The sequence below is a fragment of the Methylobacterium sp. 22177 genome (genome assembly GCF_052045615.1).
Classification (GTDB): Bacteria; Pseudomonadota; Alphaproteobacteria; order Rhizobiales; family Beijerinckiaceae; genus Methylobacterium; species Methylobacterium radiotolerans.
Genome location: NZ_JBQEPK010000018.1, coordinates 56761 through 111962 on the forward strand (window position 1 = coordinate 56761; position 55202 = coordinate 111962).

Below are 55202 nucleotides of genomic sequence, written 5' to 3' on the forward strand. Positions count from 1 at the left end.
AGGTCTTCTGCAACCTCGTCGCCAAACCCAGCCAGCGGACCGGCACGCCCTATCCGGTGATCTGCCGCGCCTCCTTCGGCGTGAAGGGCGCCAACATCCCGGCGATCATCCGCGGGCTGATCGCGGTGGCGTGGTACGGCATTCAGACCTACCTCGCCTCGGCGGCGCTGACCGTGGTGGCGCTGCGCTTCTTCCCCGAACTCGCCGTCTACGCCGACCTCAAGCAGCACGGCTTCGCCGGCCTGTCGAGCCTGGGCTGGGCCGCCTTCATGACCCTCTGGGTCCTGCAGGCTCTGGTCTTCTGGCGCGGCATGGAGGCGATCCGCGTGTTCATCGACTGGGCGGGACCGGCGGTCTACGTGGTGATGATCGCGCTCGCCGCGTACCTCGTCGCCAAGGCCGGGCTCGGCGAGATCGGGCTGACCCTGGGCACCGTGAAGTACACCGGCTGGGACGCCCTGCCGGTGATGATCAACGCCGTCGCCCTCGTGGTCTCCTACTTCTCCGGGCCGATGCTGAACTTCGGCGACTTCTCGCGCTACGGCGAGAGCTTCGACGCGGTGAAGAGGGGCAACTTCTGGGGCCTCCCGGTGAACTTCCTCGGATTCTCGCTCCTGACGGTCGTCACCGCCTCGGCGACGGTGCCGGTCTTCGGTCACCTGATCACCGACCCGGTGGAGACGGTGAGCCGCATCGACAGCACCTTCGCGGTCGTGCTCGGCGCCTTCACCTTCATGACGGCGACCATCGGGATCAACATCGTCGCGAACTTCGTCTCGCCCGCGTTCGACTTCTCGAACGTGTCGCCGCGGCGGATCTCGTGGCGGATGGGCGGGATGATCGCGGCCGTCGGCTCGATCTTCATCACGCCCTGGAACCTCTACAACAATCCCGCCGTGATCCACTACACGCTCGACGTCCTCGGCGCTTTCATCGGCCCGCTGTTCGGGATCCTGATCGCCGATTTCTACGTCGTGAAGAAGGAGAAGGTCGTCCTCGACGACCTCTACACGATGAGCCCCGCCGGGACGTACTGGTACACGGACGGGTACAACCGCGCCGCCGTGGCCGCCCTGATCCCCTCGGCCCTGATCCCCGCGCTCTGCGTGATCCTGCCGGGCCTGGAGAGCGTGGCGAACTTCACGTGGTTCATCGGCTGCGCTCTGGGCTTCGCGATCTACACGGCCCTCATGCGCCGCCGCCCCGCCGGCGCGGTCCGTCCGGCCTGAACCGGACCGATCGGGCCCGGCCCCGGTCCGTATCGGAGACACGAACCCGCCCGGCGGCGCGGACCGACCCGCGCCGCCGGGCCCTGCCCGATCTCACCACCTCAGGCCGGCTTCGTGCCGGCCGTCGCCCGGCCGTCCGGCCGGCTCCCGCCACGCGAGGGCGCCATGCGGATCCTTCTGCTCAATCCGAACACCAGCACCTCTGTGACCGAGCTCCTGGCCGCGCAGGTCGGGACGATGTCGGGTGCGGCGGCGACCTTCATCCCGGCCACGGCGCGTTTCGGCGCCGCCTACATCGCCAGCCGGGCGGCCCTGGCCATCGCCGGCCACGCGGCCCTCGACGCCTTCGCGGAGCACGGCCAAGGCTGCGACGCGGTCTTCCTCGCCTGCTTCGGCGATCCCGGCCTGCTCGCCCTGCGCGAGGTCTCGCCGGTCCCGGTGGTGGGGATGCTCGAAGCGTCGTGTCGCGAGGCCCAGCGGACCGCCGCGCGCTACGCCATCGTGACCGGCGGGGCCCTGTGGAAGCCGATGCTCCACGAGATCGTCGCCGGCCTCGGCGTCGGTGACGGCCTCGTGGGCATCCGGACGATCGCGCGCACCGGCGGCAAGATCGCGAAGGACCCGGAAGCCGCGCTGTCCGATCTCGCGGCCGCCTGCCAAGCCTGCGCCGCCGAGGATCGCGCCGAGGCGGTGATCCTCGGCGGCGCCGCCCTGGTCGGCCTCGCCGCCCGCGTGCAGCCGCACGTGCCGGTCCCGGTCCTCTGCTCGGTCGCGTCGGGGGTGACGGCGGTCCTGGCCGCCGCGGCCGCGCCCTACCGGCGACCGCCCGTCATCGCCACCGACACCGTCGGTCTCGGCACCGCCCTCGGGACGCTGCTCGCGCCGCGCCAAGCCGTCGGCCAAGCCGTCGGTTGAGGCGGGACGGAGGCCGCCGGCGCGAGACTGGCAGCCGTCCTGCATCGCTCGGGATCCTTCGCCGTTCCAGACGGAACAAGCCACGTGGGGACAGCCATGACGATCCAGGCGCAACCCGCGACCGACGGGCCGGTCATCGCCGCGACCGCGCGTCTGGACGACACCTACCGGCGGATCACGTGGCGGCTGCTGCCGTTCCTGATGGTCCTCTGGATCCTGTCCTGGATCGACCGGGTGAATATCGGCTTCGCCAAGCTGCAGATGCTGGCCGAGCTCCGGTTCAGCGAGACCGTCTACGGCATCGGCGCCGGGATCTTCTTCATCGGCTACTTCCTCTGCGAGGTGCCGAGCAACCTGCTGCTGGAGCATATCGGCGCCCGCAAGACGATCGCGCGGATCACGCTGCTGTGGGGGATCTGCTGCGTGGCGATGATGTTCGTGACCACGCCGGCATTCTTCTACATCCTGCGCTTCCTGCTCGGGGTCTTCGAGGCCGGATTCTATCCCGGCGTCATCCTGTACCTAACCTACTGGTATCCCAGCGAGCGCCGGGCCAAGGTGTTCGGGCTGTTCATGTCGGCCTCCGCGCTGGCCGGCGTCATCGGGGGGCCGCTCGCGGGCGCGATCATGTCGGGGATGCACGGCGTCAACGGCTGGTCCGGCTGGCAGTGGGTGTTCCTGCTCGAGGGCATCCCCTCGATCCTGGCCGGCATCGTCACGCTGTTCTACCTGACCGACCGACCCGCCAAGGCCGGCTGGCTGACGCCGGAGCAGAAGGCGCTGGTCGAGGCCGACCTCGCGCGCGACGCCGTGGCCCTGGGCCACCGCGAGCACCGGATCCTCGCCTCGCTGAAGGACGCGCGCGTCTGGCAATGCATCGCGATCTTCTTCTGCATCGTCACGGCGAACTCGGCCCTGACCTTCTTCGGGCCGAGCGTGGTGCGCGATGCCGGCTTCACCGACCCGCTCGCGGTCGGCTGGATCATGTCGGCGGCCTATCTCTGCGGCGGCGCCGGGATGATCCTCAACGGCCGCCACTCGGATCGGACCGGCGAGGCGCGGCTGCATTGCGGGGTCCCGGCCCTCGTCGGGGCGCTGGCCATCGCGCTCACGGGGGTCTTCATCGCGAACGCCCCGATCCTCGCGCTGCTCATGCTCGGGGTGGCGATCGTCGGCACGATGAGCGCGATCCCGGTCTTCTGGCAGATCCCCGGCCGCTTCCTCGCGGGGTCGGCGGCGGCGGCCGGCATCGCGCTCATCAATTCGGTGGCCAACCTCGCGGGCTTCGGAGCGCCGGCGGTGATGGGTTACCTGCGCGAGCAGACCGGCTCGGTCGCGACCGGACTGTGGCTGGTCGCGGCCGTCGAGGCCGCGGCGCTCGTCCTGATCCTGGCCTTCGTCCCGCCGGCGACGCCGGAGATGGGGCGGCGCGCCCGGGCCCGCGCGGCGCACGAGCCGGCATGAACCGATGCAAGAGAGGGAGGCCGTCTTGAGACACGTACTTGACCGACAGGCTCTGACGCGGCGCGGCCTCGTGGCGACGGGGCTCGGCGCCGCGGCCGCGATCTCCGCGGGTCCGGCGCTGGCCCAGGGCACGCCCGCACCGGCGGCTCCGGCCAGCCCTCCGGCCAACTCTTCCGCCAAGCCCGGCACGCTGAGCGCCGCGCCCGTCTCGCAGGCCGGCCTCTCGCCGCGGCTGACCCTGCACGCCATCGACAATTTCCACGGCACGCCCGGTGCCGGCATGGTCTGCGACCTCGCGCTGCACGACGGCGACGGTTACCGGCTGATCAAGACGGTCACCACCGCGCCGAACGGTCGGACCGCCGAGCCGCTCCTGGTCGACGAGGCCTTCAAGCCGGGCCGCTACGAGCTGGTGATGCACGTCGAGGCGTATTTCGCGGGTCTCGGCGTGAAGCTCCCGACCCCGAACTTCCTCGGCCTCGTGCCGATCCGCTTCCGGATCCGCGACGCGAGCCAGCGCTACCACCTGCCGGTGCTGTTCACGCCCTGGGGCTACTCCTACTACCGCGGCAGCTGACCCGTCCGAACCCCGACGCGACAAGGAGACCCGGCATGGCGGGCATCACCACACACGTCCTCGACACCGATCGCGGCCGCCCCGTCGCGGGCGTCCGCATCGACTTCTCGGTCCTGGAGAACGGCCAGTGGCGCCTCGTGAAGAGCGTCGTCACCAACGCCGACGGCCGCACCGACGCGCCGATCCTCCCGGCCGACAAGGCCGAGACCGGCCAGTATCAGCTGGAATTCTTCGTCGACGCGTATTTCCAGACCCGCGCCGGCACGGCGGAGGCCGACATCTTCATCGACAACCCGGTCGTGCGGTTCGCCGTCTTCGACGCCAAGCAGCATTACCACGTGCCGATGCTGTGCGCCCCGTCGAGCTTCACCACCTACCGCGGAAGCTGAGCGGCATGATCGACCTCGACCGCCTCAACGCCCTCGATCGCGACGCCTTCGTCGAGCATCTCGGCGGCGTCTTCGAGCACGCGCCCTGGGTCGCTCGGGCCGCCCACGACGCGGCGCCCTTCGCCAGCCTCGCCGCACTCCACGGGGCGATGATGGCGGCCGTGCGCGCGGCGCCGCCGGAGGTGCGCCTGGCCTTCCTCAACGGCCATCCCGAACTCGCCGGCCCGGAGGCCCGGGCGCGGGCGATGACCGCCGAGTCCGCGCAGGAGCAGGGCAGCGCCGGCCTCGACCGGCTGACGGAGGCGGACGCGGCGGCCTTCGACCGGCTGAACGCCGCCTACCGGCACCGGTTCGGCTTCCCGTTCATCGTCGCCGTGCGCGGCCGCGACCTGCGCGAGATCCGCGTGCTGTTCGAGGAACGCCTCGCGCGCCCGGTCGCGGACGAGGAAGCGACGGCCCTGGAGGAGATCGGCGCGATCACCCGGATGCGGCTCGACCGGCTGGTGCGGCCGGGATAGGGCGACGCCCCGCGGCGATTTCGGTCTTGGCCGGCCGGTCGGCAGCGTCCATGCTGGGCGCGGTCTTGACCGCAATCCCGGTTCGGGGGCTGCATGAAGCGACTGGACGTGGCCGTCATCGGCGGTTCGATTGCCGGACTGACCGCGGCGTGCCTGCTCGCGCGGAGCGGTCACGCCGTCGCGGTGTTCGAGCGGTCGGCGGGCGCGCTCACGGGCCGCGGCGCGGGGATCGTCACGCATCCGGGCCTCCGGGCGGTGCTGGCGCGCTGCGGTGCGCCGGCCGGCGCGCGCGATCTCGGCGTCACGGTCGAGGGCCGCCGGGTCCTCGACCGCGGCGGGACCGTGATCGCCGAACAGAGCCTGCCGCAGGTGCTCGCGAGCTGGGGGCGGCTCTACGGCCTGCTCCTGGACGCCGTGCCCGCCGACGGCGTCCGCTTCGGCGCAGCGCTCGCCGCGGTCGAACACGACGGCGAGCGCGTCGTCGCGCTGTTCGAGGACGGCCGCCGCATCACGGCGGATCTCCTCGTCGGCGCCGACGGGCAGTTCTCCACCGTGCGGGCCCGGTACCTGAGCGCCGTCGCGCCGCGCTACGCGGGCTACGTGGCGTGGCGCGCGGTCGTCGACGCGGCGGCCCTCTCGCCGGCGACCCGCGAGGCGATCGCCGGCCATTTCGCGTTCTGCCTGCCGCCGGGCGAGCAGATCCTCGGCTATCCCGTCCCCGGGCGCGCGGACGGGACCGCGCGCTCCTTCAACGCGGTCTGGTACAGGCCGACCGAGGAGGCCGCGCTCGCCGCGCTGCTGACCGATGCCGGCGGCGTCCGCCACGCCCTCTCCATCCCGCCGGGTCGGATCAAGGCCGCGGTGCTGGCGGCGATGCGCGCCGACGCCGAGCGGATCCTCGCGCCGCCGTTCGCCGAGGTCATGCTGCGCGCCGATCAGCCGTTCCTGCAGGCGATCCTGGACATCGAGGTGCCGACCATGATCCCGGCGCGCGGTATCGCCCTGATCGGCGACGCCGCCTTCGTGGCCCGGCCCCATGTCGGGATGGGCGTGACCAAGGCCATGGAGGACGCCGGCGCCCTGGCGGAGGCGCTGGACGCGGCCGGCGGCGCCGTGGACGCCGCGCTGACGGCCTTCGACGCGCGCCGGCGGTCCTACGGCGCGGCGGTCGTGGCGCGGGGACGGGATCTCGGCGCGTACCTGCAGGCGCAGCAGCGCGGCGCGGCCGAGCGGGCGGCGGCGGAGCGGTTCCGCAGCCCCGAGGCGGTCATGGCCGGGACGGCGGTCCCGCCGGAGGTCCGCCTCCGTTAAGCCGCGCGGCAGGTCGCCTCGGCGCGCACGGCGGCCGGGAGGGCGAGGGGCGGATTCGCGCTGTCCAGAAACTCGACGGTGGTGAAGATCAGCTCCGTGTCGCCGATATTGGCGAGGTCGTGGGTCATCGACTCGCCCGGCCCGAACGACAGGTGCTGGATGTCGCCCGCGCGGTAATCGACCTCCGCGACCCGCCCGTCGCCGTAGTGCGAGCGGGCGCGCCCCGCCGTCACAGCGGTCCAGAAATAGTCGAGCACGTGCGTGTGGAAGCCGATCCGCGCGCCGGGCGCCAGGACGATGGTCCAGACCCGGCAGCGCGCGTCCTCCGAGAGCAGCCGGGTGCCGACGCAGCCGTTGTCCCGCGCCGCCGCGAAGTCCTGAGCCAAGTCGGGCGGCAGCGCCGCCGAGGCCGGTTCCGTTCCCTGGGTCATGGCGCTCCTCCGGCCCGTGAGGCTAACGCAGTTCCCGCGAAAGTCATCGCCGCGGCGGCACCTCTCGGTGACACGTCTCGGTGACACGTCCCGCGGTCTGGCCATCCCGGCACGGCCTCTAGATCGCGTCGGCCGGTCGCGCGGCCGTCACCACCCGGCGATGGGTGGCGAGAAGCCCCGGCAGGGCCGCGTCGAGCATCGCGGCCCGGACCGCGTCGCGGTCCGCCGTGCCGTCGATGCCGTAGACCCGCGAGCGCAGGCCGACATAGACCAGGGCGCCGTGGATGCCGAACAGGAGCTCGAACTCGTCGTCGGCGAGCGGCTGCGCCTGCGGGTCCGGCAGGTTCGATTCCGCGCGCATCCCGGCGAGCAGCGGCGCGAAGATGCGCGCGCGGACCATGCCGAGGTAGCGGCTCGGCAGATCGAACCCCTTGAGGCCCGCCGAGACGAAGATCCGCAGCCACGCGTAGTCGTCGATCCGGCGCTGGTAGTCGATCTCGAAGCGCCGGAAGCGCTCGAGGACGGGGAGCGCGGGGTCGCGCACCGTCGCCTCCCAGGCGGGATCCCAGCGCTTGAGGTAGACCTCCGCGTAGATGCGCTCGATCAGCGCGGCCTTGGTCGGGAAGTAGCGGAACAGCAGCGGCTGCGTGATGCCCAGCCGGCGCGCGAGCTCCCGGGTGTGCCCGTCGAGGCCGACCTCGGCGAAGTAGGCGACCGCCCCCTCGACGATCTGGCGCTCGCGGGCCTCGGGCGCCAGCCGTCGGCCGGTCGGCACGCGACCGTCACTGCCCGCCGGCCTGCTTGACGCCATCTCGGTTTCGCCTTCTATTGAGCGAACGATAAATAGAGGCTTCCAGCCTGTCCCATCGGGGCGGTCATGGGCAAGCCCGTCGGGAGGAGACCAGGGCTTGAAGGCGCCCGACTTCGCCTACGCGCGTCCGGCCTCGCTCGAGGCGGCGCTCGCCCTGCTCGCCGAGCACGGGGACGATGCCGTTCCCCTCGCGGGCGGCCAGAGCCTCGTCACGGCCCTCAACATGCGCCTCTCGGCGCCCGGGCTGCTGGTCGACCTCAACGCGATCCCCGAACTCACCGGCGTCTCGGAGGCCGACGGCGTTGTGCGGATCGGTGCCATGACGCGCCACCGCGACGTCGGGACCGCGGCGATCGTGCGCGATCGCCTGCCGCTGCTCGCCGCCGCCCTGCCGCACATCGCCCATCCGGCGATCCGCAACCGCGGCACGATCGGCGGCTCAGTGGCGCTGGCCGACCCGGCCACCGAGTGGCCCGCCTGCTGCCTCGCCGCCGGCGCCACGATCGTGGTGCGCGGCCCCGCGGCCGAGCGGCGCGTCCCGGCCGACGCGTTCTTCCGCGGCCTCTACACGACGGCCCTGGAGCCCGGCGAGATCGTCACGGCGATCGAGTTTCCCGTGCCGGGAGCCGACGCGGTCTGGGGGTTCGAGGAATTGTCGCGCCGCCACGGCGACTACGCCCTCGTCGGCCTCGCGGCGACCGGGCGCCGGGCCGCGGGCGGCCTGTCGGACCTGCGCCTCGCCTTCTTCGGCGTGGCCGATCGGCCGGTCCTGGCGCGGACCGCCGCGGCGGCCCTGGAGGCCGGCGACCTCGCGGGTGCCCAGGCGGCGCTCGCCGGTGAGCTCGACCCGCCGGACGACCCGACGACCAAGGCCGCGACGCGGCTTCACCTCGCCCGCGTGATCCTCGGCCGCGTTGCGGCCGGGATGCGCGGCGGCGGAGCGCAGGAGGGAGACCCCGATGGCGTCTGAGAGCCCCGACCACGCGCACGCGGTCGCCTTCACGCTGAACGGCGAGGCCGTGCGGGCGCATGTCCCCGCCCGGATGCATCTCGGCGACCTGCTGCGCCAGTCCTTCGGCCTCACCGGCGTGCATCTCGGCTGCGAGCACGGCGTGTGCGGCGCCTGCACGATCCTGGTCGACGGCCGGGCGGTGCGGTCCTGCCTGATGCTCGGCGTCCAGGCCGACGGCGCCACCGTCGAGACCGTGGAGGGCCTGACCGAGAGCGGGCGCATCCGCGACCTGCAGGACGCCTTCCACGCCCGCAACGCCCTGCAATGCGGCTACTGTACCCCCGGCATGCTGGTGACGGCCGCCGAGCTCCTGGACGACGCGGACGCGGCGGCGTCGCGCGCGGCGATCCGCGCGGCGATCGCGGGCAATTACTGCCGCTGCACCGGCTACCACGCCATCGTCGACGCGATCGCGGCGACCGCCGAGGCGCGCCGGCAGGGTCGCCAGAATGCAGGCCGGGAGGCCGCCGAATGAGCGCGGATCCGGGCGGCCTCACCTTCCTCGACCGGCCGAACAGCTATATCGGCCGCTCGGTCCCGCGGCCGAACGCCCGGCGCCTCCTCGAGGGCCGAGGCGTCTACGTGGACGACGTGGCCGTCGCCCGCCTCGGCCACGTGGCCTTCCTGCGCAGCCCCCACGCCCACGCCCGCATCGTCGCGCTGGAGACCGCGGACGCCGCGGCGATGCCCGGCGTGATCGCGGTGGTGACCGGCGCCGAGCTGGCGGAGGTGTGCGCGCCCTGGGTCGGCGTGCTCGGCCACTTCAAGGGTCTGCGCTCGGCGCCCCAGCACGCGCTGGCGATCGACCGGGTGACCTGGGTCGGCGAGCCGTTCTGCGCCGTGGTCGCGCGCGGCCGGGCCGAGGCCGAGGACGCGCTGGCCGCCATCATGGTCGAGTTCGACCCGCTCCCCGCCGTCGTCGACATGGAGGCGGCGCTCGATCCCGCGACGCCGGCGATCCACGCCGAACTCGGCGACAACCTCGCCTTCGAGCGCGTCCTCGACGTCGGCGACGTCGACGCGGCCTTCCGCGACGCCGCCGTCGTGGTCGAGGAGACCTTCCAGTTCGGCCGGCACACGGGCGTATGCCTGGAGCCGCGGGCGATCCTCGCGGACTGGGCGGCGGCGGACGGGATGCTCACCGTCCACCATTCCTTCCAGGCGCCGCACATGATGCAGGACATCCTGTGCAAGCACCTCGCTCTGCCCGAAGGGGCGGTGCGGGTGATCTGCAAGGATGTCGGCGGCTCCTTCGGGATCAAGGTCCACATCTACCCCGACGAGATGGCGACCTGCGCGCTGGCGCTGATGCTGAAGCGCCCGGTCAAGTTCGTCGCCGACCGGCTGGAGAGTTTCCAGAGCGACATCCACGCCCGCGACCATCGGGTCACCGCCCGGATGGCCTTCTCGGCCGAGGGCGACATCCTCGCCCTCGACATGGACGACCTCACGGGCATCGGGCCCTACTCGGTCTACCCGCGCACCAGCGCGGTCGAGGCCAACCAGGTCGTCAACCTGACCGGCGGTCCCTACCGGCACCGGCATTACCGGGCTCGGGCCCGGGTCGTGCTGCAGAACAAGGCGCCGACCTGCCAGTACCGGGCGGTGGGCCACCCGATCGCCACGATGGTCGCCGAGGGGCTCGTCGACCTGGGCGCCGCCCGGCTCGGGCTCGATCCCCTGGCCGTGCGCGAGCGGAACGTCATCCCCGACGACGCCTATCCCTGCGCGGGCGTCTCGGGGATCAAGCTGGAGAAGCTGTCCCACCAGGCGGCGCTCGCCAAGCTCAAGGCGATGATGGACTACGATGCCCTGCGGGCCGAGCAGGCGGGCCTGCGCGCGCGGGGGATCCACCGGGGCATCGGGCTCGCGGCCTTCATCGAGATCACCAACCCGTCGGCGGCCTTCTACGGGGTCGGCGGCGCGCGCATCTCCTCCCAGGACGGCTGCACGATCCGGCTCGATCCCCAGGGCGGTGTCGTCGCGGCGGTCAGCGTCACCGAGCAGGGCCAGGGCACCGAGGGCATCATCGCGCAGATCGTGGCGACCGCCACCGGCGTGCCGATGGACAAGGTCCGGGTGATCTCGGGCGACACGCAGGCGACCCCCTACGGCGGCGGGACCTGGGCCTCGCGCGGGGCCGGCATCGGCGGCGAGGCGGCGTGGCAGGCCGGCAAGGCGCTGCGCGGCAACGTCCTGGCGGTGGCGGGCGCGATCCTGCAGGCCGATCCCGGGAGCCTCGACGTGCGCGACGGCGCCGTGGTGGACGCGGCCACCGGGACCGAGCGCATGCCGCTCGCGGAGCTCGGCCGCATCGTCTACTTCCGCCCCGACACGCTGCCGCCGGGCGTGCAGCCGGAGTTCGTGGCGACCCGCCACTACGTGCCGAAGGATTACCCCTTCGCCTTCACCAACGGCGTGCAGGCCTCCTACGTCGAGGTCGACACCGAGACGGGCTTCGTGCGGCTGCTGAAGCACTGGTGCGTCGAGGATTGCGGCACCGTGCTGAATCCGCTCCTCGTCGACGAGCAGATCCGCGGCGGCATCGTCCAGGGGATCGGCGGCGCCCTGTTCGAGCACTGCCTCTACGACAGCGAGGGCCAGCTCCTGAACGGGTCGATGGCCGACTACCTCGTGCCGATGGCCGGCGAGATGCCCGACATCGCGGTCGCTCACGTGGTCTCGGCCACCGCGTCGTCCGAGATCGGCGCCAAGGGCGCGGGCGAGGCCGGCACCGCCGGCGCGCCGGCCGCGGTCGTCAACGCCATCAACGACGCGCTCGCGCCGCTGAACGCCCGGGTCGCGCGCCAGCCGGTGACGCCCGAGGTCGTGCTGGAGGCGCTGGGACTGATCTGAACGGATATCGGGAACCGGTCCGCACGAACGAGACCGGTCCCGACGGGGAAACGCCGACGGAGGGACGAAGGGATGGGAACGGGCTTCGACAGGCGCCGGATGCTCCAGGGCGGCGCCGCCGCATCCGCGCTGGCGCTCGCCGCCCCGGCGCTCCTGCGCGCCGCGGCCGCGCAGGACGGTCCGATCCGCATCGGCTTCCCGGTACCGCTCACCGGCGCCTTCGGGGCCGAGGCGAACGATCAGGTCCGCGCCGCCCAGCTCGCCGTCAAGGAGTTCAACGAGTCCGGCGGCTTCCAGGGCCGCAACGCCGAGCTCCTGGTGCGCGACGACAAGCTCAATCCCGGGGAGGCCGCGACCCGGACCCTCGAGCTGATCGAGAAGGACAAGGTCAATGTCCTGGTCGGCGGCCTGTCGGCGGCGGTGACGCTCTCGATCAACAACGTCGCCCGCGAGCGGGGCGTGATCTACAACTCGATCAGCCAGTCCGACGCGATCAACGAGGCCAAGGATTTCGGCCGCACGACCTTCCACGAGGCCCTGAACCCGCACATGACCGCGGGTGCGGTCGGCCGCTACGTCTTCCCGAAATCGGGCAAGCGGGTCGCCTTCCTCAGCGCCGACTACGCCTACGGCCACGAGATGATGCGCGGGTTCAAGCGCGCCGGCGAGGCCTTCGGCATCGAGGTCGTCGCCGACATCCGCCACCCGATCGGCGCCTCCGACTACTCGGCCTTCCTGCCCCGCATCGCGGCGCTCAAGCCCGACGTGCTCTGCCTGTGCAATTTCGGCCGGGACCAGGTGGTCTCGATCCAGCAGGCCACCGAGTTCGGCCTGAAGCGCAGGACCAAGCTCGTCGCGCCGGTGCTCCTGTTCACCGCGCGCAAGGCCGGCGGCGACGCCTTCGACGGCGTGATCGGCGGCACCTCCTACTACTGGCGCCTGGAGGACAGCGTGCCCTCCGCCAAGGCGTTCAACGACCGGTTCCGGGCCGCCTACAACGGCGCCGTGCCCTCCGATTACGGGGCGCTGGGCTATGCCGGCGTCCGCTCGGTGCTGGAGGGGGTGAAGGCCGCCGGGTCGGTCGAGACCGACAAGGTCGTGGCCGCCATGGAGGCCCTGAAGGCCGATTTCTACAAGGGGCCCCAGAGCTTCCGGAAATGCGACCACCAGTCGGTGCAGTCGGTCCTGATCGTCGAGGCGAAGTCGAAGGACATGAAGACCCCGGACGACGTCTTCACGATCCTCGGCACGGAGGGGCCGGACGAGCGCTTCCTGCGCGGCTGCGACGAACTCGGCCACAAGGCGTGAGGCGCTCCGTGCGAACCCGCGGGAGGGCGCGGCCTTGAGCGACATCGCGATCGGCGGCTTCCCCCTCGATCTCCTCGCGCTCCAGCTCGTGACCGGCATCGCGCTCGGGGCGATCTACGTGCTCGTCGGCATCGGCCTGTCGCTGATCTTCGGGCTGATGAACGTGGTCAACTTCGCCCACGGCGCCTTCTTCATGGTCGGCGCCTATGTCGGGGTCTTCCTCTACGGCTACACCGGCAGCTTCTGGCTCAGCCTCGTCGCGGCGCCGCTGGCGATGGGGCTCCTCGGGCTCGCCGTGGAGCGCGTGCTCGTGCGCCCCCTCTACGGGCGCGGCATCGACGACCCGCTGCTCCTCACCTTCGGCCTGTCCTACGTCATGGTCGAGAGCGTGCGCATCGCCTTCGGGCTGACCGGGCTGCCCTTCGCGGCGCCGCCCGAGCTGCGCGGCGCCGTCGATCTCGGCATCGGCTACTTCCCGCTCTACCGCCTGTTCCTGATCGGCTTCGCGCTGGCCGTGGTGGGCGCCCTGTGGCTGTTCATCGAGCGCACGCCCTTCGGCCTCGTGATCCGCGCGGGCGCCCGCGACCCGCAGATCGTGCAGGTGCTCGGCATCGAGATCGCCAAGGTCTGGCTCGCGGTCTTCGCCCTGGGCTGCGCGCTTGCCGGGCTCGCCGGCATCCTCGCCGCGCCTCTCCAGGGCGTCACGCCCGAGATGGGGATCCCGGTTCTGGCCGAAGCCTTCGTGGTGACGGTGGTCGGCGGCATGGGCTCGCTGGCCGGCGCCGTGCTCGCCGGGCTGATCGTCGGCGTGGTGGTGGCGATGACGTCGCTCGTCGCCCCCGACATGACCAAGATGGCGATCTTCGCCCTCATGGCCCTGGTGCTGCTCGTGCGCCCCCGCGGCCTCCTCGGGCGGGCCGGAGCCCTCGGATGAGCGCCCGCGCCCCTGCCCCCGCCGTCACGAAGGCCGGAGCGCGGCCGACGGCCCGGCCGGGCTCCGGCCGGACCGGCCGACGGCTCGCGTGGTGCGGCCGGCACCGCGTCGCCCTGACGCTCGCCTTCCTCGTCGTGTTCCCCTGGATCGCGCCCTATCAGGCGCTCGCCGTGAACATCCTGGTGCTCGGCCTCTACGCCCTCGGGTTCAACCTGCTGTTCGGCTATACCGGGCTCCTGTCCTTCGGCCACGCCGCCTTCCTGGGCGGCGGCGCCTACGGCTGCGGCATCGCCATCGTCCGGTACGGGCTGCACCCGGTCCTGGGCCTCGCCGCCGGCACGCTGCTCGCCACCGGGATCGCCGCCGCCATGGGCGTGCTCGCGATCCGCACCCGCGGCATCTACTTCGCGATGACGACGCTGGCGCTGTCGATGTGCGTCTACTACGCCTTCTACCAGGCGGAAGCCTTCACCGGCGGCGAGAACGGCCTGCGCGGTATCAACGTGCCGGCGCTGGCCCTCCCGGGCTTCAGCCTCAATCTCCTCGACCCGGTGGTGAAGTACTACGCCGCGCTGGCGGTGGTCGGGGTCGCGGTCTGGCTGTTCTCGCGCCTCCTGTCCTCGCCGTTCGGGGCCGCCCTCGAGGCGATCCGCGAGAACGAGGGCCGGGCGCAGGCCTGCGGCTACGACGTGCGCCGCATGAAGCTCGTGGCCTTCGTGATCTCCGGGGCCCTGTGCGGTCTCGCGGGCGGTCTTCAGGCGATCCACCTCTCGATCGTACCGATCGAGACGATGCACTATTCGACCTCCGGGCAGGCGGTGATGATGGCGCTGCTCGGCGGCATGGGGACCTTCTTCGGTCCGTTCGTGGGGGCCGCGACCTACGCGCTCCTGCAGGACGGGCTCGCCACCGTCACGAGCCACTGGCAGCTCTTCGTCGGCGCCATCTTCATCGCCTTCGTGCTGTTCCTGCCGCTCGGTATCTGGGGCGAGGTGCTGGCGCGCCTGAGGAGGGCCGGATGGTGAGCGCCGCCCCGGCCGTCGCCGCGCCCGGTGCGGCGACGGGTGCGGCGCCCAGTGCGGCGCCGCCGATCCTCGCCGCGGAGAGGCTCGGCAAACGGTTCGGGCATTTCCGTGCCCTGTCCGACGTGACCGTCGCGTTCCCGGAGGGTGGCATCACGGCGATCATCGGGCCGAACGGTGCGGGCAAGTCGACCTTCTTCAACCTGATCTCCGGCGCCGTCCCGCCGAGCGAGGGCCGCGTGCTGTTCCGCGGGCGCGACATCACCGGCGCGGCCCCGCACGCCTTCGCCCGGATGGGCATCGCCAAGTCGTTCCAGATCACCAACGTCTTCCCGCACCTCACGGTGCGCGAGAACGTGCGGGTGGCCGCCCAGGCGCGGCGCGTCCGCTTCGCGTTCTTCCGCGACCGCGCGGCCTACCCCGAGCTGACGGAGCGGGCCGAGGCGCTGCTGGGCGAGGTCGGGCTCGGCGTCCGGATGGACCGCCTCGCCCGGGAACTCGCCCACGGCGAGCAGCGGGCCCTGGAGATCGCGGTGGCGCTCGCCGCCGAGCCGCGCCTCCTCCTGCTCGACGAGCCGACCGCCGGGATGAGCCCCGAGGAGACGCGGGAGATGATGGACCTCGTGCAGCGCCTCGCCGAGACCCGGACCCTGATCCTCGTCGAGCACAAGATGAAGCTCGTCATGGGCCTGTGCCGCCGCCTCGTCGTCCTGCACCAGGGCCAACTCCTGGCCGAGGGCAGCCCCGACGACATCCGCGCGCATCCCGAGGTGCGCCGCGTCTACCTGGGCAACACGGCGGGCAAGACCGCATGAGCGCCGCCCCGCAGCGCGACGCCGCCCAGCCGCTCCTGGCGGTCGAGAACCTGCGGGCGTGGTACGGCCATTCCCACATTCTCCAGGGCCTCTCGCTGGAGGTGCGTCCCGGCGAGATCGTCACGCTGGTCGGCCGCAACGGCGCCGGTAAGACCACCACGCTGAAGGCGATCATGGGTCTCGTGGCGAAGCGCGCGGGCCGCGTCACCTTCGCGGGGGCCGAGATCCTCGACCGGCCGCCCCACGAGCGCTTCCACCGGGGCCTCGCCTACGTGCCGGAGGAGCGGCGCATCGTGCCGGGGCTGACCGTGGAGGAGAACCTGCGCCTCGGCATCCTGGCCGCCAGAGGCGCGCGCGCGACGCGCCGCGACGAGGCGCGGCGGATCGAGGTCATCGCCGAGACCTTCCCGCGGCTCAAGCAGCGCCTGAAGCAGGAGGCGGTCACGATGTCGGGCGGCGAGCAGCAGATGCTCGCCATCGCCCGGGCGCTCATGGCCGAGCCCGTGATGGTGCTCCTCGACGAGCCCTCCGAGGGGATCATGCCGATCCTCGTCGAGGAGATGTTCGCGCAGTTCGTCGCGATGAAGCGGGCCGGCACCACGATCCTGCTCGTGGAGCAGAACGTCGAGCTCGCCCTCGACGTCTCCGACCGCGTCTACATCGTCGACGGCGGCGCCGTCGTCTACCACGCCCCCGCGGCCGCTCTGCGGGACGATCCCGAGATCCAGGCGCGCTACTGCGCGGTCTGAGCGCCCGCGCCGGCCGAGCGGGCACTGCATCAGGAGGAGACCAGGATGGACATCGCTGGCGCGTATCGGATCCCGGTCGCGCGGGAGGCCGTCTGGGCGGCGCTGAACGATCCGGACGTGCTCGCCCGCTGCATCCCGGGCTGCAAGGAGCTGGTGCAGGTCTCCCCGGAGGAGATGACCGCCAGGGTCGCCCTGAAGATCGGGCCGGTCTCGGCGACCTTCACGGGCACGGTCCGCCTGGAGGACTTGCGTCCCCCCGAGGGCTACAGCCTCGTCGGCCAGGGCAACGGCGGCATGGCGGGCTTCGCCAAGGGCCGCGCCGCGGTCAGCCTCGCGGCCGAGGGCGGCGAGACGCTCCTGAGCTACACCGCCAAGGCCGAGGTCGGCGGCAAGATCGCGACGCTGGGCGGCCGGCTCATGCAGGCGACCGCGCGCAAGCTCGCCGACGAGTTCTTCGGCAAGTTCGCCGCCGAACTCGGGGCGGCCGGCGACCCGGCCGCATCGAGGGCGGCCGAGGCCTAGGCCGGCCGCCGCGCCTCAACCGCGGCGGCTGGGGCGGTCGCGCGCGGGGCCGGCTCGCCGAAGTCCGGTCATCGCTGCGTTCCGATCTGCAGCACATTGAACCCGCGCTGCCTGTACGTCTCAATGAACGCTGCGAACGGGGGCTTCGCGCCCTGTGCCTGAGCGACGCGAAGGACGGCGGCACAGCCGCGCCGCGGGCTCTCGACCGTGCGGCCGTCGAGCGAGGCCGCGGGCGCCATGCCGGCTTGCCACCGCGCCTTCAGCGCCGTGACGGCCCTGCCGGCCGTCCGGCAATCGGGATAGGCAAGGGACACGAGGAGCGCCGGGCCCGCCTTGCCCTGGTAGTCGGCCACGAGACCGCCGGCATAGGCCGGGACGCCGTCCGGATCTTGTTCGCGCCGGTCGTCGACCGCCTTCGCCTTGGCGGCCATCTCGGTCGGGGCCGACAGGACGGCGGCAGGATCGCCGGGGGGCGTGCCCATCAGCGGCGTGACGACGGCCGCTTGGACGATCGCGCCCGGGTCGCGGTCATCCGCGGTGGCCATGCCCGCCAGCGCCGTGGCGACCGCCCCGTGATCCGCCGCGCTCCGTCCGACCCCGGTGAGGTTCTCCAGATCCGCGGCCGCGGACGCCTGGGCGACGACCCGATCGATCGCCAGCACCGCGCTGGTCTCGCCCATGGGTCCGGACCAGGGATTGGTCGGCTGCCGATTCCTCAGACTCACGGCGCGCGGCTCACCGTTGGCGAGAATGCGCGGTGCGGTCGTGACCGGTCGGAAGGTCCTGTCCTGTAGCTTGCCGATCAGGTTGTCTGCCGCCGCCTTCGTCGCCAGTCCCCAGTAGCTCACGCGCGCCGGAGGCTGGCCGAAGGCTGCGAAATAGGAAATGTCGTCGAACGGGATGCCGGCGGTCTCGGTCCATGTCCGCGCGCCGCCATAGCTGAGCACGTTCAGCGGGCGAATGCTCTCGTGGAAGGCCATGCGCCGCAGGGCGGCATCGCTCAACGCGCCGCCGGCCGCCTCGGACAGCGCTCGGACGTCCAGGAAGACGATCGGCATCGGATCGGACGTCGCGAGGGCGGAATCCGGTACCGTGCGGAGAGCCGCCTCCAGATTGCCGGCCGCCCGCGCCGCCGGCACGATCATCAGGGCCGAGACCGAGACGGCGACGAGGCGCGATGAAACTGTGTGCCGGAGCGTTCGGGTCAAGATGAATCCCATGCCTTCGGGTCCCTCGGATGCGCCGCGCGTTCATCGGCCAAGTCGACGATCGCGACGGGCAAGAAGAGGTGTCTGCCGTGTTCGCCTGATCGTCCCTGTACAGGGTCTCTGCCGTGTCGATCTCTCGAGTCTAGCAGGGCGGCTCTCGGCCTCCACTAGGGAGGGTGACCTATTGACCGTGCCGCCCGGATCGCGCCCATCGGATGCCCGGCTCCCTCGCGGCGAGCGACGATCGACGAAGGCGGTTCGGGGAGAGCCGTGACGGGCGTGCCCGCCGGATGGGCTCCGGGCACGCAGCCGCAACGTCGGGCTCGTCGACCGGGCGCGGCTGCACGAGGCCGGAGATCTGTCGGAGGACCGCGGTCGGATCGTCTCGGTCAGATGCGATCCGCCACCTCCGGGTGCCGGGGATCGACCGTCGTCGGGCGCGGGCGGACACGCACGACCGGACCGTGACGTGGGCCGCAGCGCCTCGTCCCGAGTCCGTGCCGGACATCATCTCACGCGAGCGATTCTCCGGTCCGATCGCGCATCGTCAGGATCGCGGCGAGCGAGATGGCCGACAGCACGGCCACGTAGAGACCCGGCCCCGTAGGCCATGCCAGGTGGTGGACGATCCAGGTCGCGGCCATCGGGGCGGTGCCCCCGACCAGCGCCATCGAGGCGTTGAAGCTGATCGCCAGCGCCGTGCAGCGCGAGCGGTGCTGGAACATCTCGACGAACGCGGTCGGCACCACGGCGGCGTTGCCGGCGATCAGGATCGCGAACGCGACCTGGCTCAGGACGATCAGGAGCGTGTCGCCGGTGGTTAGCAGCATGAACAGCGGCCACGACAGGATCGTCAGGCCCGCCCCGGTCAGGACCAGAACGCGCTTGCGTCCGAAGCGGTCGGACAGGGCTCCGGCGATCGGGATGCACGCGGCTTGAACCACCATGGCAAGGGTGTTGATGAGAAACGCCGTGTGTTGCGGGAGACCCGACACGGTATGCAGGAAGGTCACGAGGTAGACGAACACCACGTAGAAGCCGCAGGCCAGGCCGAGATTCATCGCGAAGGCGCGCAGCATGGCGGCGCCGTCGATCTCGACGGCCATGCGCAGCGGTGAGCGCCGGTCCGCCGGCGCCTGATCTTCGCGCAACACGGTCTCGGCGTGCGCGTCGTCGATGTGCCGGCGCAGGGCGAAGATGAAGACGCCGAGCACGATCCCGAACAGGAACGGCAGGCGCCAGCCCCACAGATGCACGTCCTCGGGGGTGAGCAGCCCGGTGACGAGCGTCCCGGAAATGGAGCCGAGCAGGATCCCGCCGGCGGCCCCGATGCAGGCGAGGCTGCCGGCCAGCCCGCGGCGCGCGGGGGCCGCGGTCTCGGACAGGAAGATGGCCGAGGAGGTGTACTCGCCGCCCACCGAGAGGCCCTGGCCGAGGCGCAGCAGCACGAGCAGGACCGGCGCGAGGAGCCCGGCGGACGCGTAGGTCGGCAGGCAGCCCATCAGGAAGGTCGAGACCGCCATGAGGCCCGCCGACAGCAGGAGTGCCCTCTTCCGCCCGTAGCGGTCGCCGATGTGACCGAACACGATGCCGCCGATCGGACGCATGAAGAAGGCCGCGGCGAAGACCGCGAAGGCCGAGAGCAGCGACGTCGTGGGACTAGCGGACGGGAAGAAGTTCCGGCCGATGACGGCGCTGAAGTACCCGTAGGTGGCGAAATCGTACCATTCGAGCGCGTTGCCGATGGCGCCGGCGACCACGGAGCGACGCCGCGCCGTGCTGGGGGTTTTCGGGCCGTCGCCGATCGCCCCGGAACTGATCGGCACAGGCGGCTCACCGTACGGAGGGGTGAAATGCATGATCCGCCCGCCCTTCCGCCGAAATCAGTCTTGAAGCTAGACTGAAACGCCGATCTTGGCGAGACAATAGATAAAGAGGGATAACGCCCCGCGGACCGACAGGGAAAATGCTGGCGGCGAACAGGCGATCGGCGCCCGCGCCGCGGAAGGCCCGTTCGCCGAACCGGGCTCTGATGCGCCTATCCCGGCCAGACCGCGATCGGGACAGCCTCGGCCGTCACGATGGCCCGGGGCCGGCGGGCAGGTCCGCAGCGTCGGCCGCCGCCGCGAACGCGCGACGGGACCGCTCGATCTCGGCGTGGTGCGTCTCGGCCCAGATCCACACGCCGCAGAACGCGGCTCCCAAGCTCCGGCCGAGCGGGGTCAGCGCGTAGTCCACGCGCGGCGGGATCACCGGGTGGACCGTCCGCCGGACGAGACCGTCCCGCTCCATCTGCCGGACGGTCTGCGTCAGCATCTTCTGGCTGATCCGACCGACGGCCTTGCCGAGCTGCGTGAACCGGAGGGTGCCGTGCTCCTCCAGGGCTTCGAGGATCAGCATGGTCCACTTGTCGGCCACCTGACCGATGATGTCGTTCACCAGGGCCTCGATCGCCGGATCGGCGTCCTGCGGGACCGGGCCGCGCCGCTTCGCCTCGATCGCGGGGTCAGGATTGGACCGGCGCATCCGACACTCTCCTTTCGGTAAGTACAAATCTTTTCGGTGCCTACTTCAGGCTGGAGAGTGTGGGCCATACCCTCTGCGGCGGCAACAACGAGGGTCGCCACCATGAAGACTTCAGGCAACACGGTTCTCATCACCGGCGGCGGATCCGGGATCGGAGCGGCGCTGGCGCAGCGCTTCCACGACCTGGGCAACACTGTCATCGTCGCCGGTCGTCGGGTCGAGGCCCTGGACCGGGTCACGGCCGGCCGGCCGGGCATGCACGCGATGCCGCTCGACATCGCGGAGGCCGGCGACATCGCGGCGTTCGCCGAGCGGATCATCGCCGAGCACCCGACCCTGAACGTGGTGATCAACAACGCCGGGATCATGCGCCTCGAGGCGCTGGATCGGGCCCGCGACCTCTCCGATGCGGAGGCGACGATCACCACCAACCTGCTCGGCCCGATCCGCCTGACGGACGCGCTCGTCGCGCATCTGGTCACGCGCCCGGACGCGGCGCTGATCAACGTGTCGTCCGGGCTGGCCTTCGTGCCCCTGACGACGACGCCGACCTACTCGGCGACGAAGGCGGCGATCCACAGCTACACGGTCTCGCTGCGCGAGGTTCTGAAGGGCAAGGTCGAGGTGATCGAGCTCGTGCCCCCGGCGGTGCAGACGGATCTGACGCCCGGCCAGGCCACGCGCGCGGGCTACCTGCCGCTGGCCGACTTCATCGACGAGGTCATGGTCCTGTTCCAGCAGCAGCCCACGCCGCGCGAGATCCTGGTGCAGCGCGTCGCCTTCCAGCGCAACGCCGAGGCCGAACACCGCTTCGACGCGGCCGTCGCGACCTTGAACGAGGCCGCCCGCGCGGCCCGCGCAGCGCAGCGGTGAGGCCCGCGCCGTCGCGCGGGCGCGGTCAGTGCTCTGTCGACCCAACCTGGAGAAGATCGATGCCGTTCGCCAATTTCAAGATCCCGCAGGGCATGATGACCGGTGCGCAGAAGGCGGATCTGGTTCACCGCGCGACGGATCTGCTGGTCTCCTACTTCGGAGAGGCCGCGCGACCGCACACCATGGTCCTGGTCGATGAGGTCGTCGACGGCGGCTACGGTCGCGGGGACGCGGTGTTCGACCTCGCGGCCCTGCGACGCCTGCAGGCGCAGCAGGAGCCGGGTTCACGCTGACGGATCCGAGCCTCGGCGCGAGTGAGATCTTCGCGCGTCAAGACGGCCCGGGTCCGGTCGGCGGCGCCCCGGGTCAGGCGGAGAGCGAGGCGTCTCCGGCAGCGTAGCGGCTCGGCGGCCGCGCGAGCCCGAGATGGTCGCGCAGGGTCGCGCCCGCGTAGTCGCGCCGGAACAGGCCGCGGCGCTGGAGGATCGGAACGACCGCGTCCACGAAGGTCTCCAGCCCGTCGGGCAGGACGTCCGGCATCAGGTTGAAGCCGTCGGCGGCGCCCGCCCGGAACCACGCCTCGATGTCGTCGGCGATCGCCTCCGGCGTCCCAGCGACGATGCGGTGGCCGACGCCGCCGCCCAGCGCCCGCAGCAGCTGGCGCACGGTCAGCCCGTCCCGCCGGGCGAGCGCCATGGTGCCCAAGAACATCGTGTGGTTGGCGTCGGGCGGGAGCGGCAGCGGGTCCGGCAGCGGCCGGTCGAGGTCGAGCCGCGCGGGATCGATCCGCAGCGTCCCGGCGAGCCGCGCGAGGCTGTACTCGACCGGCACGAGGTTCCAGAGCGCGTCCTGGCGTCGCCGCGCCTCGGCCTCCGTGGAGCCGATCACCGTGGCGAGGCCGGGCAGGATGACCAGCGCGTCCGGGGCGCGGCCGTAGCGCGCCGCGCGGGCGCGCAGGTCCCGCGCATAGGCCGCCCCGTCCGCGACGGTCTGGGCCAGGGAGAACACCGCGTCGGCGGTGGCGGCGGCGAGCTCGCGCCCGTCCTCCGAGCCGCCCGCCTGGAAGGTCACCGGGCGCCCCTGCGGGCTGCGCGGCACCGTGAGCGGTCCCTCGACCGCGTAGTGGGCGCCGCGGTGGCGGATTGCGTGGACCTTCCCGGTGTCGACGAACCGCCCGCCCGCCTTGTCGCCGACGAACGCGTCGTCCTCCCAGCTGTCCCACAGGGCGTGGACCAGCTCGGTGAACTCCCGCGCCCGGGCGTAGCGCGCCCCGTGCTCGGACGCGCCCGCGAAGCCGAAATTGCGGCCCGCGGCGGCATCGGCGGTGGTCACCACGTTCCAGCCGGCGCGGCCGCGGCTGACCATGTCCAGGCTCGCGAAGCGGCGGGCGAGATTGTACGGCTCGTTGTAGGTCGTCGAGGCGGTGGCGACGAGGCCGACATGGCTGGTCGCCGCCGCGACGCTCGCCAGCACCACGGTGGGTTCGAGGGCGTTGAACGGCCGGTAGTCTATCCGGTCGTTGATCGCCGGCGTGTCGGCCAGGAAGATCGCGTCGAGCTTGCCCCGCTCCGCGACGCGGGCGACGCGCACGAAGTGGTCGATGTCGACGAAGGCGTCCGGCCGGCTGTCCGGCAGCCGCCACGCGGACGGGTAGACGCCCGAGTGCAGTAGGTTGACGTTGAGATGCAGCGTGCGTCCGCTCATCGAACTCTCCGGATCAACGGACGCGCGGCAGAACCTGCTCGGCGAAGCGGCGCATCTCCGCCTCGAACGGCTGGAACTGCAGCATGAACAGGTCGATGCCGGCCGCGTGGAACGCCCGGATCCGCTCCGCCACGGTGGCGTAGCTGCCCACCAGCCCGGCGGCCGTGCCGCCGTTGGTGCCGACGTGGCGGGCGGCGGCCGCGTCGGTCTTGGCGAACATCACGCTGGCCGTGTCGGTCCGGGCGCGGGTGTCGGCGCGCAGGTCGGCGTCGCGCTGCGCCAGGGCGAGGAGCCGCGCGTGCTCGGCCTCCGCCGCCGCGTCGGTGTCCCGCGCGATCACGAAGGCCGAGAGGCCGTAGCGCAGCGGGCCGTTGGCGGCGGGCCGGCGGGCGACGTCGGCGATCAGGGCGGCGACGTCCTCCAGCGGCTGGCCGTTGATGAACCAGACATCCGCGTGGTCGGCCGCCAGCGCCCGGGCGGGCTCCGACTCGCCGCCGAGATAGATGGTCGGCCGCTTCCGGAACGTGCCGGCGGGGCGGAGCTGGTAATCCTCCACGCGGAAATGCGCCCCCGCGAACGTGACCCGCTCGCCGCGCATCAGCCGGTCCACGAGGCCGATCCACTCGCGGCCGTAGGCGTAGCGGTCGTCGTGCGCGGGGAACGGCAGGCCGGCCCGCTCGAACTCGGCCCGGTTCCAGGCATTCACGAGGTTCAGCGCGAAGCGGCCGCCGCTGATGTGCTCGATCTGGAGTGCCATCTTGGCGAGCACGACCGGGTGGTAGAGCCCGGGCTTGATCGCCGCGATGATCTCGATGCGCCGGGTGAGCGCCGCGAGGGCCGCCGCCCCCGTCCAGGCCTCGAGCTGGTCGCGGTCCCCGTCGTAGGGGTTCATCGTGTGCTGGGCGACCAGCACGGAATCGTAGCCCAGGGCCTCCGCCTCCAGGGCCAGGGCGCGGTTGCGCTCCCAGCTGGCGTCGTCCGGCTCGTCGGGGTCGTGGTGGGAGGCCCGGGAGCCGTGAACGGCCGCCCAGATGCCGAAGCGGGGTGCGTCGGTCGGTCCGGCCACGGCCTCAGCCCCGACCCACGGGCGCCTGCCAGATCGGCACGTCGGTGGCGTCGATCCGGCGCGGGATGAGCTTGGCCTCGTAGAACACGTCGGCGATGGCCTGCTGCTCGCCGAGCTGGGCGCGGTCCACCGGCTCGACCGCGTAGGTGCGGCGGCTGTTGGCGGCGGCCACCACCGCGGGCGGCAGGTCGCCCCAGATCGGCGCGAGGAGCGCCACCGCCTCCTGCGGGTTCGCCCGCATCCAGGCGCCGGCCTCGACCAGCGCCCGGTAAACCGTGGCGACGACCTCCGGCTGCGCGGCGACGAAGCTGTCGTTGACGAGGTAGTAGCGGTGATAGCTCGTCAGACCGGTGGCGTCGGCGACGACCCGCACCGGGCGCTTGGCCTGCGCGAAGGCGAGGAACGGGTCCCAGATCGACCACGCGTCGAGGCTGCCCTGCTCGAAGGCGGCCGCGCCCTCCGGTGCCTGGAGGTAGGCCGGCTTGATGTCGGAAAAACTCAGGCCGGCGCGCTTCAGGGCGGCGGCGAGCACGTAGTGGCTGCCCGAGCCCCGGGAGACGCCGACCGTGCGGCCCTTGAGATCCGCGACCGTGCGGATCGGCGAGCCCGCCGGGACGATGATCGCCTCGGCGGCCGGCGCGCCGCGCTCGCGGGCGTAGAAGGTCAGCGGCGCCCTGGCCGACTGCGTGAAGATCGGCACCGCGTCGGCGACGTCGGCGTGGATGTCCACGGCGCCGGCCGACATGGGCTCGATCACGCTGGTGAACAGGTGCCAGCTCGGGGTGAAGCCCAGCGGCGCGAGGCGCTCGGCGAGCGTCCCCTTCACCTTCAGCACGGTGAACAGCACCGAGGAGCGCTGCATGCTGATCTTCACCTCGCGGGGACCGGCCAGCACCGCGGGCGTGCCGAGCGCCAGGGTGGCGGCGGCGCCGAGGCCAGTGCGCAGTACCGATCGGCGGGACGGGGCGATCCGGCTCAACGTGTCGTCGGTCATCGAGATCTCGCGGATCGGACGGTGTGGTCGAAGGCAAGGCCGGATAGGCGCGGCGGTCCGGATAGTCCGCGACGGTCCGCGCCACATCTGGCTGCGTACTATTGAAGACCGGCGCCGATGACCGGATCAATGGAATAGGATTTCTATTTACTCGCGGAGTGGAAAAGCGCGTCCTCCCGATGGCGGTGCGCGCAGCAAGGCCGTCTTCCGAAGGCAGCGGAGGGCCCGTCTCATGTTGCGGGCGGCCTCGGCCGGCCCGATGGCTGGGCCGGATCCGGCGCCGCAGAGGATCTCCGTGACGCGCCCCCCGGGCGAAGAAAAGTATTTCCTCGGAGGATCGACTTGTAAATCAAACCTATTTCTGAAGAGGGTCTGCCGAGATGTTGGTTCCAAATGCCTGGTCGGCATCCGGATTCGGCTTGAGTGCGGAGATCATCTCACCGATTCCATGGCCGTGCGCCCGGGGGCGCGGGTCGGAATCGGGAACAGGAAGCCATGTCGCAGGCGGAAGCGGGGTGGGGTGCGGGTCCGAGCGCGCGCTACGAGGCGCTGGCGGATCGGTTTCGCCCGGTCTTCGCCGAGATCCGCGCCACCGCGGTCGAGCGGGACCGCACGCGTCGCCTGCCCCATGCCGAGATCGGCTGGCTGCGGGAGGCGAACTTCACCACCCTGCGTCTCGCCCTCGAGGAGGGCGGACACGGCGCCAGCCTTCCGGAGCTGTTCGCGCTGCTGATCGAGCTGTCCCAGGCGGATTCCAACGTCACCAACGCCCTGCGCGCCCATTTCGGCTTCACCGAGGACGCGCTGTGCTCCGCGTCGGCCGCGTGGCGCACCGCCTGGATCGCCCGGATCGGCGCCGGCGAGACGATCGGCAGCGGCGTTTCGGAGACGGGGCCCGCCAAGGTCGGCGCCTTCGACACGGTGGTCCGGCGCCGCGACGGGACCGCCGTCATCGACGGCCGGAAATTCTACACCACGGGCTCGCTGTTCGCGGATTACATCCACCTCTCGGCCGAGGACGAGGCGGGCGGCGCCGTGACCGCCGCGGTGCCGGTGCGCGCGCCGGGCGTGACCATCGTGGACGACTGGGACGGGTTCGGGCAGGCGCTCACCGCCAGCGGCACCGCGACCTTCGCGGACGTCGCGCTCGACCCGGCGCTGATCAAGCCGGATCCGGCGCGCTTCCCCTACGCCATGGCGTTCTTCCAGCTGGTGCATCTCGCCACGCTCGCCGGGATCGGCCGGGCCGCGGCCGAGGACGTGGCGCGGCTCGTGGCCGAGCGTTCCCGGGTCTACAGCCACGGCAATGCCGGGCGCGCGGCGGACGACCCGCAGATCCAGGCGGTGGTGGGGCGCGTCCGGGGGAACGCCTACGCGGCCGGCGCCGTGGTGCTGAAGGCCGCCGAATCCCTCCAGCGGGCCTACGACGCGCATCGGGCCGGCGACGGCGCGGCGGCGGACCGGGCGGCGACGCTCGCCGATGTCGAGGTCAACCAGGCGGTGAGCGTGGTGACCGATCTCGTGCTCCAGGCCACGACGAGTCTGTTCGACGCGCTGGGCGCCTCGGCGGTGAAGGCGGGCCTCGGACTCGACCGCTACTGGCGCAACGCCCGCACCATCGCGTCCCACAACCCGCGGATCTACCGGGACCGGATCGTCGGGGCCTTCGCGGTCACGGGCGCGCCGCCGCCGCGGCAGTACCGCGTCGGATCGGCGTGAGGCGACCGTGCCGCGCCGCCGCGACCGCCTGCGCCTGGGCGCCTGCCTGGACCCAGGCGGGCACCACGTCGCCGCGTGGCGGCACCCGTCCGCGCAGGCGGATGCCGGGAGCAACGCCGCCCATGACCGGCAGATCGCCCGGACCGCGGAGGCCGCGAAGTTCGACCCGGTTTTCCTCGCCGACGGGGTCAGCATCCGGGGCGACGACCTCGACGCCCTGAGCCGGACGGCGATCCGCTACGTCGGCCCGGTCGAGCCGCCGTCCCTGCCGGGGGACCGCGACGGTTTCGCCGCGCGCGTCGTCCCCGAACTGCAGCGCCGGAGCCTGTTCCGAGAGGACTATGAGGGACCGACGTTGCGTGAGAATCTCGGCCTGCCCCGGCCGGTGGGGCGAGGCAGCGTGCCAGACGATGAGCCGTGACGATGAGCCGTGACGATGAACCCCCGCCGGCGCGCCGGCGCTTCCTCGCTCAGGGCGCGGCGGCGGCCGCGGCCGCGCTCGCCGGCGGGCCGGCCCGGGCGGAGGAGGCGGCGCCCCCGGCCGTTCCCGAATGGATGAAGATCCCGGGCGCCGATGTCGGCAGCCAGACCTACGGCCGGCCCTCGCGCTTCGAGGACGGCGTCATCCGCAACGTCCCGCAGGGTCTGAAGCAGTATATCTCGGCGTCGAGCCGCACGCCGCTGCAGGATCTCGACGGCATCCTGACGCCCAACGGCCTGTTCTACGAGCGCCACCACGGCGGCATCCCGGACATCGATCCCGCCCGGCACCGGCTGATGATCCACGGGCTCGTCGAGACACCGCTGATCCTCACCATGGAGGACATCCGCCGCTTCCCGTCGGAATCGCACATCTACTTCCTCGAATGCTCGGGCAACCCGGGCTTCGAGGCCATCAAGGGGCGGACAGCGTCGGATCTCGTCGGTCTCGTCAGCTGCGCCGAATGGACGGGCGTGCGCCTCGCGACCGTGCTGGCGGAGGCCGGGCTCAAGCCGGACGCGCGGTGGATCGTGGCCGAGGGCGCGGACGCGGCCGCGCTGACCCGCAGCATCCCGATCGCCAAGTGCCTCGACGACGCCCTGCTGGTCTACAGCCAGAACGGGGAGCGGCTGCGCCCGCAGCAGGGCTACCCGCTCCGGGTGCTCCTGCCCGGCTACGAGGGCAACATGAGCGTGAAGTGGCTGCGCCGGCTCAACGTCACGGCGGAGCCGGCCTATTCGCGCGAGGAGACGTCGAAGTACACCGACCTGATGCCCGACGGCACGGCCCGGCAATTCACCTTCGTCATGGAGGCCAAGTCGATCATCACGCGGCCCTCGGGCACCCAGCGGATCGCCCCCGGCTTCCGCGAGATCACCGGCCTCGCCTGGAGCGGGCGCGGGCGGATCCGCGGCGTGCAGATCTCGACCGACGGGGGCGCGAGCTGGCGGGACGCGGTGCTGCAGGAGCCGGTGCTCAACCGGGCGCTGACGCGCTTCCGCCTGCCCTGGCACTGGGACGGCACGCCGACCACCATCGCGAGCCGGGCGATCGACGAGACCGGGTACGTCCAGCCGAGCTTCGACGCGCTGACGGCGGTGCGCGGCCTCAAATCCTTCTACCACAACAACGCGGTCGTGCCCTGGCGCATCGGGCCGGACGGCGAGGTGACCAATGGCTACGCGTGAAGCGAGCGCCGCCGTCGGCATGGCCCTGGTGCTCGCCTGCGCGGGGTCGGCGCCGGCGAGCGAGCGCCTCGGGATCGGGCGCCCGGCCTCGGAGGCGGAGATCGCCGCCTGGAACATCGACATCGACCGCGACGGGCGGAAGCTGCCGCCGGGACACGGCAGCGTCGCCCAGGGGCGCGCGGTCTTCGACGCGCAGTGCGCGTCCTGCCACGGCGGGCGGGGCGAGGGCGGGACCGGCGAGCGGCTCGTCGGCGGGCGGGGTACGCTCGCCTCGGCGAAGCCGCTCAAGACCGTCGGCAGCTTCTGGCCCTACGCGCCGACCCTGTTCGACTACATCCGGCGGGCGATGCCGATGAACGCACCGCAATCGCTCAGCGCCGACGAGGTCTACGCGGTCTCGGGCTACGTGCTGTACCTGAACGGGCTCGTCCCGGAGAGCGCCGTGCTCGACGCCGCCACCCTGGCCGCCGTCCGCATGCCGAACCGCGACGGGTTCGTTCCCGATCCCAGGCCCGACGTGAGACCCTGACGGGAGCGGCGTACCCGATGAGGCCGCCCCGGTCCCGCCCGCCGCCGTGCCGCCACGGCGCTGTGGCCGTTCGGCCACTGTCTTCGCAACATTATTACATTCGGTTGTCGGGGCGTTGACCCGGCCGGTCGCCGCGGCAAGTATCCTCCGGCCAAGGTTTTCCGGGCACGGCTCGGAGCCGGAACGGGACGCCGGCGCGCTCTTCGCGCCGCATCCGGATCTGCCCCGCACCTGTGGACGGGGCGTTCCCGCCCTGCGCGGCCGCCGGTGCCGCGCGCCGGGACGGTCCGGCGGCGGCGATGACCCGCGTCGCGGAAGGCGACCTTCGGCGCGATGACGTTCCTCGGGCGCGGTGCCCCAGCGGAGCGCGCGGTGCCGCCCCTCCGGGCGGGACGCCGCTCGCCGCCGCGTGGCCGCGCGCCGGCAGCAGCGAGTGTGTGGTGGCGAGTTCTGGACGACCGTCCTTCCGCGAAAGTCCCAGGCCGCGCCGGGGATACGCCGGCCCTGCACGGGCGCGACGCGGCAGCCCGCGTCTGGCACTCGCGGCCCTGCTGTCCGCCGGCGCGCCGGTCGGCGAGGTCCGCGCGCAGGAGAGCGTGACCCTGGAGGAGTTGTCGGTCGAGCATGTCGGCGAGGGTGCCGGTCGCACGACGGCGTCCGGGCGCGGGACCATCGGCCTGATCGGCCCGACACCGGGCTACGGCGCGGGCGCGGCCGTCAGCGCGACGCGCACGGCGACGCCGCAGATCGACGTGCCCGTGGCCGTGTCGGTGGCGCCGCGCGAGGCGATCACCGACATCGCCGCCACCCGCGTGGACCGGGTCTTCGACTACCTGCCCGGCGTCGCCCGGCAGAACAATTTCGGTGGGCTGTCGATCTTCAGCTACGCCATCCGCGGCGTCACGACCTCCGAGATCTACAAGAACGGCTTTCCCCTCAATCGCGGGACGCCGCCGCCGCCGGATGCCCAGAACATCGAGCGCATCGAGGTGCTCAAGGGCCCGGGCGCGGCCCTGTTCGGGCGCAGCGATCCCGGCGGCCTCGTCAACCTGATCACCAAGCAGCCGACCGCCGAACGGTTCGTCGAGTTCGGCAACCAGGTCGACTCGTTCGGCCTGACCCGGGGCACGATCGATGCCGGCGGCGCGCTGAGCGCGGACGGCACGGTCCTCTACCGCTTCAATCTCGCCGCGCAGGGCGCGGGCAGCTTCCGCGATTTCGTGGACAGCGACCGGCTCCTCGTCGCGCCGGTGGTGAGCTGGCAGGTCACCCCGGACACGCGGATCACGGTCGAGACCGAGTTCGTGCGGAACCGGATCGTCTTCGACCGGGGCGTCATCGCGCTGAACCGGCAACTCGGATTCCTGCCCGTCTCCCGCTTCCTCGGCGAGCCCGGGCAGAGCACCTATCAGAACAACAACAGCCTGCAGGTCCGCGTCGACCATCGGTTCGACGAGAACTGGCAGCTTCGCCTGGCGACCTACTTCAACACGGGCGATCTCGCGGGCGAGTCGGCGGAGATCCGCGCCATCGCCGCCGACAACCGCACGGTCTCGCGCGACCGCAACGTGCGCGACTACCGCTGGGACGTGGCCGTCGGCCAAGCCGACCTCGTCGGGCGCTTCGATACCGCCGGCATCGGCCACACGCTTCTTCTCGGGATGGACCGGGAGAGCACCGACAGCCGCACGCAGTACCTGCGCTCGAACTTCCGCACGAGCCCGTTCGCCCTGGACATCTACGCCCCGGTCTACGGCCAGGCGCTGCCGCCGATCACCGTCCCGCGCAACAACCTGGAGCGGATCACCAACACCGGCCTCTACGCGCAGGACGAGATCGTCCTGAGCCCCGAATGGCGGGCGCTCGTCGGTGTGCGCCTCGACATCTTCGAGCAGAGCTTCCGCGAGCGCGCCGTTCGCAGCCAGGTCGACCAGTCGCGGGTCGCCGCGTCCCCGCGGGCCGGCCTCGTCTACCGGCCGATCCCGGAACTCGCCCTCTACACCAACGTCGGCACGAGCTTCCGGCCGAATACCGGTCCGGACGCCGCCGCCGTCACCCGCGGCACGGCCCTGCCGCCCGAGACCGGCCTCGGCTACGAGGTCGGCGCCAAATCCGAGCTGTTCGGCGGCACCCTGCTCCTCACCGCCGCGGCCTTCCGGGTGGAGCGGGAGAACGTGCTGACGCCCGACCCCGCGAATACCGGCTTCTCCCTCGCCGCCGGGGCCGTCCGCAGCCAGGGATTCGAGCTGACGGCCCAGGGGCAGATCACGCCGGAACTGAAGCTCCTGGCCGGCTACGTCTACGCCGATGCCCGGGTGACCAAGGACAACGTGCTGCCGGTCGGGGCCCCGCTCATCAACGTGCCGCGCCATTCGGGCAGCCTGCTCGCGGTCTACGAGCCGGAGGGTGCGTGGCGCGGCTTCGGTGTCGGCGGCGGCGTCCGGGGCGTGGGCGCGCGCGCGGGCGACGCGGCCGGCTCGGGCTTCACGCTGCCGGCCTACGTCGCGGTCGATGCGCTGGCCTATTACCGCTTCGACAATGCCCGGATCGCGCTCAACGTCGAGAACATCTTCGACACCGCGTACTACGAGAGTTCGCTCAACGTGTTCCGGGTCTATCCGGGCTCGCCCCGGCGGTTCACGGGCTCCGTGACGGTGCGGTTCTGATGGCGAGCTCCGGGGCCGCCCCGGGGCGAGGGAGCGCCCGGATGCGCCCGGGCGACTCGACGCGTCGCGGCCGCCGTGAGACTGCCGCGCTCGCGGTACTCCGCGGCTTCGCCGGTTCTGCGCTATGTCGGATCGCGCGCGGCGGCGCGGGGCCGGGCGGCGGCGGCGAGGGGACGATGGTCGGGTGGGTAAGGGTTTGATGGAAGCGATCGTCCCGTCCGATGGCACGGCGCCGCGCGTCGTGCGACGCCGTATCGGTCTGCTCTACCTCGTCCTGATCGCGGCCAACATCGCGGCCTGGATATGGGCCTACAGCCTGTTCGCCGGCCAGCCGGCCCTGCTCTCGACCGCGCTGCTGGCCTACGTCTTCGGGCTGCGCCACGCGGTCGATCCCGACCACATCGCCGCCATAGACAACGTCACCCGCAAGCTGATGCAGGCGGGCCAGCGGCCGGTCTCGGTGGGCTTCTGGTTCGCGCTCGGCCACTCCACCGTGGTGGTGGTGGCCGCGGCCGCGGTGGCGCTGGCCGCGACCAGCCTGATCACGGCCTCGGAGGGCTACCGGGAGCTCGGCGGCCTGATCGGCACCGGCGTCTCGGCCGCCTTCCTGATCCTCATCGGCCTCGTCAACCTCGTCGTCCTCGCGGGCGTCTGGCGCGCGTTCCGGCAAGTGCGGCGCACCGGCCGCTACGTCGAGGCCGACTTCGACATGCTGCTCGCCAACCAGGGCGTTCTCGCCCGGATCCTGCGGCCCCTGTTCCGCCTCGTGACGCGCTCCTGGCACATGTACCCGCTGGGCCTGCTCTTCGCCCTCGGCTTCGACACCGCCACGGAGGTGAGCCTCTTCGGGCTGTCGGCCGCCCAGGCGAGCCAGGGCACCGATCTGTGGACGATCCTGGTCTTCCCGGCGCTGTTCACCGCCGGGATGACGCTGGTCGACGCGACCGACGGCGTGCTGATGCTCGGGGCCTACAGCTGGGCCTATGTCCAGCCCATGCGGAAGCTGTTCTACAACCTCACCATCACCCTGGTGTCGGTGGCGGTCGCGCTGGTGATCGGCACGCTGGAGGCGCTGAACCTCCTGGCGGACAAGCTCAACCTGCAGGGCTGGCTCTGGCAGCGGATCGCCGCGATCAACGATCATTTCGGCGTGCTCGGCTTCGGCATCGTCGGGCTCTTCGCGGCGGCGTGGCTCCTGTCGTTCCTCATCTACCGCCTCGGCCGGTTCGACCGGATCGCGGTCGAACCGGCCGATATGCCCTGACCGGCGCCGGCCGTGCCCGCGCGCGGATCGTCCAGGCCCGGTGAGCCGGGCCGACGTCGAGGCGCGCCGGATGCGCGACGCGGGCTGAACCTACTCGGCCGCCTCGCTCAGCCTCAGGCCGGTGAAAGTCAGCGTCGCCGTGTAGATCGGAGCGCCCGCCGCATCCCGGACAATCACCGTGTAGGATTGCCTGTCCCCGTCGCTCGGGATCTCCCATCGCGCGACGTCCGGGAGGGAGATCATCGCCTCTCTGCGAGCGGCGTCGAAGTCGGCGCACTCGGTCCCGTCCTCGTCCCGTTGCAACTGGCCGTCGTGGATATCGAAGAAATAGCGTGGCACCCACGCCTCCGTGACTGGCTCCCTCCTCACGAAAGCTAACCGGGGTCAGAAGTGTCGGTTCTCGGCGCGCGGCGCCCGGTCCGCGCCGCCCGCCCGTCCCGGCGGCCCGCGCGGATCCGGCGCGGAACTCCCGGTCGCGCGCTTCCAGCGAGAGGCCCGGCGGCGACCCGGGAGGGTATCGCGCGGGCCTCGGCCGTCGCCGCCTCAGGCGGCCCGCACGGTGGTCAGGAAGCGGCGCACCTCCTCCGACAGTCGCTCGGATTGCTGTGACAGCTCGGACGCCGACGTCAGGACATGGGCGGCTGCCGCGCCCGTCTCCTCGGACGCCCGGGCCACGCCCGCGATGTTGCCGGTCACCTCGGACGTGCCGTTCGAGGCCTGCGCCACGTTGCGCACGATCTCCTGCGTGGCGGCGCTCTGCTGCTCGACAGCCGCGGCGATGCCGGCCGCCACATCGTTGATCTCGCGGATCCGTCCCGTGATCCCGCCGATCGCCGCGACGGCCTGATCGGTCACGCCCTGTACCTGGCCGATGCGCTGGCCGATCTCCTGGGTGGCGCGCGCCGTCTGGTTGGCCAACGCCTTGACCTCGGCCGCCACGACCGCGAAGCCGCGCCCGGCCTCGCCCGCGCGCGCCGCCTCGATCGTCGCGTTGAGCGCCAGAAGGTTCGTCTGGCCCGCGATGTTCGAGATCAAGCCGACCATCGCGCCGATCTGCTCGGCCGCCTGGCTGAGCTCCTGCACGAGGCGCGTGGTCTGGTCAGCCTCCGCGACAGCCGCCTGAGCGAGCCCGGCCGAGCCGGCCACCTGCCGCCCGATCTCCTGCACGGACGTGCCCAGCTCCTCGGCAGCCACCGCGACCGTCCCGACATTCGCCGCCGCCTCTTCGGCCGCCGCCGCCACCGTGCTCGATCGCGCGGCCGTCTGGCTGGCGTTGGCGGTCATCTGCTCGGCCGTGGCCTGCAGCTCGGTGGAGGACGAGGACACCAGGCCGACGATCCCCCCGACCGCCCGCTCGAAGCTGTCGGCCATCTCGACCATCGTGCGCCGGCGCTCCGCCGCGGCGGCCGCGTCGGCGATCTGGCGACGCTCGGCCTCCTCGGCCGCCTTGCGGGCGACCATGCTCTTGATGGTGTCGACGGCGCGGCCGAGTGCGCCGATCTCGTCGCCGCGCCGGCGCTCGGCGATCTCGGCGTCGATCTCGCCGGCAGCCATGCGCTCCAGAACGGCGACGAGGCGGGTGATCGGGCGCTGGATGTTGAGCATCAGCAGCATCGCCGCCCCGAGCAGGCTCAGCAGCATCGCGGCGCCCGCGACCAGACCGAAACGCGTCGCGGCGCTGACTTGCTCGGCGGTGGTCTGCATGGCGCTGTCGGTGAAGCCGCGCGCGTTGGCGACCGCCTGGTTGATCATCCCCTCCGCCCGGGCGATCTGGTCCGTGATGGACCGTCGCGCCGCACTGGCCGCCTCGGAATCGGCCGCGCCGCCGCGCAGGTCGCCCCGCCCGGCTCCGGCATAGCTGCCGATCGCGGTGGCCAAGTCCTGGAGAGCCTTCCCGCTGTCGCGCAGGATCTGCGGCTTGAGCGCGATGGCGATGGGACGCTCCAGCCCCCGCATCGCCTGATCGGCCTCCCGCGCGGCGGCGGAGACGGCCGCGTCGGCCTCGGGACCAGTCCGCGCGAGATCGACGGCCTTGAAGCTCAGCTGGATGCGATTCAGGGCGACCTGTGCCTGGGAGATCCCGGACAGGATTGCCTGCTCGCGGACGACCGCATCGGTCGCCTCGGCGATCCGGCGATCGCTGTTCCACTGGTTGTAGATGACGCCGACAGCGAACGCGGCCGTGACAGCAGAGGAAAGGATGAGCTTACGTCCGATAGTCAGGCTGAGCATGTCTGTAGCCAGTATCCGCAGTCACACGACAAGGTTTCTGGCCTTTAATACCCAGCTCGATCTAAAAGAGTCTTAATCTATCGATGATTTGTCTTGACGTCACCAATTTCAACTTTTGATGATCCTGGCCACAGCTTTGGCGTGTGCCACGTGGCTGGACCAGATCTGGACCCGGCGCCGAACGCGCGGCCGTCACGGAAGTTCCCGTGGCAGCCGCTGGTATATCCTCCGTTCCCGAGGCCGACCGTGCCCCGCCGCGCCGTCCGCGTGCTGGCGGCGAAGCGCGCCCCTGCGCTCCTGCTGCGTGCCGACGGCGCGATGCCCTCGTCGGTCCCACCGAGGGTCGTCATCGCGACCGCGTCCGGTCCGGCCGGCGAGGCTGCGACGCTCGCGCGCCATCTCCACGTCGGCGGCGGCGATGCCGACGCGTGAGTCCTGATCCGCGTCCGCGACGCGGACCGGCGCCCCATATAGCCTCGCGGAAGCGCGGGCCTCCGGGACGTCGTCCGTGACGGCTCGGGGATCCTCCGGAGCACCGGGTTGACGCGGTGCTTCCCGATCGGAGGCGCGCGAGGCCAGGGGACGAGGATGACCGAGACGCTGCGCGACAATATCGAGCAAAGCCGGTTCGAGCTGCAGGTCGGCGACGACGTCGCCTTCGCGACCTACCGGCGCGAACCCGGCCGGCTCGTCATCGGCTACGTCTACGCGCCGCCGGTCCTGCGCGGCACCGGGGCGGCCGCGCGGCTCATGGAAGGGGTCGCGGCGCACGCGCGCGCCGCGGGGGATCGGATCGTACCCCTGTGCGGCTACGCCCGGGCATGGCTGCGCGGTCACCGGGCGCATCGCGACCTGCTCGCGTGAGACCGCGATCGGGCGCGCTCGCCGGGCCCGGACCGGGATCGGCCGCCGATGGGCCGGGCGCCCGGATCGCCTGGACTACGACGTCCGTCGCGCCGCATGCCGCCGGCGCTGGACGGCCTCGCGGACATGGGTGACGAGCAGGGCGACGAGGCGGATCTCGATGCTCTCCGTCCGCCGGTGGGCCTCGATCCGGATCGTCTCCGCCGCGAGCGCGTCGGCCTCCCGTTCCAGCTGATCGAGCTCGACCGGGTCGGCACTCGAGACGGACAGCCAGATCTCCAGGAGGCGCATGACCCGGGTGGGCGGCTGCCGCGGCCGGAAGCGCCGATACAGGCCGATGCCCGCCGCGCCGAGCGAGGCCGCCGCGCTGATCATGAGCCCGACCCAGTAGGCCGCGTTCTGCGCCTGATCGCTCAGGCTGGGCTGGTTCCCGGTCAGGTACGCCGTGGCACCCGGATGGATCGGCAGCGCCTGGACCTTGTCGTCGGTGTCGGGGGCCTCGATGCCGGCCAGATCGTCGTCGAGCGCGACGAGCCGCGGCTTGCCGGTGAGAACCTCGCGCGTGATCTCGCCCGCGAGCCAGTCCGGCATGGCGCCGCGGGCCACGAGCCGGTGGCTGACGGACAGCGTGGTGATGTCGTCGCCCGGCTCCGGCAGCGAGCCGAGGAAGGCGCCCTTGGGCACGTCGATCGTGTCGAGCACGGGGTGCTCCTTGGCGATCGCCGCCGCCTCGTCGACCTCGAACAGCTTCACCGCCCCGGAGCCTTTGCGCAGCGCCGTGAACAGCGGCAGCCACAGCGCGCTGCCGACCGGGGCGACCACGAACGCCGAACCGATCTGGCGGCCGCGGGCGGCCTCTGTCAGCTGGTCGATCGTCAGGATCCTGCGATGCACGCTGCTCGGCGGGATGCCGAAATGCGTCAGGATCAGGTCGAGCAGGCGCGCGTCGAGCTTCCGCCCGTCGAGGAGCCCGACGGTGCTGCCCCGCAGCTTGGCCACGCTGTCGACGGCGCTGCCCCCGGGCGCGAGGAAGACCACCGCGTCGCGGCGCAGGATGACCAGGGTCTGCCCGTCCTTCGGTGCGGCGTCGCTGCGCACCAGGGCGAGCTGGGTCTCGCCCCTGTCCAGGGCCGCCGACGCCCCGAGGCGATCCGGCTCGAAGATCGTCCGGATGCGCAGCCGCGGATGCTGCGTCTCGAAGAGCTGCGTCAGGGCCTGTGCGGCCTCCCGGTCCTCGGTGCTGGTCTTGGCGACCGCGATCTCCAGGGAGAGCAGGCCGAGGAGGAGATGGACGAGCAGGGCGACGATGGCGGCCCCGGCCATGACCCCGAGGACGATGACAGTCGTTCTGGAACGCCGGATCATCCGTGCCGCGCTGATCTGCAGATCCGCCAGCATAGCGCGATCGCGCGGCCCGGTCTCCCGCCCACCGACAGCATCCGGCGACGTCCCGCCCCGCGATGACTCGGGCGACGGCGCATCGCGATCAGTTCATGTGGCGGTGCCGGTCCCGAACCTCCTGGAGGGCGAGCTTGCGGCCCAGCGTCCTCAGCAGCGCTTCGGCCTGCACCTTCAACTCCGGGTCCCGCAGCGCGCTGATCGCGTACATCGCCGCGATGGCGTGATCTGCCGCCACTTCGAGGGGCGACGTCTCCAGCAGCGGCGCCGCCGCGTCGGCCAGGTCCTCGAACATCCGCATCCGCGTGATGTCCAGGAGGATGCCGCTGCCGCTCCGAGGCCGTCCGGCATGATCGCCGATGAAGCGGCCGCGCACCAGCACCCAGCGCGTCTCACCGTCCGCCGAGGTCACCCGATGCTCGGCGAGGTACGGTGTCCCCTCGCGCGCGCTGCGCCTTATCAGATCCTCGATCCGCGCGCGGTCGTCCGCGTGGATACTGTCGAAGTAGCGGCCGAGCGGGACACCCTCCTCGGCCTCGATCGGATCGACGTTGTGCACCAGGGCGACGGAGGCGTCGGCGCGCACCCGATCGGGGCCCGCGTCCCATTCCCAGCGGCCGACCACGTCGAGCGCATCGCGTGCGGACTGGAAGGTTTCCGAGGTTGTTTGCCCGTCCAGGGGCTTAAAAGCTGCCACCCGAGCACCCGTCTTCTGTGATCCGTAACATAGGTTGGTCCGAAAACTCTGCAACCGCAAGGGGCATATAGCGTCTATCAATCAACTGTGGCGTGCCAGACACTGTGAGCCCGCCGCACCGTCGGGAGGTGTGTCGGGTATCGCCCCGTCCCGGCGCCCAGAGACCCGGCACCCAGAGACCCGGCGGGTCGCCGGGGTGGCACCCTCCGCGCCGGCGGCGCGCGCGACGCCCTTGCCGATCCTGCCCCAAGCCCCCATTATGACCACAGTGGTCACGGAGGTTGCCATGCAGGAGATCCAGCTTCGCGACGCCAAGGCGACGCTGTCGGCCGTCATCGATCAGGCCAAGCAGGGCGCGCCCTCGATCATCACGCGCCACGGCCGGCCCGAGGCGGTGCTGCTCAGCTTCGAGGAGTGGCAGCGGCTGTCCCGCGTCCCGTCGTTCGGCCGCCTGCTCATGGCCGCGCCCGTCGCGGCGGACGACCTCCCCTCCCCGTCCGGCGGGCTCAGAAGCGCCGAGCTGTGACGCCGTGTACCTCGTCGACACCAATGTCCTCTCGGCCGGCGCGCCGACCAAGGCCGTCCCGGCCGTCGACCTGATCGACTGGATGGACCGGAACAGCGCCGGGCTTCACCTCTCCGTCGTCACGATCGCCGAGATCGAGGACGGCATCGCGAAGAGCCGCAGGGAGGGTGCCGCGCGCAAGGCCGAGCGCCTCGCGGCGTGGCTGGAGACCCTGCTGCACCTGTACGCCGCCAAGGTTCTCCCGATCGACCTCGCCGTCGCACGGCACATCGGCGGATTGTCCGATCTGGCGCGCGGTCAGGGGCACGCGCCCGGCTTCGCGGATCTCGCGATCGCCGCCACGGCGCGCTGCAACGGCTGGACGATCCTCACTCGGAATGTGCGGCACTTCGCGCCGCTGGGCGTTCCCGCGTGCGATCCCTTCGTGGCGCTGCCGGCCGATGGGCCGTGACTGCCCCGCGCGCGTCACCGCGGGGCGGCGCCGATCGAGCGCGCTAACGGGACGGCGCGCAGAACTCGGCCGCAAGGCCGGCGAAGGCGGCCCGCAGGAAGGCGTCCACCGGCCGGTCCCCGCCCGCCTGGATCCAGGCCTCGATCGCCAAGCGCATCGCACCGAGCGACGCCATGGCGACGAGGCGCAGCGAGGCGCTGCGGGCCGGATCCCCCCAGCGCTCGATCAGTGCGGCGTGCAGGGCCTGCTCGTGCAGGCCGTAGGCCGCCTGCTTGCGGGCCTTCAGGGTCTCGCTGGATCGCATGACCCGGTCGATGCTGATGAACTCCTGGGTCCGGAATCCCGTCGACAGCGTCAGCAGGGCGTCGCGGACGACCTCGACCGGAACCTTGCCCTCCGGCTGGGCCAGGACGGCCCTGCGCAGGGCCGCGCCGAAGCCCCGCATCTGCCAATCCAGCAGAATCTCTTCTTTCGACTTGAAGTAGTAGAAGAAGGTTCGACGCGAGATGCCGGCGGCCTCGGCGATCGCGTCCAGAGTCGTGGCCTCGTAGCCGTGCTGGCTGAACAACCGCAGGCCGGTCTCGGCGATCCGTTCCAGTGTCTCCTGCCGCTTTCGCGCGCGCAGGCTGCCGGGCTTCGGTGGCGGGATCCCCATGCCGGCGTTGTCGCATGCGATTCCGCACTTGCAAAGTTGCACGCAGTGCAATTATATTTTCGCACCGAGTGCAAATTTCTGGAACGGTATCGGGACGCGGTGCCGGGCTCCGGTCGCGTGCTCGCCCGCCCGCCGAGTCCGGCAGGCTCGGTCGCCGTCGGGACGCGCGTCCCGACGGCCGAACTCTCGCCGGCGCGCCCAGCGGCGGGCGCGCGTCGTGGTCGCGCTGTGACCGGCGACGCGCAGCGCCGCGGGTCGTCCCGTCCCGCCTCCTCTCGCGAAAGCCCTGCCCCATGCTCGATTGCTCCAGTCCGACAGCGGCGCGGCCGACGCCCAGCCGGCGGCAGGTCGGCGCCCTGCTGCTGGGAACCCTGGCCGCGGGACTGACGCGCCCGGCCGCGGCGCAGCCTGTCGTGGAGGACGTCCGGATCGCCGATTTCGACTGGGTCGACGGCGCGCGTCAGCGGCCCGTGCCGGCACGCCTCTACTGGCCGAACACGTCGTCGCTCCGGCGGCGCGTTCCGCTCGTCGTGTTCTCGCACGGTCTCGGGCAGTCCCGGACCGGATACAGCTATCTCGGTCGGCACTGGGCGTCCCACGGGGTCGCGAGCCTGCACCTGCAGCACGTCGGCAGCGACACGTCCGTCTGGACCGGCAATCCCCTGGCGCTGCTCGACCGGATCGAGCGGGCGGCGCAGGAACAGGAGGCGATCGCGCGGGCGCGCGACCTGCGCTTCGCCCTGGACCGCATCCTCGTTCAGGACGGGGGCGCTTTCGGAGACCGGATCGACCCGCGCCGGATCGTTGCGGCCGGCCATTCCTACGGTGCCAACACGACGCTGATCGCGGCGGGCGCGCGCGTCATCCGCGACGGACGCCCCCTTCAGGCGCGGGACCCGCGGATCGCGGCCGGCATCGTGATCTCGGCGCCGCCCTTCTACGGCGAGCGCGACCTGCGGGCCGTCCTGGGCGCGGTGGAGATCCCGACCCTGCACGTCACGGCGACCGAGGACGTCATCCAGCTGCCCGGGCGCACCTCGCCGTTCAGCGATCGCCTCGCCGTGTACGAGGCGATCGCGACGCCCCGGAAGGCGCTGGCGGTCTTCCGGGGCGGCTCACACAGCATCTTCACCGACCGTCCCCTGACCGGCGGTCTGAACCTGAACCCGCAGGTGAAGGAGGCGACCGCCACCGGGGCGCTGGCCTTCCTCGACCTCGCGTTCGGCGGCGATCCGGAGCCGCTGCGCGCGTGGTCCTCGACCTGGAAGCCGATCCTCGCCGTCGCGCCCGCGGGCTTCGCGAGCGCGTCGCTGGCGCAACCCGCCGTGTCGTCCCGCGAGAGGGACCGGGCGCGCGCGCACCCGGTGCAACCGCTCTGACACGCCGGTCATCGCGCCCCATCGGAGCCGAACCTGCCAGCCCGGTCTCACCGTCGATGTCGGCGCTCCGGGTCAGGTCGCTTCGCGCGACGTGAGGGTGCGCTCGACCAGTGCGCGGATCCGCTCCCGGTTCGGCGCGGTCCCGAACAGGATCCGGTAGAGAATCGGCGAGACGACCCCGTCCAGCACCGCCTCGGGATCCGGGAAGGCCTCGCCGCGGGCCAGGGCCCGATCCGCGATGATCGCGATCTGATCGCGCGTGAAGCTGCAGCATCGCTGGGCACAGTTCGCGTCCGACGCCGCCAGAACGTCCCGGATCATCGCCCGCCCCGGCGCGGACGACATCTCGTCCGCGTACTGTTCCGCCCAGGCCTCGAGATCGGTCCGGCCGTTGCCGGTATCGGCCGGCTCGGCGTCGGGACGCAGCCGCTCGACTGCGACGTCGGCGAAGAGTTCGGCGAGCGTGCCCCACCGCCGGTAGATCGTCGACGGCGTCACGCCCGCCGCGGCGGCCACCAGGGGCACCGTGATCTCCGAACGGTCCGTCCGGGTCAGGAGTTCGCGCACGGCCGCCTGAACCGAGGTCTGCACCCGCGCGCTGCGCCCGCCCGGACGCGGCCCTTGCCTCGTCGTCATCCTGCACTCTGCCGTCGGCGGCGCCACAAACGCAAAAGAGTTGCGTTTGTGGCGCGGAGGGACTACGCATCAAACGCAACGGATTAGCCTTTAGGGTCGTCAATGACCAGGGTCGGCAACCTGAAAGTTGTGGCTGTCGCGGGCGGCGGCACGCTGTTCTTCCACGCGGCGGTGCTCGGCACCTTCCTCGCCGCGTCCGCCGCGCCGACGCCGCTGTACCGTTTCTATCAGGAGACCTACGCGCTCTCCCCCGTGCTCACGACCGCGGTGTTCGCGGTCTACGCGCTGGCCCTCCTCAAGGCGCTTCTCGTCGCCGGGTCGATCTCGGACCACCTGGGTCGACGGCCGGTGATCTGCGGCGCGCTGCTCCTCGAACTCGTGGCGATGGTCCTGTTCACGACGGCCCACGGGGCGTGGGGTCTCATCGCGGCGCGCTTCGTCCAGGGCGTGGCCACCGGCATCGCGGCGAGTTCCCTGGGCGCCGCGCTGGTCGACGTCGACCGGGGGCGGGCCCAGCTCGTGAACGCGATCATGCCGCTGATCGGGATGGCGGTGGGCGCGCTCGGGACCAGCGCGCTCGTGCAGTACGGCCCGCATCCGCTCCGTCTCGTCTACGCGATCCTGGGGGCGTTGTTCGTCGCGCAGGCCGCCCTCCTCTGGCTGACGCCCGAGACCGGGGAGCGCCGCACGGGAGCGCTGCGGGCCCTGAGGCCCCGCGTCGTGGTCCCGCCGCAGGCCAGACGGCCGCTGGCCGCGATCACGCCGACCAACATCGCGACCTGGATGCTCGGGGGCTTCTACCTCTCCATCGTCCCCTCGCTGGTGGTCGCCGCGACGGGCAGCCGGACACCGTTGACGAGCGGCGTCATGGTCGCGGCCCTGATGGTCGCGGGCGCCTGCGCGGTCGTCCAGCGGCGCGGCGGGGACGCGGCAGCCAACCTGACGATCGGGACGCTGGCCATGACGACCGGTCTCGTCATCGTGCTCGCCGGCATGCACGGCGGGAGCGTGCCGGTCCTGATCGGCGGGACGTTGGTCGGCGGCGCTGGCTTCGGGACGAGTTTCCTCGGTGCCCTCGGGACGATCGTTCCGCTGGCGAAGCCGGGCGAGCGGGCGGGGCTTCTCTCGACCTACTATGTCGAGAGCTACCTGGCCTTCAGCCTGCCGGTGATCTGTGCCGGATATCTCGTGCGCCGGATCGGCTACGTGACCACCGCCGACATCTACGCGGCCGCCATCGTCGCCATGAGCGCGGCCGGGTTCCTGGCACGGCGGGCGATGGCGGCGCGGCGCGTCCTGCCCGGCTGATGCACGGTGCCGTGGCCGAGACGGTCCCCGGCCGCATTCCGCGCCCGCTTCAACGGCTGCCCGACACGCGCGAGCGCCGAGGGCGGCGCCGCGCGGGCAGCGGTTGTCGTGCCGACGGAGGCGATACCGGCGGGACGGTCTCGGTCCAGCCGCGTTGAGGCAGGTCAGCGGCGCGCGCGTGGGACAGCTGGCTTCCGCGCGCTCCCGGGACGCGGATCCGAGCGGAGGCATGCATGCGAGACTTCACGGTCGTCTGGGACGCGGCGCGGCTGGCCTGGGTGCGGGAGCGCGTGCGGGCCTACCGCATGCCGCGCCTGCCGACGGGGGCCGGCTGGCGCTACGGCTGCGATCCGGACGTCCTGGCCGCCCTGTGCGCTCACTGGCTCGACGGCTTCGACGAGGCCGCCGCCGCGGCCGAGCTCAACCGCTTCCCGCAGATCCTGGCCCGCGTCGAGGATCTCGACCTGCACGCGGTCCACGTCGTCGGTGAGGCGGAGGGCCGGCGCCCGCTGCTGCTGATCCACGGCTGGCCGGGCTCGATCTACGAGTTCTGGTCGGTCATCGAGCCCCTGGCCTTCCCGTCGCGCCACGGCGGGCGGCCGGAGGACGCGTTCGACCTCGTGATCCCGGCGCTGCCCGGCTTCGGCTTCTCGGGCAAACCCGCCGCGCCGATCGGGGCGCGCACCGCGGCGCGGCTGTTCGACCGCCTGATGCGCGAGGCGTTGGGCTACCCGCGCTACCGGGTGCAGGGCGGCGACTGGGGCGCCGGGGTCGCGGCCTGGCTCGGCCTCGACCACGCCGACGCGCTGGAGGCGATCCACCTGAACTACCTGCTGGTGCAGCCCGACGCCGAGCCGGAGAGCGCGGCGGAGCGGGCCTGGCAGAAGCAGGCCGCGGCCACCCAGCAGGCCCTCGGGGCCTACGCGCAGCTCCAGGGCACCAAGCCCCTGTCCCTGGGCTACGCCATGGCGGACGAGCCGGTGGCGCAGCTGGCCTGGCTGGTCGAGCGCTTCCACGACTGGGCCGACCTGCGGGAGCGGCCCTTCGCGCAGGTGTTCTCGAACGATCAGCTCCTGACCAACGCCCTGCTCTACATCCTGACCGATTCCTTCGCGACGGCGACGTGGTTCTACGCCGGCGCGCAGCTTGAGGGCGTGCGTCGGATGCCGCCGGGCCGGCGCGTCACGGTGCCGACGGCCTTCGCGGCCTACCCGGATCCGCGCACGCCGGCGCCGCCGCGGGACTGGCTCGAGCGCGGCTACGCGGTCTCGCGCTGGCGGACGATGCCGCGCGGCGGGCACTTCGCCGCCATGGAGACTCCGGACCTGTTCGTCCAGGACCTGCGGGACTGGGGCCGCGGCTGACGGAGTCATCCCGCCGCACCCCGGACCCGGCCGCGCCCTGGGGCGTTGGCCGGGGATATCCCCCATCCTCGTGGAGTGCGCGCTATGAAGCTTGCAGGAGGCGTTCGCGCCGGGCTGGCCGTGTCGTTGATGTCCGGCGCGGCCGTGCTGGCAGGTCCCGCCGCGGCTCAGGACGCGAAGCCCGCGCCCGCGGCACTCACGAAGGTGGCGGGCTTCGCCCATCAGGTCACGGGCATCACCGTCAGCCGCGACGGGCGCATGTTCGTCAACTTCCCCCGCTGGAGCGAGGACGCGCCCGTCTCCGTGGCCGAGGTGAAGGACGGCACGCCTGTCCCCTATCCGGACGCGGAGTGGAATAGCTGGCGCAACGCCAAGAAGGACGAGGTCGACCCGAAGACCCACTTCGTCTGCGTGCAGAGCGTCGTGGCCGACGGTCAGGACCGTCTCTGGGTGGTCGACGCGGCCGCGCCCGCCATGGCGCACGTGGTCAAGGACGGCCCCAAGCTCGTCGGCATCGACCTGAAGACCAACCGGGTCGTGAAGACCATCCCGTTCGACACCAGCACGGTGCTGCAGGCCTCCTACATCAACGACGTGCGGATCGCGCCCGACGGCAAGACCGCCTACCTGACCGATTCCGGCGCCGAGGGGGCGCTGATCGTGGTGGATCTCGACAGCGGGTCCGCCAAGCGCGTGCTGTCCGGCCATGCCTCGACCATGCCGGACAAGAGCGTGACCGTGCAGTACGACGGCAAGCCGCTGCGCCGCCCGGACGGCCGCGGCGTCGAGTTCTCGGCCGACGGCATCGCCCTCTCGCCGGACGGGAAGACCCTGTACTGGCAGGCCATCAAGGGCAAGACGCTCTACAGCCTGCCGACCGACGCCCTCACCGGCTGGGCGACCGCCTCCTTCGTGCCCGAGACGCTCAGCGACAGGACGCTGGAATCGAAGATCGTGACGGTCGGCGAGAACGGCCCCGCCGACGGCCTGCTGATCGCCCGCAAGGACGGCCGGATGTACGTGACCTCGCCGCAGGACAACGCCGTGAAGGTCCGCGACCTGACCGGCAAGGGGAGCGGCCTCACGACCCTGGTGCAGGACCCGCAGCTGCGGTGGCCGGACACGTTCAGCGAGGGACCGGACGGCACGATCTACGTGACGACGTCGCACATCCAGGACTCGGCCGACTACAAGCCGGGCGCGCCGATCAGCCTTCCCACCGAACTCTGGGCGATCCGGTCGGGACCGGGCGACGTCACCGGGTCCACGGCGCCCGGGACGGCTCGCTGAGGGCCGCTGCGGCCGCGCCCCGTCGTCCCGACGCGGGCCCCCCTCGCCCGGTCAGGTCGGCGGAGGCCGTGCTCGTGCTGCCGGGGGCATCGGCGTCGCCCGAGCCCCCGCGACGCGCCGGGCGGGGCCCGACCCGCCATCGCGCCCGCTGCGGCGCGGCCCGGGACCTCTAGACCAGCGCGTATCCGGCATCGGTCCGCTCGATCCGCCCGCGGGCGGCGAGATGCATCCCGGTCACGCTCAGGCCCTCCGTCGCCGCGCGATCGAGGACGCGCCGGCGGGTCGCGATCGCCTCCGCCGGGTCGGTGTCCCAGATCACCGTCCAATCCGGGTGCGGCATCTGCAGGAGCCGCGAGTGGACGATGTCGCCCCAGATCAGCAACCGGTCCGCGCCGTCCGCGATCAGCACGCCCATGTGCCCCGGCGTATGGCCGGGTAGCGGCAGCGCGTGGATGCCGAGCGCGAGTTCCGCCTCGCCCGAGACGTGGCGGGTCCGAGCGCGGTAGGCGGCGAGCACGGCCTGCGCCGTCTCGAACATCGGGCGCAGGGCGGCGGGCGCGGAGGCCCGGGCCCCGGCATCGGTCCAGTAGGCGACCTCGCGCGCCTGCACCACGAGCTCGGCGTTCGCGAACCGCGCCAGGCGTTCCGGCGTCAGGAGACCGCCCACGTGGTCGGCGTGGAGGTGGCTCAGCCAGATGGTCTCGACCTGATCGGGCCGCACGCCCTCCGCCGCGAGCGCGGCGGTCACGCGGTCGAAGCCCGGTCCGAAGACGGTGCCGCAGCCCGCATCCAGCAGCCAGTGGCGCGCGCCGCGCCGGATCAGGAAGGCGTTGACCGGCTCCGGCGACGGACCGTCCGCGCTGAGACCGGCCCCCTGCAACAGCGCCCGTCCGGCCGGGCTCTCGGCCGCCGGCATCATGCGCGGCTCCAGCGGAAACAGCCCGTCGCGCAGCGGCGTCACGGTGAGCGCGCCGACCCGATAGGGTCCAGGCGCGGCCGCGGCGGGTTCGCGCAGGCCGAGCGGCAGCAGGGCGGAGGCGGCGAGCAGCCTGCGGCGGGAGAGATGAAGGGCCATGGCGGGCTCCGCGGGAGACGGGACGCCGCCATCCTGCGGTGCGTGTCGGCGTCGGGCCAGGGACGGCCTCCCGCCCGCGACCGGGCATTCTTCCCGCGCTGACCGGCACAGCTTGCGCGCCGGCCCGGTCCCGGTGCCAAATCGGCGCGTCGTCTCGAGCCCGGCCGTTTCGCCCCCATGAGCCTGCCCGCGCATCTCGGCTTACGCCTCCTCGCGGTCGCCATCCTGTGCTTGGCCGGCGCCGTCGCCTGGACCGGCTGCGCGGCACAGGCGAGCCTGCGGCGGGAGGCCGCGATCTCGGCGGACCGGATCGCCGCGCAGCTCGCGCGTCAGCCGGGCCTCGGCAGCGCCGGCCCGGTCGCGATGGCCGCCGCGCCGCCGCAGCCCGCACCGGCGATCCTCACGCTCCTTCCGGGGATCTGCGCCGACATCCAGCTCGGCGTCGAACCGCCCCGGCGGGTCTGCGGCGACTGGGACGGCCTCGATGCCGCGCCCGCGTGGTTTCGGGCGGCGCTCGCGGCGGACGCCGCGCTCGAGCCGACGATCCGCGCCGTCGTCTATCGGGAGCGCGCGATCGGCAGCGTCACGTCCTGGCCCGACCCGACCGCCGCGGCGGCCCGTGTCTGGCAGCGTGTTCGCCTCGCCGGCGGGCTCGCGCTCGCTCTGACGGCGGCGACACTGCTTCTCAACTGGCTCGCCGTCACGCGCCTCGTCGCGCCGGCCCGGCAGATCGTGCACGGGCTGGCGAACGTCGACGCGGCCCGCGCCCGGTCGCCGCTGCCGCGCTTCGCAGCCGCCGAGTTCGACCGGATCGCCCGCGCCTGCGATGATCTCGCCGACCGTCTCGTCCGCGCCGAGGCCGCGCGCGCGGAGCTGATGCAGCGGCTCGTCACGGTGCAGGAAGAGGAGCGGCAGGCGCTCGCGCGGGACCTGCACGACGCCTTCGGCCAGTGCCTCGCAGCCGCGGGCGCGCGGGCGGCCGCGATCGAACTCGCCGCGCCCCACGATCGCGAGGATCTCCGCGCGGACGCGCGCGGCATCGAGGCCGTGATCGCCAGCATGCGGGAGAGCCTGCGCGGGGCGTTGGCGCGCCTCGAACTGCCCGATCTCGCCGAGACCGGGCTGGAGGACGCGCTGCGGGGCCTCGTGGCGGATTGGCGGGGGCAGCTCAGGTCCGGCCCGGCCCTCCATCTCGACGTGGCCGGCGACCTCGCCGACATGCCGGTGACCGTCGCGGCGAGTCTCTACCGCGTCGCGCAGGAGCTCCTGACCAACGCCCTCCGCCACGGGCGTCCGAGCCGGATCTTCCTGCGGGTCGTCCGGGCGGAGACCGGAGCGCGGTCGGTGACGCTCACCCTGGACGACGACGGCAGGGGCGATGTGTCCCGCACGGCGTCCGGGACGGGCCGCGGGCTCGTCGGCATCCGCGCGCGCCTCGCCGCCCTCGGGGGCACCCTCGCGCTGACCGGCACCGGCAACGGGATCCGCGCCTGCGCGACCGTCCCGACCGCGGGCTGAGGCGCCATGGCCGCGTCCATCCTCCTCGTCGACGACCATCCGGTCGTGCGCGAGGGCTACCGCCGCCTGATCGAGCGCCAGCCGGGACTCGCCGTGACGGCGGAGGCGGCGAGCGCGGCGGACGCCTACCGCCAGTACAAGGCGCACGGGCCGGATCTCGTGATCCTCGACCTGTCGCTTCCGGGACCGAGCGGCATCGAGGCCATCCGGCACATCCGCCAGTGGGACAGAACGGCCCGCATCCTCGTCTTCAGCATGCGCACCGGGGCCGTCGTCGCGCGCCAAGCCTTCGCCGCCGGGGCGTGTGGCTATGTCAGCAAGGCGAGCCCGCCGCGCGAGTTGCTGGCGGCGGTGGCCGCCGTGCTGCGCGGCGAGCGGGCGATGAGCGCCGACATCGCGCGCGCGATCGCCCAGGACGACGTTGCGGGCGGGCGCGCGGCGGTCGACGCGCTGAGCCCGCGGGAAGTCGAGATCCTGAGCCTGACCGCGGCGGGAATGACCGCGCAGGCCGTGGCCGAGGCCCTCTGCCTGAGCCTGAAGACCGTGCACAACAACCTGTCGGGGATCCGCGCCAAGCTCGGTGCCCGCACCGATGCACACCTCGTCTGGATCGCCCTGGGCGCCGGGCTCGTGTCCCCGCCCGAGGCGCCGGCCGGCAGGACGTGACGGGGACCGCGCGCGCACGCGAACTCCGATCGAGGCCCGCCGCGCCGCAACCGTCGCGGCGCTCGGCGTCGGCGCGCCCTGCGGGCCGGCCTGTCGCTCGACGCCCTGCCCCGCTCCGGTTCCTGAGGTCAGCGGCGCCAGCCGCGTGACCGCGCGTGCATTGATCTGACTGAGGGCTGATCCTTCCCGACATCCGTCAGCGAGCAGCGCGCCGCGTTTAATCCGCGCCGATGCGTGCGTGGGGGCACTCCGCGATTGCATGTCGTCGCCTACATTGCCATCGCGGCGGAAAATTACGGCTCCATTCAAGGCTCGTGATTTTGCCGAGACTGCGGATTAAACGACGATTACATGCGAACGGCGTCGCTGCTCTTGGCTGGCGCGGAGCGGGCGCACCCGATGCCCGGGTTGTCGCTCGCGGATCTCCTGCCGGTCGTCGGTTCTCGCCGCGAGGACGGGCGCGTCCCGCCGCGCAGGCACATCAGAGCGGAGATTGAATCGGGAGGCTCGCCATGACTGTCGGAACAACACTGACGCGCGGAGCGGTCATCGGCCTCGTCGCGCCGTTCATCGGCATCCATGCGGCGCTGGCAGCCCCGTTCACGGGGACGGGCGGCGGCCCTGAGACCACGATCAACGCGCCGTACCGCTCGTCGGTGGGGCAGACGGTGCCGCCCGGCGCGGGGGCCGCGCCGCTGCACGATCCGCGCGAGCGGACGCGCCGGCAGAAGGACCTCGACGCAGTCCTCGGCAGCGTCTGCGACGGGTGCTGACACCGTCGCGACAGGTCCGCCTCACTCATCGACTGGCACGAACGGGAACGAGCAGTTGCGTCCTCCACACGACATCCGAATCCTCAGCCAGGTGCGCTGCCACCTCGGCGAAGGGCCGAGCTACGATCCGCGTACCGGGACGGCGTGGTGGGTCGATATCCTGGAAGCGCGCCTGTTCGAGAAGCCGATCGCCAGCGCCCAGAAGGCGCTGGTCCACGTCCTGCCCGTCCAGGTCAGCGACGTCGCGGCGATCGACGGCGCCCACCAGCTGCTCTCGGCGGAGGACGGTCTCTATGTCCGGTCGATCCGGGACGGGGACATCCGGATGCTCTGCCCCCTCGAGGAGGATCTGCTCGACAACCGCTCCAACGACGGCCGCGTCCATCCGAGCGGGGCCCTGTGGATCGGCACGATGGATCGCGACGCCACCAAGGGGCGTGGATCGATCTATCACGTGGCCGGCACCAAGGTGCACCGCCTCTTCGGTGGCCTGACGATCCCCAACGGCATCAGCTTCTCGCCGGACGGCGCCACCGGCTACTTCGTCGATACCGACGTCGGCGTGCTTCACCGGGTGCCGCTCGACCCGAGGACCGGGCTGCCGCGGGGGCCGGTCGCGATCCACTTCGACCATCGCGGCGGCGAGGGCGCGATCGACGGGGCCGCCGTCGATGCCGAAGGCCTGATCTGGACGGCGCGCTTCGGCGCCGGCTGCCTCGACGCCTACAGCCCCGCGGGCGAGCGGGTCCGCACCGTCTCGGTGCCGATGCGGCAACCGACCTGCCCGACCTTCGCGGGCCGCGACCTCGACCGCCTGCTGGTCACGTCCGCCTACGAGGGCATGGACGCGGCGGACCGCGCCGAGGATCCGGAGCACGGCCGAACCATCCTGATCGACGTGGGCGCGCGGGGGCTGCTGGAGCCGGCCTTCCGGCTCTGCGCCTGACCCAGCGGATCCGGCCGGAACCCGTTCCTCGCGCGCCCTCGGCCCGGGCGTCGGAGCCCGACCCTCAGGAGATTCCATGACCGACGCGGGCGAGCGCCCCTATCAGCCCATCGAAGCCTACGCCCTCCTCAGCAACTGCGAGGGGTGCGCGCTCGTCGCCCGCGACGGGTCGATCGACTGGGCCTGCCTGGAGCGCTTCGACGCCGACCCGGCCTTCTCCCGGCTGCTCGACCGCCGGCGTGGCGGCCATTTCTCCATCCGCCCCGAGGGGCGGTACGAGACGACGCGGCAGTACCTGAGCCGCAGCAACATCCTGGAGACCACCTTCACCACGCCGGACGGCTTCGTGACCCTGCACGACTTCATGGTCGGGCCGGAGGGCGGCCCGGACCGGCCCCGGTTGGTCCGGCACGTCAGCGGCGTGTCGGGCCGCGTCCCGATCGCGGTCGCCTACCGGCCGCTGGCGGGCTTCGCCGAGGCCGTCGCGCCGCCGGAGATCGCGGGCGGACGGGTGACGGCACCGGGATGCCCGGGCCTCGTCGCGGATGTCGAGTTCGTGCGGGACGGGACCGGCGCCGCGGCGCGGTTCGTCCTGGAGGGCGGGCAGGCGCGGAGCTTCAGCCTCTACGGCGATGCCCTCCCGGACGCGCCGCCGGACGCGCGCGCCCTGATGGAGCGGACGCGCAGCGCCTGGGTGCTGTGGACGCAGGACGCCGCCTATACCGGGCCGCTCGCGGACGAGCTGATCCGGTCGGCGCTCGTGCTCAAGGCGCTGACCTACGCGCCGACCGGCGCGATGGTGGCGGCGGCCACGACCTCGCTGCCGGAGGAGATCGGCGGGATCCGCAACTGGGATTACCGGTTCTGCTGGATCCGCGACGCGTGCCTGTCCTTCTACGTCCTGAAGAAGTTCGGCATGCTGCGCGAAGCCGAGGCCTTCTTCGGGTTCGTGGCCGAACTCTGCGCGCGGGCGAAGGGGCGGCTGCGGCCGCTCTACAGCGTCTCGGGCGAGGCCGATCTCACCGAGGCCACGATCGCGCATTTCGAGGGCTGGCGGGGCAGCGCGCCGGTTCGGGCGGGCAACGAGGCCGCCGAGCAGCATCAGGCCGACGCGTACGGACAGGTGCTCGACCTGCTCTACCTCTACACACGCCTGGGCGGCACGCTCCCGGACGCGATGCACGGGCACGGCGCCCGGCTGGCCGACATCTCCGCCGCGCACTGGCACCGGCCCGACGCGGGCCTCTGGGAGCCGCGCAAGCCCGAGCAGCGCTACCTCCACGCGGCGATCATGAACTGGGTCGCCCTGGACCGGGCGATCCGCCTGTTCGGCCCGCGCGAGACCTGGTGCCGGGAGCGCGACCGGATCGTCGCGTGCGTGAACGGCCCGGGGATCCACCGGGACGGCTACTACCCGCAATACCTCGGCGGGGACGACGTCGATGCCGCCCTGCTGATGGCGCCCATGGTCGGCTTCCCGGTCGACGAGGCCGCCTTCGCCCGGACCGTGGACGTCGTCATCGAGCGCCTCGGGCACGGCCACCTCGTCTACCGCTACCGCAACGGCGACGGCCTGCCCGGCCACGAGGGCACCTTCCTGCTCTGCGCCTTCTGGCTGGTCGACGCGCTGCTCTGGCTCGGCCGGGACGCGGAGGCGCGGCTGCGCTTCAACGCCCTGCGCGCCCTCCAGAACGACGTCGGGCTCTACGCCGAGGAGGTCGCGCCGGACGGCGCGTTCCTGGGGAACTTCCCGCAGGCGTTCAGCCATCTCGGCTTCATCCACAGCGCCCTGATGCTCGACCTGTTCGACCACGGCGGCCGCGCGGCGGTGCAGGGCACCTACGCCGACCGGTCCCTGCGCGAGACGGCGCTGCGCCGGAGCCCGACCCTGGGCGGGCCCGCCTGACCGCCGCGCGTTCCGCCCTGCCCGCCTCACCACCCGCCTCGCCACCCGCGTCGCTACCTGGAGTGCCCATGTCCCGATCGAGCCGTCACGAAGCCCGTCTCCTGAGCGTCGACGAGGCCGATCTCGTCGCGCGCTCGCATCATCCCAGGCTCGCCGAGGCCGATGACGGCGGCTTGGCGGAGCTGGTCGCGCGTCTTCGGGAAAGCCGGGACCGCGCGCGGCATATCTCCCGCCGGCAGCGCCGCGAGCTGCGCGGCAAGGCCGACCCGTCCGGCGCGCGGGCCGCGACGGACAACACCGGGACACGCCGGAAGGCCGCGGTGCTGGCGGCCGCGGTGAAGCGTGCCAGCAAGGAGAGCGAGCGCAGGCGCAACGCCCGGGCGCGCGGTCGCCTGGTCACGAGCTCCCGCAGGGCGCTGGCGATGAGGCAGGCCGCCGGCGATCCCGGTCCCGCGCGGCCGTCCACGCGCGAAGCGCACGATGGCATGCGGCCCGTGCCCAACGACGGCCTGGCACCGTCGGGCGCCCTCGACAGTGCGGGCCATGAGATCGCGCGGCGGCGCGGCGGCGGCCCGCGGTAGCGCCGGACCCGGCCGGCCCGAGCGGGCGCTCCGGGCCGAGCCCTTCTCCCCCCGGCGTCCGCCTCCGCGGCATCTCACCGGGAGCGGACGGGCCGGAGCGGATCTCGCGAGGTCCCGCTCCAGGCTCCCTGTCGAAGAGCGCGACCGCGCCCAAGGACGGAGCGACAGGGGTCGTCAGTCCTGGCAGGGTGGGATCCGTTCGCGGCCCTGGGCCGATGCAGAGCGCGCACCGACAGGTGCGGGCACGAGGATGTCGTCGATGCGGGGCGCCGCGCTGGTTTTCGGAACACTTCTCGTCATCGCGACCTTCGTGTGGTTCATGTACTTCGTCCCTCTGGGATGCGCGATGAACACGACGGGTTGCCGGGAGACGTTCACCGTCTGGAGCGGCGGCGGCCTGGTCCATTTCTGGGCCCCGCTCCTCGTCGCAGCCTCGGCGATCGTCTTCGGATTGTCGGGCTCCAGGTAGATTGGCGGTATCATCGTCTCTCGATGGATGCGCACCGATCTCCACAGTCGTCGACGGATCTGTTCGGGAGCGATGAGGCGATCGTCGATGTCGTGGCGGGCGATGCGGCCGGCATCATCGCGATGGCCAGGCAGACGTTCCGGTGATCTTGCTCGCGGGTCACAGCCCGGCGTGCCGGCGCGAGCGGCCGATATCGGCGGTGGCAACCTGGTCCACCGGACGGTGTTGGGTCCCCCGGAGGTCGTTTCCATATGGCGCGTCGCATCCTGATCACCGGCGCCAGCATCGCCGGCAACACGGCGGCCTGGTGGCTCGGCCGCAGCGGCTTCGACGTGACCGTGGTCGAGCGCGCGCCCGCCTTCCGGGATGGTGGGCAGAACATCGACGTGCGCGGCGTCGGTCGCACGGTGCTGCGCCGGATGGGCCTGGAGCGGGCCGCCCTCGACAGCGGTACCGGCGAGGAGGGGACGGCCTGGATCGACGGTCAGGGGCGGGTCGCCGCGCGATTCGACGTCGCCGGGTCCGCGGGCGATGGCCCGACCGCCGAGATGGAGATCCTGCGCGGCGACCTGGCCCGCCTTCTCTACGAGCCGGCCCGGGAGCGGGCTCGCTACCGCTTCGGCGACCGCGTGGCCCGCGTCGCGGAGGACGAGGACGCGGTCGCCGTCACCTTCGCGAACGGCGCGACGGAACGCTACGACGCGGTGATCGTGGCCGAGGGCGTCGGCTCATCGACCCGCGAGCTCGTCTTTCCCGGGGAGAATGCGCCGCGCTGGATGGATCTGACCATCGCCTACTTCACCATCCCCCGAACCCCCGACGACGATCGGATTTGGCGCTGGTTCAACGCGAGGGGCGGCCGCAGTATCTCGCTGCGGCCGGACCAGCACGGCACCACGCGCGCGATGCTGACGCTCCGTCAACCGCCCGGCGGCGAGCAGGAATGGGATATCGCCCGGCAGAAGGCGTTCCTGCGGGCGCGTTTCGAGGGCGCCGGGTGGCAAGCCGAGCGCGTCGTGGCTGGTCTGGACGGGGCGGACGATTTCTACCTCGACGTCCTGCGCCAGGTGCGGATGAAGCGCTGGTCGTCCGGCCGCGTCGCGCTGACCGGCGACGCGGCTTGGTGCGCGACGCCGCTCGCGGGAATCGGAACGACGCTGGCGGTCACCGGCGCCTGCGTGCTGGCCGGCGAGCTGGCCCGCGCCGACACGGTCGGGGCCGCGTTCGCGGCGTACGAACGGGCGATGCGCCCGTATGTCGAGCGGGCGCAGAGTGTTCCCAAGCTCGCGCCGAAGCTCATGAATCCGCGGACGCGGACCGGCATCCGTCTCCTCCACGCGGCCCTGAACGTCGCGAGTTGGCCCGTGGTTCGCCGCGTCACCGCGAAG

At 72.3% G+C, this 55202-nt stretch carries 55 protein-coding genes (2 of these 55 only partly in view); 40 read left to right on the top strand and 15 right to left on the bottom strand.

From position 1 onward, the window contains the following. The 7 genes from ACTJK8_RS17250 to ACTJK8_RS17280 form a co-directional block, all read left to right on the top strand. Nucleotides 1-1229, top strand: the 3' portion of a protein-coding gene (locus ACTJK8_RS17250; protein ID WP_012329581.1) for an NCS1 family nucleobase:cation symporter-1. The gene continues 271 nt to the left of window position 1, outside the view; only the last 1229 of its 1500 coding nucleotides appear in the window; the start codon falls outside the window, past its left edge; the stop codon is at nucleotides 1227-1229. A gap of 165 nt (nucleotides 1230-1394) precedes the next feature. Then, nucleotides 1395-2144: an aspartate/glutamate racemase family protein gene (locus ACTJK8_RS17255; RefSeq protein WP_440762278.1), complete on the top strand. Its 750-nt coding sequence runs from the start codon at nucleotides 1395-1397 to the stop codon at nucleotides 2142-2144. 96 nt (nucleotides 2145-2240) lie between these two features. After that, complete coding sequence (locus ACTJK8_RS17260) at nucleotides 2241-3608, top strand: MFS transporter (protein ID WP_440762279.1); 1368 nt, start codon at nucleotides 2241-2243, stop codon at nucleotides 3606-3608. A 25-nt stretch (nucleotides 3609-3633) separates the two neighbouring features. After that, nucleotides 3634-4185 (top strand): hydroxyisourate hydrolase, encoded by a 552-nt coding sequence (gene uraH / locus ACTJK8_RS17265; protein WP_029358113.1) that lies wholly within the window; start codon nucleotides 3634-3636, stop codon nucleotides 4183-4185. Between the two features lie 35 nt (nucleotides 4186-4220). Then, entirely contained in the window at nucleotides 4221-4574 is a 354-nt protein-coding gene (gene uraH, locus ACTJK8_RS17270; protein WP_012329585.1) for a hydroxyisourate hydrolase, read from the top strand. 5 nt (nucleotides 4575-4579) lie between these two features. Next, nucleotides 4580-5092: a 2-oxo-4-hydroxy-4-carboxy-5-ureidoimidazoline decarboxylase gene (uraD, locus tag ACTJK8_RS17275; RefSeq protein WP_440762280.1), complete on the top strand. Its 513-nt coding sequence runs from the start codon at nucleotides 4580-4582 to the stop codon at nucleotides 5090-5092. A gap of 93 nt (nucleotides 5093-5185) precedes the next feature. After that, nucleotides 5186-6403, top strand: a complete 1218-nt coding sequence (locus ACTJK8_RS17280; protein ID WP_059408790.1) for an FAD binding domain-containing protein — start codon at nucleotides 5186-5188, stop codon at nucleotides 6401-6403. On the opposite strand, the gene ACTJK8_RS17285 is transcribed toward ACTJK8_RS17280, so the two are convergent. Together ACTJK8_RS17285 and ACTJK8_RS17290 are read right to left on the bottom strand one after the other, a co-directional pair. Then, nucleotides 6400-6834 carry a hypothetical protein gene (locus ACTJK8_RS17285; RefSeq protein WP_012329588.1) on the bottom strand — a complete coding sequence of 145 codons (435 nt, stop codon included), beginning with the start codon at nucleotides 6832-6834 and terminating at the stop codon, nucleotides 6400-6402. The two genes, ACTJK8_RS17280 and ACTJK8_RS17285, sit on opposite strands and share 4 nt — an antisense overlap. A gap of 118 nt (nucleotides 6835-6952) precedes the next feature. Next, nucleotides 6953-7609: a TetR/AcrR family transcriptional regulator gene (locus ACTJK8_RS17290; RefSeq protein ID WP_244633154.1), complete on the bottom strand. Its 657-nt coding sequence runs from the start codon at nucleotides 7607-7609 to the stop codon at nucleotides 6953-6955. 133 nt (nucleotides 7610-7742) lie between these two features. Between ACTJK8_RS17290 and ACTJK8_RS17295 the strand changes: the two genes are divergently transcribed. The 9 genes from ACTJK8_RS17295 to ACTJK8_RS17335 all read left to right on the top strand — a co-directional run bounded on the left by ACTJK8_RS17295 (nucleotide 7743) and on the right by ACTJK8_RS17335 (nucleotide 16863). Next, nucleotides 7743-8615: an FAD binding domain-containing protein gene (locus tag ACTJK8_RS17295; RefSeq protein ID WP_024827357.1), complete on the top strand. Its 873-nt coding sequence runs from the start codon at nucleotides 7743-7745 to the stop codon at nucleotides 8613-8615. After that, the gene (locus ACTJK8_RS17300; RefSeq protein WP_058608080.1) at nucleotides 8605-9132 is read left to right on the top strand and encodes a (2Fe-2S)-binding protein; all 528 of its coding nucleotides are present in this window, start codon (nucleotides 8605-8607) and stop codon (nucleotides 9130-9132) included. Before ACTJK8_RS17295 ends, ACTJK8_RS17300 begins: the two co-directional genes overlap by 11 nt. After that, nucleotides 9129-11513: a xanthine dehydrogenase family protein molybdopterin-binding subunit gene (locus ACTJK8_RS17305; RefSeq protein ID WP_440762281.1), complete on the top strand. Its 2385-nt coding sequence runs from the start codon at nucleotides 9129-9131 to the stop codon at nucleotides 11511-11513. The genes ACTJK8_RS17300 and ACTJK8_RS17305 overlap by 4 nt, the downstream gene beginning before the upstream one ends. Nucleotides 11514-11585: 72 nt before the next feature. Further along, complete coding sequence (locus tag ACTJK8_RS17310; protein ID WP_043074734.1) at nucleotides 11586-12821, top strand: ABC transporter substrate-binding protein; 1236 nt, start codon at nucleotides 11586-11588, stop codon at nucleotides 12819-12821. A 34-nt stretch (nucleotides 12822-12855) separates the two neighbouring features. Then, nucleotides 12856-13755 (top strand): branched-chain amino acid ABC transporter permease, encoded by a 900-nt coding sequence (locus tag ACTJK8_RS17315; protein ID WP_012329594.1) that lies wholly within the window; start codon nucleotides 12856-12858, stop codon nucleotides 13753-13755. Then, the gene (locus ACTJK8_RS17320) at nucleotides 13752-14780 is read left to right on the top strand and encodes a branched-chain amino acid ABC transporter permease (protein ID WP_012329595.1); all 1029 of its coding nucleotides are present in this window, start codon (nucleotides 13752-13754) and stop codon (nucleotides 14778-14780) included. The genes ACTJK8_RS17315 and ACTJK8_RS17320 overlap by 4 nt, the downstream gene beginning before the upstream one ends. Beyond that, on the top strand, nucleotides 14774-15592 hold the full coding sequence (locus ACTJK8_RS17325) for an ABC transporter ATP-binding protein (protein WP_440762282.1): 819 nt from the start codon (nucleotides 14774-14776) through the stop codon (nucleotides 15590-15592). The genes ACTJK8_RS17320 and ACTJK8_RS17325 overlap by 7 nt, the downstream gene beginning before the upstream one ends. After that, complete coding sequence (locus ACTJK8_RS17330) at nucleotides 15589-16341, top strand: ABC transporter ATP-binding protein (protein WP_012329597.1); 753 nt, start codon at nucleotides 15589-15591, stop codon at nucleotides 16339-16341. The genes ACTJK8_RS17325 and ACTJK8_RS17330 overlap by 4 nt, the downstream gene beginning before the upstream one ends. 45 nt (nucleotides 16342-16386) lie before the next feature. After that, entirely contained in the window at nucleotides 16387-16863 is a 477-nt protein-coding gene (locus tag ACTJK8_RS17335; RefSeq protein ID WP_024827351.1) for an SRPBCC family protein, read from the top strand. Between the two features lie 68 nt (nucleotides 16864-16931). On the opposite strand, the gene ACTJK8_RS17340 is transcribed toward ACTJK8_RS17335, so the two are convergent. The 3 genes from ACTJK8_RS17340 to ACTJK8_RS17350 all read right to left on the bottom strand — a co-directional run bounded on the left by ACTJK8_RS17340 (nucleotide 16932) and on the right by ACTJK8_RS17350 (nucleotide 20597). Then, complete coding sequence (locus ACTJK8_RS17340; RefSeq protein ID WP_440762283.1) at nucleotides 16932-17843, bottom strand: hypothetical protein; 912 nt, start codon at nucleotides 17841-17843, stop codon at nucleotides 16932-16934. 740 nt (nucleotides 17844-18583) lie between these two features. Beyond that, nucleotides 18584-19897, bottom strand: coding sequence for an MFS transporter (locus tag ACTJK8_RS17345; protein WP_440762284.1), 1314 nt, complete (start codon nucleotides 19895-19897; stop codon nucleotides 18584-18586). 250 nt (nucleotides 19898-20147) lie between these two features. After that, the gene (locus ACTJK8_RS17350) at nucleotides 20148-20597 is read right to left on the bottom strand and encodes a winged helix-turn-helix transcriptional regulator (RefSeq protein ID WP_012329601.1); all 450 of its coding nucleotides are present in this window, start codon (nucleotides 20595-20597) and stop codon (nucleotides 20148-20150) included. 102 nt (nucleotides 20598-20699) lie between these two features. On the opposite strand from ACTJK8_RS17350, the gene ACTJK8_RS17355 reads away from it, so the two are divergent. Then, a complete protein-coding gene (locus ACTJK8_RS17355; RefSeq protein WP_012329602.1) occupies nucleotides 20700-21470 on the top strand; it encodes an SDR family oxidoreductase in 771 nt (256 codons plus the stop codon). Nucleotides 21471-21529: 59 nt separating this feature from the next. Beyond that, nucleotides 21530-21763 carry a tautomerase family protein gene (locus tag ACTJK8_RS17360; RefSeq protein WP_053620985.1) on the top strand — a complete coding sequence of 78 codons (234 nt, stop codon included), beginning with the start codon at nucleotides 21530-21532 and terminating at the stop codon, nucleotides 21761-21763. A 73-nt stretch (nucleotides 21764-21836) separates the two neighbouring features. Here ACTJK8_RS17360 and ACTJK8_RS17365 read toward each other — a convergent pair whose 3' ends face one another. The 3 genes from ACTJK8_RS17365 to ACTJK8_RS17375 are packed head-to-tail and all read right to left on the bottom strand — an operon-like array spanning nucleotide 21837 to nucleotide 25234. Then, nucleotides 21837-23174, bottom strand: coding sequence for an LLM class flavin-dependent oxidoreductase (locus ACTJK8_RS17365; protein ID WP_440762285.1), 1338 nt, complete (start codon nucleotides 23172-23174; stop codon nucleotides 21837-21839). Between the two features lie 13 nt (nucleotides 23175-23187). After that, nucleotides 23188-24240 (bottom strand): LLM class flavin-dependent oxidoreductase, encoded by a 1053-nt coding sequence (locus ACTJK8_RS17370; protein ID WP_058608085.1) that lies wholly within the window; start codon nucleotides 24238-24240, stop codon nucleotides 23188-23190. Nucleotides 24241-24244: 4 nt separating this feature from the next. Continuing rightward, nucleotides 24245-25234, bottom strand: coding sequence for an aliphatic sulfonate ABC transporter substrate-binding protein (locus ACTJK8_RS17375; protein ID WP_440762286.1), 990 nt, complete (start codon nucleotides 25232-25234; stop codon nucleotides 24245-24247). Between the two features lie 495 nt (nucleotides 25235-25729). On the opposite strand from ACTJK8_RS17375, the gene ACTJK8_RS17380 reads away from it, so the two are divergent. The 6 genes from ACTJK8_RS17380 to ACTJK8_RS17405 all read left to right on the top strand — a co-directional run bounded on the left by ACTJK8_RS17380 (nucleotide 25730) and on the right by ACTJK8_RS17405 (nucleotide 33080). Further along, complete coding sequence (locus ACTJK8_RS17380) at nucleotides 25730-26953, top strand: monooxygenase (protein ID WP_440762287.1); 1224 nt, start codon at nucleotides 25730-25732, stop codon at nucleotides 26951-26953. A 7-nt stretch (nucleotides 26954-26960) separates the two neighbouring features. Beyond that, complete coding sequence (locus ACTJK8_RS17385) at nucleotides 26961-27374, top strand: hypothetical protein (RefSeq protein ID WP_058608086.1); 414 nt, start codon at nucleotides 26961-26963, stop codon at nucleotides 27372-27374. 2 nt (nucleotides 27375-27376) lie between these two features. Beyond that, the gene (soxC, locus tag ACTJK8_RS17390) at nucleotides 27377-28621 is read left to right on the top strand and encodes a sulfite dehydrogenase (RefSeq protein WP_012329609.1); all 1245 of its coding nucleotides are present in this window, start codon (nucleotides 27377-27379) and stop codon (nucleotides 28619-28621) included. After that, nucleotides 28608-29150: a c-type cytochrome gene (locus ACTJK8_RS17395; protein WP_012329610.1), complete on the top strand. Its 543-nt coding sequence runs from the start codon at nucleotides 28608-28610 to the stop codon at nucleotides 29148-29150. The genes soxC and ACTJK8_RS17395 overlap by 14 nt, the downstream gene beginning before the upstream one ends. A 548-nt stretch (nucleotides 29151-29698) precedes the next feature. After that, entirely contained in the window at nucleotides 29699-31816 is a 2118-nt protein-coding gene (locus tag ACTJK8_RS17400; protein ID WP_440762294.1) for a TonB-dependent siderophore receptor, read from the top strand. Between the two features lie 199 nt (nucleotides 31817-32015). Next, a complete protein-coding gene (locus ACTJK8_RS17405; RefSeq protein ID WP_012329612.1) occupies nucleotides 32016-33080 on the top strand; it encodes a HoxN/HupN/NixA family nickel/cobalt transporter in 1065 nt (354 codons plus the stop codon). A 90-nt stretch (nucleotides 33081-33170) separates the two neighbouring features. On the opposite strand, the gene ACTJK8_RS17410 is transcribed toward ACTJK8_RS17405, so the two are convergent. Then, the gene (locus ACTJK8_RS17410) at nucleotides 33171-33419 is read right to left on the bottom strand and encodes a DUF6894 family protein (RefSeq protein WP_012329613.1); all 249 of its coding nucleotides are present in this window, start codon (nucleotides 33417-33419) and stop codon (nucleotides 33171-33173) included. A 204-nt stretch (nucleotides 33420-33623) separates the two neighbouring features. Next, nucleotides 33624-35312: a methyl-accepting chemotaxis protein gene (locus tag ACTJK8_RS17415; RefSeq protein WP_012329614.1), complete on the bottom strand. Its 1689-nt coding sequence runs from the start codon at nucleotides 35310-35312 to the stop codon at nucleotides 33624-33626. A 246-nt stretch (nucleotides 35313-35558) separates the two neighbouring features. Between ACTJK8_RS17415 and ACTJK8_RS17420 the strand changes: the two genes are divergently transcribed. After that, nucleotides 35559-35744: a hypothetical protein gene (locus ACTJK8_RS17420; RefSeq protein WP_440762288.1), complete on the top strand. Its 186-nt coding sequence runs from the start codon at nucleotides 35559-35561 to the stop codon at nucleotides 35742-35744. A gap of 156 nt (nucleotides 35745-35900) precedes the next feature. Further along, nucleotides 35901-36176: a GNAT family N-acetyltransferase gene (locus ACTJK8_RS17425; RefSeq protein WP_024827340.1), complete on the top strand. Its 276-nt coding sequence runs from the start codon at nucleotides 35901-35903 to the stop codon at nucleotides 36174-36176. Nucleotides 36177-36251: 75 nt separating this feature from the next. On the opposite strand, the gene ACTJK8_RS17430 is transcribed toward ACTJK8_RS17425, so the two are convergent. After that, the gene (locus ACTJK8_RS17430) at nucleotides 36252-37574 is read right to left on the bottom strand and encodes a TAXI family TRAP transporter solute-binding subunit (RefSeq protein WP_127993146.1); all 1323 of its coding nucleotides are present in this window, start codon (nucleotides 37572-37574) and stop codon (nucleotides 36252-36254) included. Between the two features lie 88 nt (nucleotides 37575-37662). After that, on the bottom strand, nucleotides 37663-38271 hold the full coding sequence (locus ACTJK8_RS17435; RefSeq protein ID WP_127993239.1) for a PAS domain-containing protein: 609 nt from the start codon (nucleotides 38269-38271) through the stop codon (nucleotides 37663-37665). Between the two features lie 286 nt (nucleotides 38272-38557). Here ACTJK8_RS17435 and ACTJK8_RS17440 point away from each other — a divergent pair, with 286 nt between their 5' ends. Both ACTJK8_RS17440 and ACTJK8_RS17445 read left to right on the top strand, forming a co-directional pair. Beyond that, the gene (locus ACTJK8_RS17440; protein WP_012329619.1) at nucleotides 38558-38797 is read left to right on the top strand and encodes a type II toxin-antitoxin system Phd/YefM family antitoxin; all 240 of its coding nucleotides are present in this window, start codon (nucleotides 38558-38560) and stop codon (nucleotides 38795-38797) included. A 4-nt stretch (nucleotides 38798-38801) separates the two neighbouring features. Further along, the gene (locus ACTJK8_RS17445) at nucleotides 38802-39248 is read left to right on the top strand and encodes a type II toxin-antitoxin system VapC family toxin (RefSeq protein ID WP_012329620.1); all 447 of its coding nucleotides are present in this window, start codon (nucleotides 38802-38804) and stop codon (nucleotides 39246-39248) included. Nucleotides 39249-39291: 43 nt separating this feature from the next. Here the strand turns inward: ACTJK8_RS17445 and ACTJK8_RS17450 are convergent, their stop codons facing one another. Continuing rightward, a complete protein-coding gene (locus ACTJK8_RS17450; RefSeq protein WP_012329621.1) occupies nucleotides 39292-39903 on the bottom strand; it encodes a TetR/AcrR family transcriptional regulator in 612 nt (203 codons plus the stop codon). 293 nt (nucleotides 39904-40196) lie between these two features. Here ACTJK8_RS17450 and ACTJK8_RS17455 point away from each other — a divergent pair, with 293 nt between their 5' ends. After that, nucleotides 40197-41282: an alpha/beta hydrolase family protein gene (locus ACTJK8_RS17455; protein ID WP_058607718.1), complete on the top strand. Its 1086-nt coding sequence runs from the start codon at nucleotides 40197-40199 to the stop codon at nucleotides 41280-41282. Nucleotides 41283-41354: 72 nt separating this feature from the next. Here ACTJK8_RS17455 and ACTJK8_RS17460 read toward each other — a convergent pair whose 3' ends face one another. After that, nucleotides 41355-41918 carry a TetR/AcrR family transcriptional regulator gene (locus tag ACTJK8_RS17460; RefSeq protein ID WP_012329623.1) on the bottom strand — a complete coding sequence of 188 codons (564 nt, stop codon included), beginning with the start codon at nucleotides 41916-41918 and terminating at the stop codon, nucleotides 41355-41357. Nucleotides 41919-42020: 102 nt separating this feature from the next. Between ACTJK8_RS17460 and ACTJK8_RS17465 the strand changes: the two genes are divergently transcribed. The 3 genes from ACTJK8_RS17465 (at nucleotide 42021) to ACTJK8_RS17475 (ending at nucleotide 45880) form a co-directional block, all read left to right on the top strand. Continuing rightward, nucleotides 42021-43226 (top strand): MFS transporter, encoded by a 1206-nt coding sequence (locus ACTJK8_RS17465; protein ID WP_053620993.1) that lies wholly within the window; start codon nucleotides 42021-42023, stop codon nucleotides 43224-43226. 233 nt (nucleotides 43227-43459) lie between these two features. Further along, nucleotides 43460-44590: an epoxide hydrolase family protein gene (locus ACTJK8_RS17470; protein ID WP_058607719.1), complete on the top strand. Its 1131-nt coding sequence runs from the start codon at nucleotides 43460-43462 to the stop codon at nucleotides 44588-44590. Between the two features lie 84 nt (nucleotides 44591-44674). Further along, nucleotides 44675-45880, top strand: coding sequence for an L-dopachrome tautomerase-related protein (locus ACTJK8_RS17475; protein ID WP_012329626.1), 1206 nt, complete (start codon nucleotides 44675-44677; stop codon nucleotides 45878-45880). Between the two features lie 169 nt (nucleotides 45881-46049). Here the strand turns inward: ACTJK8_RS17475 and ACTJK8_RS17480 are convergent, their stop codons facing one another. Next, entirely contained in the window at nucleotides 46050-46955 is a 906-nt protein-coding gene (locus ACTJK8_RS17480; RefSeq protein WP_058607720.1) for an MBL fold metallo-hydrolase, read from the bottom strand. 177 nt (nucleotides 46956-47132) lie between these two features. Here ACTJK8_RS17480 and ACTJK8_RS17485 point away from each other — a divergent pair, with 177 nt between their 5' ends. From ACTJK8_RS17485 to ACTJK8_RS17520, 8 genes are all read left to right on the top strand, one after another. Further along, nucleotides 47133-48473 (top strand): sensor histidine kinase, encoded by a 1341-nt coding sequence (locus tag ACTJK8_RS17485; protein WP_058607721.1) that lies wholly within the window; start codon nucleotides 47133-47135, stop codon nucleotides 48471-48473. Between the two features lie 6 nt (nucleotides 48474-48479). Further along, a complete protein-coding gene (locus ACTJK8_RS17490; RefSeq protein ID WP_058607722.1) occupies nucleotides 48480-49139 on the top strand; it encodes a response regulator transcription factor in 660 nt (219 codons plus the stop codon). Nucleotides 49140-49651: 512 nt separating this feature from the next. Beyond that, nucleotides 49652-49912 (top strand): hypothetical protein, encoded by a 261-nt coding sequence (locus ACTJK8_RS17495; RefSeq protein ID WP_012329630.1) that lies wholly within the window; start codon nucleotides 49652-49654, stop codon nucleotides 49910-49912. A gap of 55 nt (nucleotides 49913-49967) precedes the next feature. Then, entirely contained in the window at nucleotides 49968-50858 is an 891-nt protein-coding gene (locus tag ACTJK8_RS17500) for an SMP-30/gluconolactonase/LRE family protein (protein ID WP_012329631.1), read from the top strand. Nucleotides 50859-50934: 76 nt separating this feature from the next. Then, nucleotides 50935-52764: a glycoside hydrolase family 15 protein gene (locus tag ACTJK8_RS17505; RefSeq protein WP_024827330.1), complete on the top strand. Its 1830-nt coding sequence runs from the start codon at nucleotides 50935-50937 to the stop codon at nucleotides 52762-52764. 68 nt (nucleotides 52765-52832) lie between these two features. Further along, nucleotides 52833-53345: a hypothetical protein gene (locus tag ACTJK8_RS17510; RefSeq protein WP_029358073.1), complete on the top strand. Its 513-nt coding sequence runs from the start codon at nucleotides 52833-52835 to the stop codon at nucleotides 53343-53345. A 259-nt stretch (nucleotides 53346-53604) separates the two neighbouring features. Beyond that, nucleotides 53605-53814, top strand: coding sequence for a hypothetical protein (locus ACTJK8_RS17515; protein ID WP_012329634.1), 210 nt, complete (start codon nucleotides 53605-53607; stop codon nucleotides 53812-53814). 251 nt (nucleotides 53815-54065) lie between these two features. Continuing rightward, nucleotides 54066-55202: the 5' portion of an FAD-dependent monooxygenase gene (locus ACTJK8_RS17520; protein WP_440762289.1), read on the top strand. Its footprint extends 60 nt past the window's final position; only the first 1137 of its 1197 coding nucleotides appear in the window; it begins with the start codon at nucleotides 54066-54068; its stop codon lies beyond the right edge, outside the window.

What these genes read in the sequence shown, in the direction of transcription:
- ACTJK8_RS17255 (WP_440762278.1), top strand. Translation starts at nt 1,395, where the DNA reads ATGCGGATCCTTCTGCTCAATCCGAACACCAGCACCTCTGTGACCGAG.
- ACTJK8_RS17260 (WP_440762279.1), top strand. Translation starts at nt 2,241, where the DNA reads ATGACGATCCAGGCGCAACCCGCGACCGACGGGCCGGTCATCGCCGCG.
- uraH (WP_012329585.1), top strand. Translation starts at nt 4,221, where the DNA reads ATGGCGGGCATCACCACACACGTCCTCGACACCGATCGCGGCCGCCCC.
- uraD (WP_440762280.1), top strand. Translation starts at nt 4,580, where the DNA reads ATGATCGACCTCGACCGCCTCAACGCCCTCGATCGCGACGCCTTCGTC.
- ACTJK8_RS17280 (WP_059408790.1), top strand. Translation starts at nt 5,186, where the DNA reads ATGAAGCGACTGGACGTGGCCGTCATCGGCGGTTCGATTGCCGGACTG.
- ACTJK8_RS17285 (WP_012329588.1), bottom strand. Translation starts at nt 6,834, where the DNA reads ATGACCCAGGGAACGGAACCGGCCTCGGCGGCGCTGCCGCCCGACTTG.
- ACTJK8_RS17300 (WP_058608080.1), top strand. Translation starts at nt 8,605, where the DNA reads ATGGCGTCTGAGAGCCCCGACCACGCGCACGCGGTCGCCTTCACGCTG.
- ACTJK8_RS17305 (WP_440762281.1), top strand. Translation starts at nt 9,129, where the DNA reads ATGAGCGCGGATCCGGGCGGCCTCACCTTCCTCGACCGGCCGAACAGC.
- ACTJK8_RS17310 (WP_043074734.1), top strand. Translation starts at nt 11,586, where the DNA reads ATGGGAACGGGCTTCGACAGGCGCCGGATGCTCCAGGGCGGCGCCGCC.
- ACTJK8_RS17320 (WP_012329595.1), top strand. Translation starts at nt 13,752, where the DNA reads ATGAGCGCCCGCGCCCCTGCCCCCGCCGTCACGAAGGCCGGAGCGCGG.
- ACTJK8_RS17325 (WP_440762282.1), top strand. Translation starts at nt 14,774, where the DNA reads ATGGTGAGCGCCGCCCCGGCCGTCGCCGCGCCCGGTGCGGCGACGGGT.
- ACTJK8_RS17330 (WP_012329597.1), top strand. Translation starts at nt 15,589, where the DNA reads ATGAGCGCCGCCCCGCAGCGCGACGCCGCCCAGCCGCTCCTGGCGGTC.
- ACTJK8_RS17335 (WP_024827351.1), top strand. Translation starts at nt 16,387, where the DNA reads ATGGACATCGCTGGCGCGTATCGGATCCCGGTCGCGCGGGAGGCCGTC.
- ACTJK8_RS17340 (WP_440762283.1), bottom strand. Translation starts at nt 17,843, where the DNA reads ATGGCCTTCCACGAGAGCATTCGCCCGCTGAACGTGCTCAGCTATGGC.
- ACTJK8_RS17350 (WP_012329601.1), bottom strand. Translation starts at nt 20,597, where the DNA reads ATGCGCCGGTCCAATCCTGACCCCGCGATCGAGGCGAAGCGGCGCGGC.
- ACTJK8_RS17355 (WP_012329602.1), top strand. Translation starts at nt 20,700, where the DNA reads ATGAAGACTTCAGGCAACACGGTTCTCATCACCGGCGGCGGATCCGGG.
- ACTJK8_RS17360 (WP_053620985.1), top strand. Translation starts at nt 21,530, where the DNA reads ATGCCGTTCGCCAATTTCAAGATCCCGCAGGGCATGATGACCGGTGCG.
- ACTJK8_RS17365 (WP_440762285.1), bottom strand. Translation starts at nt 23,174, where the DNA reads ATGAGCGGACGCACGCTGCATCTCAACGTCAACCTACTGCACTCGGGC.
- ACTJK8_RS17375 (WP_440762286.1), bottom strand. Translation starts at nt 25,234, where the DNA reads ATGACCGACGACACGTTGAGCCGGATCGCCCCGTCCCGCCGATCGGTA.
- ACTJK8_RS17380 (WP_440762287.1), top strand. Translation starts at nt 25,730, where the DNA reads ATGTCGCAGGCGGAAGCGGGGTGGGGTGCGGGTCCGAGCGCGCGCTAC.
- soxC (WP_012329609.1), top strand. Translation starts at nt 27,377, where the DNA reads ATGAGCCGTGACGATGAACCCCCGCCGGCGCGCCGGCGCTTCCTCGCT.
- ACTJK8_RS17395 (WP_012329610.1), top strand. Translation starts at nt 28,608, where the DNA reads ATGGCTACGCGTGAAGCGAGCGCCGCCGTCGGCATGGCCCTGGTGCTC.
- ACTJK8_RS17405 (WP_012329612.1), top strand. Translation starts at nt 32,016, where the DNA reads ATGGAAGCGATCGTCCCGTCCGATGGCACGGCGCCGCGCGTCGTGCGA.
- ACTJK8_RS17415 (WP_012329614.1), bottom strand. Translation starts at nt 35,312, where the DNA reads ATGCTCAGCCTGACTATCGGACGTAAGCTCATCCTTTCCTCTGCTGTC.
- ACTJK8_RS17425 (WP_024827340.1), top strand. Translation starts at nt 35,901, where the DNA reads ATGACCGAGACGCTGCGCGACAATATCGAGCAAAGCCGGTTCGAGCTG.
- ACTJK8_RS17430 (WP_127993146.1), bottom strand. Translation starts at nt 37,574, where the DNA reads ATGCTGGCGGATCTGCAGATCAGCGCGGCACGGATGATCCGGCGTTCC.
- ACTJK8_RS17440 (WP_012329619.1), top strand. Translation starts at nt 38,558, where the DNA reads ATGCAGGAGATCCAGCTTCGCGACGCCAAGGCGACGCTGTCGGCCGTC.
- ACTJK8_RS17450 (WP_012329621.1), bottom strand. Translation starts at nt 39,903, where the DNA reads ATGGGGATCCCGCCACCGAAGCCCGGCAGCCTGCGCGCGCGAAAGCGG.
- ACTJK8_RS17455 (WP_058607718.1), top strand. Translation starts at nt 40,197, where the DNA reads ATGCTCGATTGCTCCAGTCCGACAGCGGCGCGGCCGACGCCCAGCCGG.
- ACTJK8_RS17460 (WP_012329623.1), bottom strand. Translation starts at nt 41,918, where the DNA reads ATGACGACGAGGCAAGGGCCGCGTCCGGGCGGGCGCAGCGCGCGGGTG.
- ACTJK8_RS17465 (WP_053620993.1), top strand. Translation starts at nt 42,021, where the DNA reads ATGACCAGGGTCGGCAACCTGAAAGTTGTGGCTGTCGCGGGCGGCGGC.
- ACTJK8_RS17470 (WP_058607719.1), top strand. Translation starts at nt 43,460, where the DNA reads ATGCGAGACTTCACGGTCGTCTGGGACGCGGCGCGGCTGGCCTGGGTG.
- ACTJK8_RS17475 (WP_012329626.1), top strand. Translation starts at nt 44,675, where the DNA reads ATGAAGCTTGCAGGAGGCGTTCGCGCCGGGCTGGCCGTGTCGTTGATG.
- ACTJK8_RS17480 (WP_058607720.1), bottom strand. Translation starts at nt 46,955, where the DNA reads ATGGCCCTTCATCTCTCCCGCCGCAGGCTGCTCGCCGCCTCCGCCCTG.
- ACTJK8_RS17485 (WP_058607721.1), top strand. Translation starts at nt 47,133, where the DNA reads ATGAGCCTGCCCGCGCATCTCGGCTTACGCCTCCTCGCGGTCGCCATC.
- ACTJK8_RS17490 (WP_058607722.1), top strand. Translation starts at nt 48,480, where the DNA reads ATGGCCGCGTCCATCCTCCTCGTCGACGACCATCCGGTCGTGCGCGAG.
- ACTJK8_RS17495 (WP_012329630.1), top strand. Translation starts at nt 49,652, where the DNA reads ATGACTGTCGGAACAACACTGACGCGCGGAGCGGTCATCGGCCTCGTC.
- ACTJK8_RS17505 (WP_024827330.1), top strand. Translation starts at nt 50,935, where the DNA reads ATGACCGACGCGGGCGAGCGCCCCTATCAGCCCATCGAAGCCTACGCC.
- ACTJK8_RS17510 (WP_029358073.1), top strand. Translation starts at nt 52,833, where the DNA reads ATGTCCCGATCGAGCCGTCACGAAGCCCGTCTCCTGAGCGTCGACGAG.
- ACTJK8_RS17515 (WP_012329634.1), top strand. Translation starts at nt 53,605, where the DNA reads ATGCGGGGCGCCGCGCTGGTTTTCGGAACACTTCTCGTCATCGCGACC.